We start from the raw sequence: 57,671 nt of genomic DNA on the forward strand, positions 1-57,671 counted from the left end.
ATCTGCCACATTGTGACTGGAGCAATCAACGCAAAGGGAGTACCATCTACCATAATGGCAAACCGCCCTTCCAACAGATTGCCTGCTACCGTATCCGGACGCTCCGAGTAGTGCATTTGTGGAAAAGGAGAATACGGATGATCCTCAATTAACTCCTCGATATACCCACTCTCCAGGATGCCGTCGATTTTTATTTTTTCCAGACGTTTCTTGACATCCTGAATCGTTTTAGGATCAGCTATATCCTCCAGATAGGTTAGAACGATATCGGTCTTGGTATCTGTGCCAAGGGTCATACTCACGATCTTGAGAGAGGGTGTTTTCAGCTTGAACCGCAATAAGGCCGTATTTACACGGAGCGTCTCGGTAAATCCCTCCCGCGGTCCCCGAATCACGGATTCTGTCTGCGGTTCCTCCACACCACGTCTGACGCCGCCTTTGACATTGAACATCCAGGCTTCGCTACTTCCATCGACCACCAGAAGTGCGGAGGATGCCAGCACCCCTTCTGTCGCAGCAGCCCAGGTATCCACTCGCTTCACCTGTGTCAGCTCAACACGTGTATCATCCAAAGGAACATCAGGTTCATCTGTACGCTGCTGCACCAGCCCTCGAATAATCGGACGCAGCATGTGTTCCTGGATATCAGCCGAATTAACAATGCCTTCGATATAGACGAGAAGTCCTTTCACTTCAGGCGTAATCATGACGTTGCGAAAAACCACATCCGAGCAATCGGAGAATATCTCCTTCACCGCTTGAATCTGAGTTTCATGTACTGCACTAATCGGCTGCCGCAGAAAAGGCGGGGACGGCAGTCCCAAAGGGATATGTTTTTTTTCTGAAGTTCTTCCCGATTGCCGGGACTTGTCTTTACCAGATGTTTTGTCCGCCATATGCCGCCCCTCCGTTCTTGTTTTTATACAAGGTAGCTTGTGCCAGACAGCAGGGAATTATGTGGTCTTTTTTGCAAAATTACGATTAAATCCTCTGAGTTTTCAGACAGCAAAAAAGGCCTCTGTATTTAACAGAGACCTCTGGGATGTTCCAAGTTCTATCGTTACTTACACGTTAATCCGCAAAATAATCTTCAGGCACATAACGAATCTCCGACTTCGCATAGATGCTTAGCGTGTGACTCTCCCTATCGTACACAACCCGTTCACCATCTACGTAGTACCAGTGTTTCAAAAGGGGCTGATCCTTGCGTTGGACGAAGCGAAATACGTTCAGTTCCTGTCTAAGCTCCATAATCTGTTCCACCATCTGCTCGTCCAGACCCGTAACGGTAAATATGAAGCCTGTACCCTCCTGTTGGAACCGATAGGACAGGGAATCTGTTTTGCTATTAGCTAATCCTCGCCCGGTCACCGCATGTTTAACCATAAACCATTCCTGTTGCGCCATACGTGTATATCCTCCTTCATCTTGGAGTTCATTTCATCAGTCATCTACGGCAAATCAATAATCATATAGAACGTATCTTCGTTTCCTTGCAGTTCGATTGAATCCCGCTGTTTCACACGAGCCGTGTCGCCTTCGTTCAACAGGTACTCTCCATCCAATCCCAGCTTGCCTTCGATGGAGAAAATGTACATTCGGCGGCCTGCATCCTGATTAAAGGTTAACGTTTCGTCTTTGGCTAATCGGCCAAGGTAGATCGTCATATCCTGATGAATGGTCGCAACTCTTGGTCCCCCATCTGGGGATACAATCGGCACGAGTGCTCCTGCCAATGCCGCTGGATCAAATGATGTCGTCTCATAGGAGGGCTCCAACCCTTTGGTCTGTGGCATGAACCAGAGTTGAAGCAAACGTACTTCTTCGGTATCGGATGCATTATGTTCGGTATGAATCATGCCACTGCCTGCTGACATCCGCTGGATACCGCCAAAGCCTGTAACGGCTACATTCCCAAGGTTATCTTCATGTCGCAACTTGCCGTTCAGTACGATCGATACAATCTCCATATCACTATGCGGGTGAACTCCAAAACCGCGACCAGGCGCGATCACATCGTCGTTCGCTACCCGCATCGGTCCAAACGCCGTATTCTCCGGGTCTTGGTATTCTCCGAAAGAAAAGCTGTGACTACCACGGAGCCAGCCTCGATCGAAGCTGGAGCGGGCATCGGATGGAATGACGTTAATCATAAAATGCATCCTCCTTATTTTTTCTTAGTAGCATACTTATTCTCATTGTACCAAACCAAAGGCATGTCGTCCAAACAAGGTGAAACGGCTGTCGCCGTCCTCTCGCGGCTCAGCGTGTTTCATTCCGAAGAAATATAGATAAAGAATGGCGAAATGATATACTTTCCTATATTTCAAAAAAAGTTCTCTACTGATCAGCCCGGTTCGCAAATCAATTCCCGAACCGGCCTGGCCAATAAAGAACCTCGTTACAGGACTAATCCTGCATTTCATTATTTGTAGCAATCGTTAGTCCATTCAAGCACTCACATTCTGGCGAACGTTCCCCTGTCTGGAGAACAGATAATCCACGGCCAGGAAGCGGCTTCCTGTGAAGAGCAGTGTCACGGAACCCGCCAGTAGCAGGTAATCTAACTCGGTACCACTCAGGAACGGCTCACCCACTTTGGCTGTAAACAGAACGCCAACCATCACGATGGCAAACAGGGCAGCAAACACACGTGTTCCCAGACCCAGAATCATCGCTGCACCACCTACCAACTCAATGATGGCTACAACGGATGCAAGAAATCCGGGAATACCAATACTTTCGAAAAAACCTACCGTACCGCTGATTCCACCTTCGAATTTACTCCAGCCGTGCAATACAAAGATCAAACCAATCATAATCCTTGAGAAAAGTAATCCAATCTCTACACTTTTATTATTCATGTTCATCTTCCTTTCTCATTATATTCGACTTCACTTTAGCCAAATTAATCTATCCGATCGACCAAACAAACAAGATAGACAGCAATAGAAAAACAGTAGCCGACATGAGAACAGCATAACGTGGCAACCTCAACGTCACGTCCTGTTCCGGGTCCAGCAGACGTGAAATTCGGACATTCACCGACGTATCCGCAAATGAGGATTGAACGGTCAGTTCTGTGGCCCCCCAAGGTTCAGGACAAGCGCGGAGCAGCTTGAGCAAAGCACTGCCAATGCCTGCCACATTGCCTGTACGCTCAATGGCCTCATTGTCTGCCAGAATTTCTCTAACGATATTGTAATGTTTCGAAGTATGCTTCAATACGGGAATATACGGCATCATGATTGCAAATACCGATAACAGTGTCGTTTTCAGTGGGTCACGGTGCCACAGATGATGGACTTCGTGGTACACCACTGCTGTCTCCTCTTCTGCATCCAGCATCGTCAGAAGCCCCGTGGAGAGTACGATGCAAGGTCTCCATAGACCAATTGTAAATGCAGCCGGAGAATGCTTGTCCACTACAATGAATCCTGGCTGTCCAAGATGGTGATACTTGGACTCCAGTTCGCGAGACAATGCACGCACCTCCATGGAGCGGAGCTTACGTACGGCTGCTCTGGTTTTCATCATACGCACCATTAGCAACCAACCTGTTCCCGCAAATGTCAGCAATACCAGTGCCAGCAGGAAATGTCCCACGGATAACCAACCCAGTCGACTCATCCAATGATTACAGAGCCAGAGCAGGTTAAACGGGATATCCCAGCCAAAAATTTTGTACATCGCGTACATGAACATCTGCATGAACACGAGTAACGGAATGCCAAACCCGACGGTAAACAAAAGTTTCGAGCGGGTCTTCCACATCTTAATCGGTATCCTTTTTCCATTGTTTGATCTTCTGTTCCAAGCGTTCAATCAGACCCGCATCTGCTTCATCCAGCGCATCCAGCATATGATTCAATGCCAAAGCTCCGAATTCATCCACCAACTCATGTGACAGTTCCTTGGATTGGTCGTTCATAAACTCCTCCTTACTCTGTACCGGTTGGTACAAAGATGTTCTGCCCTTTTGTGACTTTCCGAGAAGTCCCTTGTCTACGAGCCGGTTCATCACGGTCATGACTGTATTAAAATTGACGTCTTTGTCTTGTTCAAGTGCGGTCTGCACTTCACGGATGCTGCTGCCAGGACGAGCCCATAAAATGTCCATGATCTTGGCCTCCAGCGGACCGAAAAATCGGTTGAGCCCACGCTCACCCACTTTGAAATTGTGTATTCTCATTTTCTGACACCCCTCACACTACCCATTGTAGTGCCAACAAATGAGAAGTCAACCTCTATGTCAGCTATTTTATGTAAATGATTTGTAAATTTGTTTTCCATTGCAGTAAAAAAGGTTAAAGACCGGGAAATTCCGCACGTTCACGGTTTTCCCGGTCTTCAACGAATATCAGTCAGTATGATGTTGTGAGTATAAGTTCAAACTGCAATTTATTTTCCATCCTGTGACGGCATATGTGCAGAAATATCCACGCCGAGTCCATGAGCCAAACGTCCGCCAAGCTGTCCATCCGCCCGGAAGAAGTGGCACAGGGCACGCATTTGAATATCAACAGATACGCCCTTAAGGTCATTGATCAGATTATCCAGCAAATGCTGCTGCTCTACAGGAGTGAATGAACGGAAAAGCTCCCCTGCCTGCGTATAATCATCCGTCTTCTCGATTTTCTCTCTTGTAACGTGTCCTTGCAACGGAACCTGACTGTCCCGGTATGCCGGATCTTCCTGCGGGCTGTTCCCGGAACTGTTGGGTTCATAGTTCACCGGGGATGGGTCCTGATTCACATTCATGAGTCCATCACGCTGATGATTACGAACGGGTGCGTACGGGCAATTCACCGGAATTTGTAAATAGTTCGTTCCAAGCCGGTGCCGCTGTGTATCTGGGTAGGAGAATAGGCGTCCTTGCAGCAATTTGTCTTCGGAAGGCTCAATTCCAGGTACAACCGCACTAGGAGAAAACGCAGCCTGCTCCACTTCAGCAAAGAAGTTTTGCGGATTACGATTCAGGGTCATGGTTCCTACCGTATGGAACGGGAGTACATCCTCAGGCCAGGTCTTCGTAGGGTCGAGTGGATCAAAAGCAAAATCATCCATCTGTTCAGGCTTCATCAGTTGCACTTGAAGCTTCCACTGCGGGTATTGCCCGTTCTTGATATGTTCACGCAGATCACGGGTAGCATGGTTAAAGTCTTGGCCCTGTACTTCGGCAGCTTCCTGACGAGAGAAGCCTCGGACCCCTTGGGCAGACTCCCACTTATACTTCACATAGTGGACCTGTCCCTGTGCATTGATCCATTTGAAAGCATGTACGCCGAATCCATCCATCTCCCGATAACTTGCCGGTGTACCCAGGTCAGAGAATAACCAGGTCATCATATGGGTTGATTCCGGCGAGAGGGTCATAAAGTCCCAATAGCGAGCTGGGTCCTGAATGTTGGTATCCGGAGCTGGCTTCAGGGAGTGAACCATGTCAGGGAACTTTATCGCATCACGAATGAAGAAAACGGGCAGATGGTTGCCTACGATATCATAGTTGCCTTCACGTGTGTAGAATTTGACGGCGAATCCACGCGGATCTCTTGCGGTCTCTGGTGATCCCGTACCATGAATAACGGTCGAAAACCGCACCAGCACATCGGTCTCCGTACCCGGATCTTGCAGGAAGTCCGCTGTTGTATAAGCCTTCATACTTTGCTCCAGCGTGAATACACCATGAGCTCCGGCACCTCTCGCATGTACGACTCTTTCGGGAATACGTTCACGGTCAAAGTGGGCTATTTTCTCAATGAGATGGTAGTCTTCAAGCAGTGTTGGCCCTCTTCTGCCTGCTGTGCGGGAATTCTGGTTGTCACCTACAGGTGCTCCCTGATTCGTAGTCATACGTTCTGTCATCATGTCGTCCTCCTCTAATGGGTCTTACGGCTGTTATATATCTACTATTAAAATCATATTCGGCTTCGGTTTAAATATACATTTAGACTTGATCTAACTGTTAAATTGATTCTAACATGTCCCTCTCTGCTCTTGCATGAGGTTCACATGAGATTAAGATGAGGTTCTCCAACACTTCATGAATGAACTATGAACTTGCTTTTAAGGAAGTGATCCGGATTTACTATATCCATTAGGCAAAAAAAAAGCGGACTAATCCGCCAGGCGGTAGCCCACTCCTCTTACAGTGACAATATATTGCGGCGAAGATGCGTTATCGCCCAATTTTTTACGCAAGCTTTTGATATGAACATCGACCACATTGCTTCCACCCGTAAAGTCCGTCTCCCAGATATCGCTGAGCATCTCCTCACGGGAAATGACTGCACCTTTGGCATCAATCAGCTTGAGTAACAGATCATATTCGGTCTTGGTTAGATGAATCCGGTTATTATCGCGCTGTACACTCATCCGTTCACGGTCGAGCCACAGATCCTTAAATCCGATACGGTGCCCTTCCTCAGGCAAAAAACCACGGTTGGGCAGAGCAGGACTGTTACCAATCATACGCTGCACCCGGTAAAGTGCTTCCTGCGGGCGTGCAGGCCACACCAGCAATTCCTCCTGAAGCATCGGTCCACTCGCACTGCCGATCATCTTCTCACCAACCAGATACAGACAAGGGGTTGTATGCTCAGCCTCACGATTCAATCGGCTGCTAATGCCGGCAAATGCATCGATCGTTCCGGCAACAGACAGGTCATAGATCAACAGATCAAAGACAAGACGCTCATGCAGATCTGGTTCCCAGCGATGAAAGACCAGTACATCAAAGCAGCTATCCGTTAAGGCTTTTACCAGTTCATGAACCTGCCCCGGCATCGGGCTGATCAGAATAACACGCCGTGTAACAGGACAATTGTCAACAAGAGGTGCCGAGTCGGACAAGGCTGGTTTAACCCTAAGGGGTAAACGGCGGCCAGGCAGTTTTATTTTTACTTGATCCGTTTGTTTCTGCATTCCCCGCAGACACCTCCAAAGACCACATGAGCATGATCGATTGCATATCCGGTTTCTTCAGCTACCTGTTTCATCCATTGTGGAGGAACCTCTGTCATTACCTCATCCACTTTGCCGCACACTTCACACATGATGTGCTGATGATCATCCATACGGGCATCGTATCGGCTTGCTGTCTCTCCGAGTTTAAGTTCCCGTATCAATTCTTTGTCCGTCAGATAACGAAGAGAATTATACACCGTACCATAGGCCAGATTATATCCTTGTTCTACGAGTCGATTCATGACATCTGCAGCTGTCGGGTGATCCTCTGAATGGCGCACCACATCATATACTGCTTGCCGTTGTATCGTCAGATTTAAAGTTCTCACAACCATTTCTCCTTTATTATTGATCCATTTTATATGAAATCAGACACTGATCTTCTACTTATGATGGTCTTCCCAAAAAGAAGGAATACATTTTGATTTAGATTAAGTATAAATCTCATTGCATATTGAAGTCAATATCACCCTAACATCCTGTATATGTAAATAAAACATCTTTCCCAGCAATCCCCTCATAAATTTGGGATAATATGGTTCGCTACAGCACCGCTTTTCAGATAAAATATAGGGATGTGCGTAAAAAGGGGGAATGTCGGTTGTTTAGCACTTTTTTCATTAATATCTGTGTCATGATTACGTTTATGTATGTGTCCGGGATCATCGCGAAGTTCTATAGTATCCGATTGCCTTTTCCCTCGTTACGTGTTCAGTTGATCGGCGGCTTATTATTCGGTATATATGGCACAGTACTCATGAACTACTCCTTCCCTTTGAACGAGACTACAATTGTAGATCTACGGCATCTGGCCATCGTTACCGCAGCGGTATATCTGGGAGGACTGGCTTCGATCGTTACGGGACTCATGATCTCGGTCCTTCGGATTCTGATGTTTGGCATATCTTCCTCTGCCATAGATGCAGGATTTGTCATGACTCTGATTGGACTGTCCGGTGTATACTTCGCCTATGCTTCCTGGTCCAGACTGACCAAAATCATTACGATGAATCTGCTCGGCATTACGTTAATCTTTATCATCCTTATGTTGAACACGGACAGCATGAATTCATTAATGAAGATCTATCCGTTACAAATGACCATTTCCTTTGCCGGTGGATTATTTATCTATTTCATCGCAGAACTCATCAATAAATCCAATGAAATGTTATTTCTATTGGAAAAAAGAGCATCTACCGATCATCTTACCAACCTGAGCAATCGACGACAGTTCGAAAAATCACTTCAACTGGAACTCCAGCGTGCGCGGGATTACCAACAGAAGCTTTCCTTGCTTGCCATTGATATTGACCGATTCAAAAAGGTGAACGACACCTATGGTCATTCCGCCGGCGATGCGGTCCTGAAGCAACTTGGACAACTGCTCGTTGAGCATGCACGTTCTGCTGATATCGTATCACGAAACGGTGGGGAAGAATTCGCCATTCTCTTGCTCGACTGTGGACACCGTCAGGCCGTGGCTACCGCCGAATCTATACGACAGGCTGTAGAGAAATACCATTTTGCTCTACCCGACGGGCACACCACACGTCTAACCATCTCCATTGGTGTAGCCGTGTATCCCGATCATTGTGATGATCATGACGATGACGATTTCTTCGAACAGGCCGATCGTGCGTTATATGAAGCGAAGAATACAGGGCGTAACCGTGTGTGTGCCTTAACTTTTCGTTCCTTGCCTCTTACACATTAAAGTAATATCTAACCGGTAAATAAACTAACCTTTCACCGTTCTCCCAAAAAAGGGATGTCTCGTTCGCCTATTCAGGCGCACAGGACATCCCTCTTTTTATGGATCATCACATATCATCTCAGCTTGTGTGCTGACAGGAGATCAAGCAAGGATGCTCTCAATCTCCTCGATAATGGCAGCATCCAGCTTCACACCAGATGCAGCTGCGTTCTCTTTTACCTGCTCGGGACGACTCGCCCCTACAAGTGCACTGGATACATTGTTCTGGCGCAGAATCCAGGCAAGGGCCAGTTGGCCAACCTTCAGATCCAGCTTGTCCGCCACTTCAATCAGCTGACGAACTTTCCCGATACGATCCGCATTGATCTTTCCTTCGTCCCATCCTAGCTTGGCAGCACGGCTATTCTCTGGGATATCGGAAACGGACGTATATTTCCCGGTCAATAGACCTTGAGCAAGCGGGGAGTATACAACTTGTCCAATGCCTTTGCGCTCGCCGAGCGGAATAATCTCATTTTCGATATAACGGTCAAACATGTTGTACACCGGCTGATTGACCACGATATGATCGAGGAGCAGACGATCTGCTGTACCTAACGCATCTTCCATCTGAGCTGCAGTCCACTGGCTGACGCCTACATATAACACTTTGCCTTGACGTACCAGATCATCAAGCGCGCGAAGTGTTTCTTCGATTGGTGTTTCAGTATGATAACGATGGCAGTAATAGATATCCACATATTCAACGCCCAGGCGCTTCAAGCTGGCTTCACATTGCTCCTTGATATGTTTGCGAGACAACCCCTGGTCATTCGGACCATCACCCATTTTGCCAAATACTTTGGTTGCAAGTACATAAGAGTCACGGGAGTACGCTTTGAGCGTCTGTCCAAGCAGTTCTTCTGCTGCACCCCGTTCATATACATTGGCAGTATCAAAAAAGTTAATGCCTTCATCAAATGCAGTTTCAATTGATTTCACCGCATTTTCACGTTCCACATACCCTCCGTACGTCAGCCAGCTTCCCAGGCTGATCTCGCTTACTTTCAGTCCGCTTCCACCTAATCTGCGATAATCCAATGTACATCCTCCTCTGTGGTTATAAAGATGAAGTTCACTTTCTATTGTAACGTAACCAGCTCGGAATAAAAGGGCTTTGCCTCAGAAAATGGAAAATGAAAAGAAACGCACCCATAACAGGTGCGCCGAATAAAGATTTGTCTTCTGATCATGATTTAAGGCAAAGTAATACTCAATGCATTCAACAGATCAGCCTGTCTGACTGGCTTCGTCAGGACAGCATCAAAGGCTTCTGCTTCATGCAATTCAATGTGTATACCATAAGGAACAAGAACAATGACGGGCAGATCCTCCAGTCGCTGTTTCAGTTCTTGTACAAAATCGACCGCGCCGCCTTCCAGTAATCCCATATCCACAACGGCTACATCAGGCATGAATCCTTCGTTGATCCAATCATGCGCTAATGTCAGATTCGAGGTCATGTGTACATCCATCTCCCACCTACGCATCAGGGAAGAGACGCCTTGCAAAATGTCAGGGTCTTTGGCAAGTAACACCTTTTTCCCTTTTAACCGTTGCTGAACACTTGCGAGTTGAGGTAACTCCCAGTATCTGCGTAACGGAAGGGATATGTTGAATTCCGTCTCATTTTCCTTCACACTGCTCACCTGAATACGGCCATGCATGAGAATGGCAAGATTCTGGCTTACAGCCAGACCCAGATTACTTCCAATCAGTTTTTGGATATTCAACTTCTCTTCTTGGCTGTTAAAGGTTTGCATCTTCTTATCCGATAACGTCTGACCTGTGTAATTCACCTTGAGCAGAAGTGTACCCGTCTCTTCGGTGTCTTCTCCGTTCACCACTGCCGTGATCAGGACGGAGCCCTCACGCGTTGAATCGAGAGCGTATTGAATGACATGTGCAAGCAGCTGTCCGATCTTGATCTCATCACCAACGAATACTTGCGACACATTCAGCTCCAGATTCAATCCCAGCTCAATGTTCTTGCCAGCCGCAATTCCCGCATAAAGATAGACCGTATTCTCAATTGTACCTACCAGATCGAAAGGATCATCATGTATAACCGTTTTACCTGCCTCATTGATGTTGAAATTCATCATATTGTTCAACAAAGTAAGCAGAATATTGCCGCTCGTCTCAATCATATTCACATATTCTGACTGCTCCTCAGGCATATCCGGTGTACGTATCAGATCAGTCAGTCCCAGAATGCCGTTCAACGGATTGCGAATCTCATGACTCATCAGCTTGAGCATCTGTGATTTGGTCATGGCCTCCGATTCAGCTCGTTCTTTCTCTGCCTGGAGCTGCTGTTGCATTTGTTCCGAATCACTCAATTTACGCTCCTGAAGATGCAATGTGCTCTCCAGGTCCACAACATAGCCAAGGAATACGGCCATCGCCTTCAGCGTCTTCATGTCGGTTTCACTGATTACATAATCAGGATTATCCATCAGACAGATGGTCCCGAATGTTTCGCCAGATCTTCGCATGATGGGCACGCCCACGAAGAAACGATTGCCGAGCCCACTCGTGACATCCATGAATCTTGTCATCGGATGTTCACATGTATTCTGGATTGTAAGGTTCTCATGTTTATCTTTTAATACCAAGCTGCAGTAAGAATCTTCAAATGGAAGTTCGCTACCTTTTACAATCAATTCTTCCTTGCGATTGAACGCCTCCAGAATGACATTCGTCAAACCGTCATTCGTAGCAACAAAGATGGTATTAACCTTCAATATACCACTTAGTACGTCTACAATATGGGCCGCAGCTTCCTTTATATCTTCATAGAAGCCTCTCGTAATGCCTTCTGCCGTCCCCATGATCCACCCCTTTTATCTTAGCTGCACTATCTAATCTGTAGATCATAATTGTGTAATCACGTACAAGGGTTCATCAAAAAATCCGAATAGCTGTCACAATCTATACTTATATGATTAACACCGTAGCTGTATAAGAGAATCATACTTCCTGTTTATTGCCCATTTGCGGTCAAAACAGTTCTTAAACGGATGGATTAACAAACGAAAAATTATGGCAAAACGCCTTTTCAGATTGATTAAAGTCCATCTTGTCCAACTTCGGATATTATCCTTGCAGGATAACTAGAAATTATACGCTTCTACTCAAACTTTGGGAACCTTTATCCACAGCAATTAAAGGAAAGTCCACTTTGTCCTGTGAACTATGTGACCATTATCACACCCAAAAAACCACATATAGTTTATAAATGGATAAGACGAATCTACATATAGTGTTATACGGAAATTGAATGATATTCAATCATTTTAGGAGGAACCTTACATGAACATGCTTGAGTATGCCACTCCACCGGCATCCGATCTATTATCCGACCTGGGAAGACGAATTATTGGCGCAGAAGACGCCGATACGCTGAGGGAAAATGCCAATCTGAACGGAGACTCCTTCAGCGGCAAGATGAGCAGGCTCGGTTCGGAGACAGCCAAGTGGCATGCTCTGCGTCATGTGTTGCCGGAAGAGCTTGCCCAAGCTGTGGAGAATGGGGATCTGTATGTACACGATCTGGACCAGTATGCACTTGGAACGACCAACTGCATCTTTATCCCGTTTGACCGTCTTCTTGCTGCGGGTTTCAATACAGGCAACGGATCGGTTCGCACACCTCAGACAATCATGTCTGCAATGGCTCTGGTTGCGATCATCTTCCAATCCCAGCAGAACAGTCAATATGGCGGTGTGTCAGCCAATAAAATCGACTGGGATCTGGCTCCCTATGTACAGCGATCGTTCCGCAAACATTACCGCAAAGGACAACGACTCTTTGGTGAGCATGCCCTGCTCGAGGATGAACAGCTTCATCTGGACAGCATCGAAGCGAAGAATCAGTGCCCGCAGGCGTATGCCTTCGCCTATGAAGAGACTGAACTGGAGACAGGACAAGCTGCTGAATCGCTGATTCATAACCTGAATACGATGAGCAGTCGTGCAGGTGGCCAGATTCCATTCACTTCACTGAACTATGGATTATGTACATCAGCAGAAGGTCGGTTGGTATCACGCTCGTTGCTGGAAGCAACCATCCGTGGCCTGGGCAACGGGGAGACTCCCGTGTTCCCTCAACATATTTTCCAGTGCAAACAGGGGATCAATCAGGCTCAAGGAGAGCCGAACTATGATTTGTTCCGTCTCGCAGTCACCTGTTCATCCCGGCGGATGTATCCCAACTTTGTCAATGTGGATGCCTCTTTCAATCTGCCTTTCTATCATCCGGAAGATCCGGATACGATCATCGCCACCATGGGATGCCGCACACGTACACTGGCTGACCGATTTGGTCGCAATCGTCAAAGTGGTAAAGGTAATCTGTCCTTCAACACCATTAACCTCGTGAAACTGGGCATCCGGTTTGGCATCTGCCAAGGTGCCAGAGCTGTCGCTGACCGGGCCGGATTCTATACTGCTTTGGAGTCGGTTATGCATAATGCCGCTTCCGGCCTGCTGCACCGGTACCGGATTCAGACAGCACAGCCTGCCAAGGCATCGGACTTCATGATGCGGGAGGGAGTATGGGAAGGTGGGGAACAGCTTGGCCCGAACGAGCCGGTTGCCGATCTTTTGAAGCATGGAACATTATCTCTTGGTTTTATCGGTCTTGCGGAATGTATGACAGCTCTCTATGGGCGTCATCATGGGCAGGACACTCATGTACATCGTGAAGCATTGAACATTATTCGGACCATGCGAGAATTCTGTGATCGGATGAGCGAGCAGCATAACCTGAACATCACCCTGTTTGCCACGCCTGCTGAAGGGTTGTCCGGCAAATTCACGAAGATCGACAGAGAGCGTTATGGCCTCATTCCTGGAGTTAATGATCGGGAGTATTATACGAACTCATTCCATATCCCGGTATACCATACTCTTCCAGCTTATCGGAAGATTGAACTGGAGGCCCCGTTCCATACGTTATGTAATGCGGGTGCAATCTCCTATGTGGAGCTTGACGGGAACGTTCGAGCCAACACGGCAGCTTTCCTGCGGATCGTACAATATGCACTGGCACAGGATATCGGATATTTCTCCATTAATCACCCGATCGATCGCTGCCCTGCATGTGGTTATGAAGGGGTCATTGGAGATGTATGCCCAGGCTGCGAAGCCCACGAGAACCATGTGCATTTCCAGCGTTTACGCCGCGTAACGGGTTATCTGACTGGAGATTACAAAGTACGCTTCAATGCTGCGAAGCAGGCCGAAGTGCGGGATCGGGTGAAGCACCGGTGAATCTGTATGGTTACATCCCGGAATCGGTGAATGAAGGGACAGGCCTGCGCGCCGTGTTGTTCATCAGCGGATGTCGTCACGCCTGTCCGGGCTGCTTCAGTCCGGATTCATGGAGCTTTCGAGCGGGTGAGCCCTTTACAGAGGAGCGGCAGCAGCAGATTCTGCATGAAGTGACGACCCATCCATTGCTGGATGGCGTTACGTTGTGTGGCGGTGATCCCTTTTTCTCGGCAGCAGAATGTACGTCTTGGGTTCAGCAGCTCCGCGCTGCACGTCCTGATCTGACGGTATGGGCTTACACGGGATTCGAATATGAAGAGCTGATCACCGACCCTGTGAGAGCGGAGCTTGCACGGTTATGCGACGTCATTATCGACGGGCGATATGTTGAAGCTGAGCGTGATGTCTCCCTGCCCTTCCACGGCAGCCGGAATCAACGTTTGATTGATGTCAGTGCAACACTAGCCAATCGAACCATCGTTACAATGCAGCTCAGTATGCGGTAAACATTGGTTTTATTCTCCTCAACAACTAACAAGGCACGGGTCCCCAGGGGACTCGTGTCTTTTTGGTGTATAACAGTCTGCTTTAAGAAATAGGTTTTATCCATTCTCTCTATTTCCTTCTCTATTGCATGACGATATATAATATAGGTAGTTATTAAGTTAGCATTTAAAATTTAACCGTTTACATAAGGTAACCAGGGAGGAATCATCTTTTATATGGATATTGTTCAAGCATTAATTACATGTATGCCTTTCTTTCGAGATACGATTCGTCAGGATGTAACCCTCTCCGTGATTGATCATGAAAAATTCCTATATTTCTCAGCAGGGGAATCGTTAAAGCAACTGAATTATCAACCCGGCGACCCTCTATTGGATGGAAATCGAAATTTTGCTGATCTCAACGGCGGTACAGTAAAAAGATTTGATCACTACCCTAAAGATCTATTCGGCATTCCTTTTGACGTGGCTTTTATTCCTATTAAAAACGAACAAGGTGAAGTCATCGCCCTGTTTAACCTGCTCTACAGTATGGATGACCAGGACCACCTGCAACAGCTCATGGATGCTACCGAAAATCTGACCAACCAGTTAATTGACAGTGTACAGCACGTAGCCGCGCACTCCGAAGAACTCAGTGCCACAACTGAAGAGATCCGGAATAATTCCAAACAAGCCGTACAGAAATCAGGCAATGTCACTCAGGTCGCCAGTTTCATTCGTGAAATCTCCGAGCAAACCAATCTGCTCGGCTTGAATGCAGCTATTGAAGCTGCTCGTGTAGGTGAAGCAGGTGCAGGTTTTGGCGTTGTTGCCAAAGAAATTCGCAAACTGTCTGTGGATACCAAAGAAGCGACGGCACGTATTGAAGATTCTCTTCTCTCAGTTCGGCAATCCATTCAAGGCATGGAGAATGAACTTGGTGAGATCACGGCAAGCTCCCAAGAGCAGGCTGAACTCGTAAACAATTTCATGAGCACAATTGAGCAACTGAATGAAACCAACAAACAATTGAAGCAATTTGTGCAAAAAATGATTACGTTTGACGGAAAATAAAGATACGTCTGATAGCAAAGCATTTTGTATAATTCTAGTGTTACCGCTCAGGATAAAAGAGTTGGACAGGAAGAAGCATCCTGATCCAACCAGCGTATAGACCAACAAAAGCCTCCGAATACATTCGGAGGCTTTTTCATGAGCTATTTGACTTAACGAATCTCGAAGTGACTGATGCGTACACCTGCTGACAGCACAATGTATACATCCTGCTTACCTGCTGCACCTGTGAGTTCCGCCTTCACGGTAGACCACTGCTGGGCTTCACCTTGTGCCAGTTCCACACGTCCTGCGAGCGTACCCTCCGGAGAGCCGAGTCGCAATTCCAACACAGCGCCTGCTTGTTCTGCGGATACACGAGCTTCAATTGCTGCTACCCCACTACCCAGATCGGCATCCTTGAAGGCAATCCATCCCTGCTCTCCAACTACATGGACAGCACTTCCGCCCTCTTTACTCTCATCCAGATCAACACCCAGGTAAGCATCATAATTCTCGGCACGAGTCGCCACAGCCAGATTACGAGCGGGGATTGTCTCTCCTTCCACCGTCAGGTCTGCAACCAGCTGAACATCGGAGGATGACTTGGCAACCATAATGGAGTAAGTTCCACTTTCCACGACATACCGATCACGAGTCACATCCCAGATCGCCAGTTCCTGAACAGGCAAAGTGAAGCTGACTTTCGCTGTACCTCCCGCTTCGATATGAAGACGACGGAATCCTTTTAACGTTTTAAGTGGACGTTTTACCCGCGATTTGCCTGCACGAACGTACAACTGTACAACCTCGTCACTGGCGATTGAACCCGTATTGGTCACATCTACAGTTACCGTAACGTTGCCCTCTGTACCCACTTGAGCTGGGCTAAGTTCCAAATTGCTGTATTTAAACGTTGCATACGTCAGACCATGTCCAAACGGATACAATACATTCCCTTCAAAATATTGATACGTACGACCGGATTGAATAATATCGTAATCTTTGATGTCGGTCAGTTGATCTGCTGATTGTACCCATGTCATGTTCAAACGGCCTGCTGGCGCATAGTCGCCATAGAGTACGTCTGCTACTGCGTTACCCAGTTCCTGTCCTGCGTGTGAAGTATACAATACCGCCGGGATGTTCTCCTGAACCCAATTCGATGTGAACGGATAACTACCCACGATGACAACTACCGTGTTCGGGTTCGCGGCATAGACCGCCTCAACCAGACGTTGCTGGGATTCGGCCAGATCCAGACTTGGACGGTCAATTTCTTCTTTACCATTTACAAGTGGATTATTACCAACAAAGACAATTGCCGTTTCCGCAGCTTTGGCAGCTTCTACTGCTTCCTCAAGTCCATTCACAATAATATCCTGCTTGAATGTCTCTGTGGCGCCAAAGGTTTTCAGGTCTTCGGACACCGCAAATGCATCGTTTCCACCATTAGGTGTAGTCACCGTTTTGCCATTCCAAGTGGTTAGACCTACACTTCCGTCCTGTTGTGGCAACAGGTGGAATACTTCCTTTACGAACCAGCCGTACACTTCATCAGCGGAAGCCGTTACGGTCTCTTCATCTGTGGTCAGATATTTGCCGTTGCTTTCCGCCTGCAAGGTATAACTTCCGAAGCCCCAGTCGGAAACCATAAACGTTTCTGCTTCTCCCGAAGCAACAACAGGTGATTTTTCACCTTCTGCCAGTCCAATTTTCTTCCCATTGGCTACGGAAGTTAACGTAATGCGATCATTACCATCCTTGAACGATACGTTATCGCTGCCTACTTTGCCACGAATCGCTTCAAGCGGGGATACGTTATACGGCATGGTGCCTGCATACCAGTCACGATAGACCGTTCCGCCCAATTGACCAATCACAGCCACTTTACCAGCTTTTGTTTTGTCTAGCGGCAATGTGCCTTTCTCGTTTTTGAGCAATACCACTTGTTCTCTTGCGGCTCTGAGCGACAGTTCTTTTGCTTTCTCCGTCATCATTGACTCTTCACCGATAGAAGCATACGGGTTGCCCTCTTCCGGATCGAACTCACCCAGACGGAAACGCACACGGAACGTATTAAACAACGCCTTGTCGATGTCATCCATCGTGAGCGTACCTTGTTCCAATCCTTCACGCAGTGCCTGTTTGGACAGCTCAGCATCATCGGTGATGCTATCAATTCCGGCCTTCACAGATTCTACCGTACCCGGTGTATGGGAATCATAGTATTTATGATCGTTTTTGATACCCATTACGTCGCCTGCATCACTGACAATAAAACCATCCATGCCCCATTCGCCTTTGACAATCTCGTTCACAAATGGATGCAACAACGCTGGTGTACCATTAATGGAGTTGTACGCTGTCATCATGGACTGTGCGCCGCCTTCTTTAAATGGCTTCTCAAACGCCTTCAGATAATATTCACGGATGTTGCGCGGATCAATGCTGGACGAATCGCTTCCGCGATCCACTTCGTTATTATTCGCAAGAAAATGCTTCAAGGTAGCGACCGCTTTGTAATACTTCGGATGGTCGCCCTGAATTCCTTTGACCAATGCTGTTGTCAGCTCGGCTGTCAGTTCCGGATCTTCACCATACGCCTCTTCATTCCGTCCCCAGCGCGGGTCACGTTCCATATCTACTGTAGGTGCCCACAGGGTAAGACCGTTCACTGCCGGATTGCGTTTATAAAATACACGTGCCTCGTCTCCAAGCACGGAGCCAATCTCTTTCATCAGATCCGCATCCCATGTGCATGCCAGCCCCACCGGTTGTGGGAAAGATGTTGCTTCTCCAAGCCAGGCCAAGCCGTGGGCAGCTTCTGTTCCGTGTTTGTATGCAGGTACACCCAAACGGTCTACTGCCGGTTGATATTGAAGCATGGATTCAATTTTTTCATCTTCCGTCAAGCGGGATACAAGGTCCTTTACACGGGTGTCTAACTCTAGTGCTGTATCTTGAAACGGATATTTCGTTTGGTTGGTGGTCATATAGAATCTCCTTTGGTTATCGGTAGTCAATTAAAATGATAGCGAATACATATATCAAGAAAAAACGGGGATTAATTCGGATGAAATCTTTCTTCCAATAGATAGATTAATCCTTTTACAATCAACGTTTACAGGTGTAAAACCTGATCTCATTTTCAAAACCTAAAACGATTTCGGTAATTCTATCATATAGCATGTTTAACAAAAAAAACAGAGGTTCTGTGCAGGAAATTGTGAACATCCCCTCTGCAAAATCTAAACAACACCGTTTTTTCCTAGCATAGTCTGGCAATCATGAATAAGAGTACAACGATGTGCGCTGAACAACATCCCATTCGATAGATTGAAGATAATCAAGGAGGAAAAAAAATGAGCGACAATCAGCAGCCCAAGACGGGTCTGCCCCCGGTCCCCGAATCACTGTGGCGTGCTACGCATGAATTCGATAGCTATCCGAAACTGACAGAAGATATTACCGCTGATGTGGCCATTATCGGTGCCGGTATTGCAGGCATTACCACCGCTTATCTGCTGGCACAGACGGGTATGCGTGTGGTCGTTCTAGAGGCTGGAAAAGTGTTGGATGGCACGACCGGCCATACCACTGCCAAGGTATCTACACAACACGGCGTCATATTTGATGAAATTATGCATCACTTCGGACAAGAACAGGCTCGGATGTACTATGAAGGCAATGCCGATGCCGCGAAGTGGATGCGCAATCTGGTGAAGGAAAAACAGATTGATTGCCAGTGGGCAGAGGAAGATGCCTACGTCTACATTCAATCGGAGGAAAACATCAAAAAACTGGAGATCGAGCTGACCGCCTATGGCAAACTCAACATCCCTGGTGAGTGGGTAGACCCACTCCCTATTCCTGTTCCAGCAAGGGCAGGTATTCGCATGCCGGGTCAGGCACGCTTTGATCCGCTGGCCTACCTGCACTACTTGCTCGATTCCGCTGTGAAACAAGGGGTACAGATCTATGAGCATACGACAGTTACAGATGTAGAGGAAGATGCTTCTCTGCATGTACGAACCTATGGCGATGGCCCATCTGTAACAGCAGAACATGTTGTTGTAGCTTCTCATTTCCCTGTCTATGATCCCGGATTCTATTTCACGCGGTTACATGCGGAACGATCCTACGCCGTATTAGTCGAACCGGAGAAACCCTATGCGGGCGGCATGTACATCTCGGACGATACACCGTCCCGCTCCTTGCGTACCGTCTTACATGACGGCAAGGAACTTATCCTCTTTGGCGGCGAAAATCACAAAACTGGACAAGGCATCTGCACCTTCGGTCATTATGAACGACTCGAGCAGTTCGCAGCGGAGACATTTGGCATCCGCAACATCCCTTTTCGCTGGTCAGCCCAGGATCTGATCTCTATCGACAAGGTGCCCTACATCGGACCGATTACCGGAAGACATGAACGTGTCTATGTGGCGACCGGGTTTGCCAAATGGGGTATGACGACTGGTACGATGGCAGGACACATTCTTGCGGATCGCATCACTGGACGTGACAACCCTCATGCTGCCATATTCGATCCGGCAAGATTCAAGGCTGATCCTGGCATGAAACACTTTATTGTGGAAAATATGAATGTAGCCAAGGAATTAATCTCCGGTAAAGTAGGCATTGTGCACAAAAACGTTAGCGATATTGGCGAAGACGAAGGAGCCGTCGTTCGTCATAATGGCAAACGTGCTGGTGCCTACAAGGACACCAGTGGTAAGCTGTTTCTGGTGGATACCACCTGCACCCATCTGGGGTGCGAAGTCGAATGGAACGAGGGCGAGCGTTCGTGGGATTGCCCATGCCATGGTTCCCGCTTCGATTATGCAGGCCATGTCATTGAGGGCCCTGCTGTGGAAGACCTTAAAGTTCTGGATGCACAAGAATAACCGACATTTAGCGATTCACCTGTAAACCAAAGAAACCAAAGTTCATCTCACAGACCGGATCGGAATCCGCCTTCAGACGGAAGTAACCGATCCGGTTTTTGCGTATGCTGAATTATATAGCTAAACAGACAGCCTCGGCTAAGCATTCGCATTAAACGAACTTATGATCGATAAATCGTGATACGGAACTATTTTAAAGTCACTACCTTGCATTAAACAGTACTGGATGCTATGATGAATTCACCACTACTGAACAATATACACTAGCTATAAATGAAGCTACGAAGGAGGAACCTGTGTGAATGTGAACATCCAGTTCAAAAAAGGAGTATTGGAGCTGTGCGTCCTGGTATTAATTAACCGCCAGGATCGGTATGGCTACGAACTGGCTCAGGCGGTCTCCAAACATATCGAAGTTGCTGAAGGTGCACTTTATCCCTTGCTTCGCCGGCTTGTAAATGACGGTTACTGCACTACCTACCTGCAAGAATCAAGCGAAGGACCGCCGCGCAAGTATTACCGACTGTCCGATACAGGTCGCGATTACATGACGGCACTGACGACAGAATGGAATGAATTTGTGCGCAATGTCGCAAATCTGATTGAGGAAGGAATCCCTAATGAATAGACAACAATTTATGAAAGCCATGGAAGTTCATCTACGGCCGATGGACCCATTCGAACGGGCTGAGTTGCTCGCCGACTATGATCAACATTTCGAGCTCGGACTACGAGAAGGCCGACTGGAAGAAGAGATTGCTCGGGAACTGGGACACCCGGAAGAGATCGCAAAGGAAGCACTTGGTGATCGTTATGACATTCATACGCCGGGTTCAGATGCGTTCTATGCACCGACGTATCGCGAAATGCGGTCACCTAGAAACAACACCAGAGCCACTCGCAAATTTTTCACAGCCATCGGCCTGTTATTCCTGAATCTAATTCTTGGCATTCCTCTTGGTCTCATAATGTGGTCGGTATGGCTTGTTATTGCCAGCCTTTCCTTGCTGGTAGTGGCTCCTGTAGCAGCAGTTGTGGACTTTGTATTCCTGGGCCAACTCGATAAACCGGAAATTTTCGTTGCGATTGGCGCTTTCGGTGTCGGCATTTTGTTTGCCATCGCATCGAAGTATGTCTTTAGAGCCTTCAAAATCGTCACTCTTCAATATATTAGATGGAATAAAAACACGATGAAAGGAGATGTTTCCGCATGAGTACCAAAAAATGGCTTGCGCTCGCCGTGATATGTATCGGAATAGGTTTACTTGGAACATCCATCTATGGCGTTCAGTTCGGGGATGAACGGGAGCATTATTCTAAACGATGGGATTTCAAAGCAGATGAATTGCAGAACATTATCATGAATGCTAATTTCAGTGCAGATATTGAATTTGTTGTAAGCCCGGATTCGAATGGTTATATCGAAGTGGATGGCAAATGGGACTCTGCCGTAGTCAAAAGCTTCGAACAAGCCACTTTATCCCACGGCACATTCCAACTGTCTCAGACAGAACGTGAACGATTACAATTTTTCACCCTGTATTGGAATGATCAAGACTCCACAATAACTGTGGCCCTGCCCGAAGGGCACCAATTAAATGAGGTTAAGCTGGATTCTTCTTCAAGTGACTGGGATCTGACAGATCTGAGTGCCAAGCAGCTTGAGCTGAATAACACCTCAGGTTCCATACGTCTGGAAAACATCAAGGTACCCCGTATTGAGCTGGCTCTAACTTCGGGTGACATTACCGCTTCCATGATTGATGGAGACATGACCGTGAAACAGACATCGGGAAGCCTCACTGTTGATCAGGTAATAGGTCATGTAAACAGTGAGATCGAATCAGGTGATATTGAGATCACTGAATTAAACGGCGCAGCCGATGTTCAATTCACTTCGGGTAGCATTCATATTGAACAGTCCCATTCCGCCCCGATTAATGCGTCTGGAACATCAGGAGATATTTTCATTCAAGCTGCACCTGATTTTAACGGAATCTATGATGCTAAGGCTACTTCGGGCAGTGTAGATGTACCTGAATCGCCAATGGTGAGCCGGGAAGTGATCAAGGCCCGTACTTCTTCTGGCAGCATCGAGATTACCAAATAGTGATGAAGCCAATTTCCGAACTGTGGGTAATAATAGTATAATTGAATGCTAGTCCATTTCTAAGGAGGAATTACCCACATGGAACTTAAAAATAAAACAGCGATCATCACAGGTGCCGGAAAAGGTATCGGCCGTGCCATCGCTGAAGCACTTGCAAAAGAAGGAGTGCACCTCGGCCTTATTGCACGTACCGCTTCCGATCTTCAGGCTCTGCAACAGTCACTTAGTCAACAATACGGTGTAAAAGTAACCAGTGCTGTAGCAGATATCTCGGATCGCACGCAGGCGGAAGCCGCTGTAGCAGCCATTGAGATGGAACTCGGCGCGGTGGATATTCTCATCAATAATGCAGGGATCGGAAAGTTCGGGACGTTCATGGAGATGGAACCGGAAGAGTGGGAGCGCATCCTGCATGTTAATGTCATGGGTACATACTACGTGACTCGTGCTGTCCTTCCGAGCATGATCAAGGAAAGTAGCGGCAGCATTATCAATATTGCTTCCACTGCAGGTGAGCGCGGATTCGCTACAGGTTCGGCATACTGTGCGTCCAAGTTTGCACTACTCGGCATGACCGAATCTCTGATGCAGGAAGTGCGCAAGTCCAACATTCGTGTGACGGCACTGACTCCAAGCACCGTTAATACGGAGCTTGCGACCAATGCCGGACTGAAAATTGGCGACGAAGATCGCATGATGCAAGCGGAAGATGTAGCTGAACTTGCACTCGCAACGCTCAAGCTGTCCGACCGTGTCTTTGTCAAAGCAGCAGGCATCTGGACGACTAATCCACAGTAGACAGAGGCCCTCTGACCTTTCTAAGGAATCTCTCGCACCTTATTGTTCCCTTTTGCAGGAATTGAGAAACGTAACGAATCATAGCGACGTTATTTCGCCACAAGTCTGTGGAATGTAGCCAAATTACACACACAGCAGTGAAATAAAGCGTCTGAGATTCGTTACATCTCGATATCTGCTTAGAATCATCTAATAGGGTTCGCTCAGTTCGTTAGAAATAAAAAAGGACGTTTCCCATTGTACATGTATGCAGGTTCGCATGTTCATGACTTGGGAGCCGTCCTTTTTTATTCTATAAATGATCCAGACCCAATTCTTTGGACACCGCGATGAGCACCACCGCAGGTTCCTCACCGATATTGGTCACTTCATGAGGCACTATTGCATTCCAGGTAAACGAATCACCCACGTCAAGAACTTCCACATCTTCGCATTGCTCCGCACGAATCTTGCCCTGCAACACCAGATGGCTTTCCTCCCCGGCATGTTTGCTCACCCCGGTCGAAGCACCTGGCGGTAACTCCACAATGGACATACGCATCGCACCTTTGGCTGTAAGCTGCTGCACTTTGATCTGTCCGCTTCCGGCTGTCGTCTCCTTGCGCTCGTTCTTACGTACCACATTCATCCGTTGCTCCGGTGTAAGCAGCAAATAGGGAAGTGGCACTTCCAGATAATCCGCAATACTTTCAAGCGTAGCAATGGAAGGTGACGTTTTATTATTTTCCACGTTACTAATAAAACCTTTGGACAACCCCGTGCCCTCGCACATCTGCATGATCGTAATCTGTTTCTGCTTGCGGATCGTACGAATAGCCAAGCCAATATCCATATTGCGTCCCTCCCCTTCTATTGATCTATATAAAACATCAGACGTAAGCTTAGCTACTTCAGGTTATCTATTCGGCACGTGCCTCTACAAATATAATCCGATTGCCAAACGGATCTGTCACGGTCATTTCTCTTGATTGCCAAGGGGTCTCCTCTATACCGGGTCTCGCATGTTTGTACTCTTTCTGACGAAGTGCACCATGGAATGTATCCAAGTTATCCGTTTCCACGCGCAAGGCAGCTCCAGGTGTACAATCTCCATGATGTTCAGACAGATGAATCACGATGGAATCAAGCGAAATCTGCATATATAAGGGCATATTTTGCTCAAATCGATGTTCCCAATCCAATTGGAAACCCAGGTATTCCAGGTAGAACTCTCTAGCTTTATTTTCATCAAATATTCTCAAAATAGGCACGATACTTTTTAACATCCTGATCACGTCCTCGGGAATAAGATATGAACCATGCGCAGCGGCATTTCTTGTAGAACCATTCAAGATTTTTTATAAACAACATATATTCATCATACAAAAAAAGTATTGACCCTACAATGAAACCGTGATAAATTTTGTTCATAAATAAGAATATTTATTTCATATTGGTGAACTTTATTGTCAGAACGATATATTTAACTCATTCCTCTTCAGGTGGTGTTTTCAATGAATTCTCCTTATATACATGAAGTCCGATTACCGTCTCATTACAATCCAGATCAGCGTTATCCCGTGATTTTCGCCTTACATGGCATGGGATCAGATGAACAGGATATGCTTCGTTTAATGGAGCCTATGCAGTCTGATTTTATTATTGTTGCTATCCGTGGGCCTATCGTTCAGGGTAGTGGTTATGCTTATTTTCAGATTAAAAGCATTGGCAACCCCATCCGTGAATTGTATGATGCCTCCGTGCTGGGACTGCAACAGTTGATTGTTGATCTTTCCGCCAAATATGCTATTGATCCCACGCGGCGTTATATCGCCGGATTCAGCCAGGGCGCCATTATGGCGATTACCCTATCGCTGATGATGGGAGATGCAATTAAAGGCATTGTAGCGATGAGTGGGTACATCCCGCAATTTGTGAAAGACGAGTACAAGCTGCAACCCGATTCGGAGCTGTCTGTGTTCATCTCGCATGGGGATCAGGATCATCTATTCCCGCTGCAACTGGGCGAAGATAACGCCAATTTCTTCCGTCAACACACCAATCAGGTCACATATGTACCTTACAACGGTGGGCACCAATTGACCCCCGATCTATATCAACAATTTCAACACTGGCTTCGGACAGATGCAAATCTGACTACCGAGGACCCGAAAGGACTGAATTCATAATGATGCCATCTCTGTTTATTGCTCACGGTGCCCCTTCACTGGCTTTGGAGGAGAATGCGTACACTGAGTTTGTGCAAAAACTTGGAGAAGAACTGCCGAAACCCAAAGCAATCGTATTGTTCTCTGCTCACTGGGAATCCACAACCCAGCTTGTATCCTCGGTAGCCAACTATGAGACCATTTATGATTTCGGTGGTTTCCAGCCCGAGCTGTATCAGATCAAGTATCCGGCTCAAGGACAGGCAGAAACCACTGCCGAAGTGGAGCGTTTATTTGCAGAAGCCGGGATTCCGGTACAAACGGATGATGTTCGTGGCCTAGATCACGGCGCTTGGGTTGTTCTACGCCTGCTCTACCCTGATGCGGATATTCCCGTAGTTGCCTTGTCCGTGAATCGCTATCTGACAGGTGAGCAGCAATATCAAGTTGGACAGACACTCGCTTCCTTACGTGAGCAAGACATTCTTGTCATTGGCAGCGGCGGAACCGTCCACAATCTACGTCGATTGAACTGGGAAAGTAACGGCGTTGACCCGTGGGCATCAGAGTTCGACAACTGGCTGCATGACAAGCTGGTGAGTTGGGATACGGAGTCTCTCTTCTCCTATGATAAACTGGCACCTTCAGCTCAAGCCGCCGTGCCTACGCCGGAGCATTTTGTACCGCTGTTACTCGCCATGGGTGCGGGAGATCAGAACAAACGTGCATCGCTCCTGTTTAAAGCCTATCAGTATGGCAATCTGAGCTTGTCCTGTTGGAAGTTTGAATAAGAGGACTATATAAAAGATTAGTTTCATTTATAAAGTAGATAAAAATGTAGCGTGGGTTACAGGGATCATTCCTGTAACCCACGCTTTATTTGTTGTTAGGAGCGACTTTCATGATGGTTGTATGTAATCGATTGGGATGGAGACAGGTGTGCTGATATGCAACAACCACCTTTGAATAATGAGACCATTGTAGTATGTAAGCAAGGACTCCGGTTTCTTGTGTGCCTTTCTGGATTATAACTATAATATGAGGTGAAATTAGGCACAGTTTGCTCGCATATCACTCACCATATTAACTGAATAGCTCATACGGAGGGAATTGGATGCCAGAACAGCGTATATATGAATTGATGGATGAACTGGATATGTTGCTGGAGGAGAAGGTACAGGATGAGGAAAACCGGGAGCTGCTCAACGAATATCGCGAGTTTGAAGGCGTGACGGATGAGCAGCTTGACGCATTCGAGCAGGAGCATGGTATTCGATTACCTGCTGATTTTCGTGCATTTTATAAACGTAAAAATGGGAGTTGTTATGGCTTTCACGTCTTGTTCCCAAGCCTTGAGGAAGGACGAGAGTCCGAGCCATTTTACCTGTTATCCCTGGAAAAGATTCAAAAGGAGCAGACCACGCTGGTGGAGAACCGCATGGATGATTATTTGACCGAAGAAGAGATCCGTGAGCTTGATCCTCGAATCAAACCCTACCTTTTTCAGAAAAAATGGGTTGCGTTTGGCAATCTTGGAGGCGGGTCCTTGTATCTGATGTTCGACTTTGATCCGACAGCGCAGGGAACATATGGGCAGATTATTATGTACGTACATGATCCCGATTTTGTATATTATGTCGCCGAGACGTTTACGGAACTTTTGGAACAGTCTAACCGGAATTTACGTGCCTTGGAGGCCATTGAGTACTGAGATGCACATGATGATATGACCTTTTTTGCATAATGCTGGGATATGTCAAAGCAGTTATAATAACATTTAGTGGAAATGCACATGCTGTATAGATAAACTGCCTTTTCTACACCTAATACATTGATCTGGGAGGAACATACGAAGTGGCTGAACAACCGAAGTCTGAGAGCTTTATGTCTCTCGTCAAAAAAGGAAACACATCCTCCGCCGTAGCGATGGCAGGTAATGCTGTTCTTGCTGTGTGCAAAGGGGGAGCTTTCCTATTCAGTGGCAGTGGCGCCATGTTCGCTTCGGCGATGCATTCACTCGCTGATGCCATTAACCAAGGGTTTGTCTTTGTTGGAAGTGTGTTGTCCGAGAAAAAACCTACACGCCGCTTCCCAACTGGATTCGGACGGGTCATTAACATTTTCTGCATGATCGCCGTGATTGTTGTTACCATTATGGCGTATGAAACGATCCATGAAGGCATCCATCTGTTGCAGCATCCTGTTGGTCATACCGGCGGTCTCTGGATTAACATCGGAGTGCTTGTTCTGAACATTGTCATTGACGGGGCCATTCTGATCAAAGCCATGAAGGAAATCCTCAAAGAAGCACGCGCACCCAAAGCCGCCGGATTTGCCTTGGTCCCTGCTGCCATCAAAAACGTAGGCCGTGCTGCGCCACCAACCCGTCTCGTGTTCTACGAAGATGTTGTCGCTGTACTCGGTGCCCTGCTTGCTCTGATTTCCGTCGTGGTGATTGCCTTGACCAACTTTGCATTGCTCGATGGCATTGTGACAACGATTATTGGATGTCTGATGATCGCTGTAGCCTTCCGTGTCGGTTACGATAATATGATCGGATTGATCGGGGTAGCGGCTCCTCAGGATATTGAGGATAAAGTTTCCCAGACCATTCTGGCAGACACACACGTTGCCGATATTCAGATGATGCGTATCATTCAGGAAGGCCGTTATTATCATGTAGAAGGTCTGATTGAACTGACCAAAGGACTCAGCCTCGCCGATGCAGATGACATCAAGTTCCGTATTCAGGAGAAGTTGATGACAAACCCCGATATCGCCGATGCTGCCATCTCCATCATTGAGGATGACGGCGTGAACAGCTGGGGCAAGAAACATTCGGATGTGGTGAAATAACAAGCTTCATTTTGGATGACTCAGCTTTACCATTCAGTAGTTGCTCAATTTAAGTTTAACTGTTGACTAAACAGTCAACGAATCGTATATTATTATTAACAGATCTCGCCCGCACCTCTGCTTATGCATGTGGAACAGGGCGAGACATTTTTGCGTTATGGGGGTATTTTCCTTGCCAGATGAGGTTCAGCTACGTGAAATGAAAGCGCCTACTACATATGAAGAACAGCTCGAAAAGTTTAAAAACCGAAAAATGAAAATTGAAAATGAAGTAGAAGCGATTACAATCCTGAAACGCATTCACTATTACAGGTTTACTGCATATGCCTTAACTTTTAAACAGGATACCTCGGACAACTACATTGAAGGAACAACTTTCAACAAAGTGTATAAGCATTATTTGTTTGATGCAGCCCTTAGAAATCACTTTATGAAGATTGTCGAGTACATCGAGATTGCTTTGAGATCACAAATTTCATACAAGCTCGCCCACAAGTACGGTGCTCTTGGATATACGAATGCTGCTAATTTTTCTAAAATTCAATTTCACCAACGCTTTATGGAGGATTTGCAAAAATGCATTCAAAAACAGCACAAAGAAGTGCTTATTGCTCATCATAGAGAGAATTACCAAGATAGATATCCTATCTGGGCGGCCTTTGAAGTCAGTACAATTTCTATGATGTCCTCACTCTATAAAAATTTAAAAACGTCTGACAAGAAATCTATTGATCGAGAATACTACCCTTCTCGAAACATAAGTTATAGGGAACTCGAGAACTGGTTCCACGTCTTAACTGTTTTTAGGAATAGATGTGCTCACTACAGCAGACTTTTTAATTATAGAATCCCTGTTACCATAAGATACACACGAAATGATGAATTATTAGGCTTAGACAAAGCCTTTCTTTTTGGAGCAATCTATAATGCGAAGTACCTGATAAAGGATAGAACAATCTGGGATAGTTGGGTGACTGAGCTTTCCTCATTAATCGAAGCTTACACTATAGTTGATATATCCCTTTTGGGATTCCCTACAAACTGGGAGCATCTGCTACGAAAGCAATGATAATTCTCTCTTGCAACATGCAAGCCTAAATCACATTTTTCTGTGTAACTTGTTCACCACCGTTTGGCACGGATTGTTTGCATGAAAAAGCGGCTGAGCATCTTTCGTACCTAGACTTTGGTCTAGGTTCACTTTAACTCCAAAGACGGAGGATAGACTTTTCCAGTTCATGGTATGCTGTGAATAACGAAAGTAATTGCTCTACATACAACTGTTCGGAAAATTGATTTTGTATTGAGAAGGAGAGATATTATGGCTAAACGTACGATCCTTGCGCCTGTTCTCATTTTGCTGGGCGTGTACCTGATTCTGAACCAGGGAGGTTCACTCGGTCCGGGTACGATCTTTGCGACTTTCTGGCCCACGTTATTCGTGATTCCACTCGGACTGTTCTTCCACTGGCTCTACTTCTCCATGATTGGCAGAGGGGTTGGACTTCTGGTTCCTGGTGGGTTGCTGCTCACGGTTGGTATCGTCTGTCAGATCGCCATGCTGTTTAACAACTGGGGTACGATGTGGCCGGGCTTCATTCTGGCTGTAGCTGTTGGTTTGTTCGAATTGTATTGGTTCGGTGGTCGGAATAAATGGTTGCTGATCCCCATCAACATTCTAACAGTTATATCGTTGCTGTTCTTCGCTGTGATGTCGATTGGCACGATGCTGAGCAGCTTGAGCTTTATTCAACCGTTCGTGGCGATTGTGCTGATTATGGGTGGGGCTTGGATCATGGTGGGTCGCAAAAAGCGCATGTAACCCTTTATTCGTTCCCACTTGATCACTGCGGTGACAGAACAACTTCGGATCGCTGTTATCCCCGGATTTTTTTGAATCCCATCTGGAATGGGAAAATCCGTTGATAAAGGCGACCGCTTCGCTTCCTTCGTTTGTTCTGTCCCCTCCGTTAACGTGTGCACGAAAAAATAACCTGAGCTTTTTGCTCTGAAGCGGGTAACAAAGAAGGGATGCTGCTCGTCATTCAAATGAAATGACGAGCAGCATCCCTTCTTTGTTTTTTTTTCAGATCTAACGAACTGTACATACGCTGTTGGCGGTTATTTACTGTGCATTTTAAACTCCAGGAACAGGTCGTTATAATGCGAGAGCATTTTTTTACCCAGATTATCGTAGACCTCCAGCTTACCTGTCAGTGTCTCATCCGGATAGAAGCGTTCATCCTCCGAGATGTCCTCTGGCAGTAGCTTAAGCGCCTCGGCGTTTGGCGTGGAGTACCCCACGTATTCCGCATTGCGAGCGGCATGATCCGGGTCCAGCATGAAGTTGATAAACTGGTGTGCTCCTTCAATATTACTCGCCGTCTTCGGGATAACCATGTTATCGAACCAGAGGTTCGAGCCTTCTTCTGGCACCATGTAATCCAGCTTGTCGTTCTCATCCATAATCTCGGATGCATCCCCAGACCACACGAGTCCAACCGCTGCCTCCTCGTTCGCAAGCAGCATCTTGATCTCGTCTCCGACAATTGCTCTGACGTTTGGCGTCAGTGTAGACAGCTTCTTCAGCGCTTCTTGCAAATGGTCTTCGTTGGTATCGTTCAGGGAATACCCGAGACTGTTTAACCCCATCCCAATGACTTCGCGTGCGCCATCAAGGAGCAGGATTTGATTTTTCAAACGTGGGTCCCACAGGTCATTCCAGCTATCAAACGTCAACCCATCCACAAGCTCAGGATTGAACACAACCCCCACTGTTCCCCAGAAATAAGGGATCGAGTACTTGTTGCCTTCGTCAAAGGACAAGTCCAAGAACCGCGGATCGATGTTGCTCAGGTTAGTCAATTTGCTGTGATCAATTGGAACGAGCAGGTCTTCCTCTTTCATTTTGCTAATCGCATATTCGGAAGGAATCGCCACATCAAACGTAGTACCGCCCTGCTCAATCTTGGTCAGCATCGCTTCATTGGAATCAAACGTCTGATAGATAACCTTAATGCCAGTCTCGTCCTCAAATTCCTTGAGCAGATCGGGGTCGATATAATCGCCCCAGTTATAGATGGTCAGCGTGTTGCCGCCAGAATACCCCTGACTCTTGTTCAGATACGAAGCCAGAATCATCAGGGCAAACGCGGCCACAAAAACAATCGCAAATGTCCGTACCAGTTGCTTCATGGACGCAGCCCCTTTCCTCCGGGTGGTATCCGTGTTGCACGGCGGTTAATGAAGTAATATCCAACCACCAGCAGCACCGTGAGCAGGAACAAGAGGGTTGATAGCGCGTTGATTGACAACGATACACCCTGCCTTGCTCTGGAGTATATTTCTACAGAGAGTGTGGAGTATCCATTACCCGTAACAAAAAATGTTACTGCGAAATCATCGAGTGAGTACGTCAATGCCATGAAGAATCCGGCAAAAATACCTGGTTTCACGTATGGCAGCACCACACGCGTCAGAATCTGCCATGATCCAGCGCCCAGATCGCGTGCCGCATCCATCAGGGTTGGGCTCATTTCCTGCAGCTTTGGCAGCACCATGATCACGACAATTGGTACGCTGAATGCGATATGAGACAGCAGGACCGAAGTGAAGCCCAGTTTGATGCCAATCATGGTGAACAGGATCAGGAATGACGCACCAATGATGACATCCGGACTCACGATCAGCACGTTATTGAGTGACAGCAGCGTGTTCTTGGTCCGTTTGCGACGCACATGGTAGATCGCCAGTGCCCCTGCTACACCAAGAATCGTTGAGATTGCTGATGACAGGAGCGCAATGATAAATGTATTCAGCACAATGATGAGTAGCCGAGTATCAGCGAACACCTCTCTGTACCATTCAAGCGTGAATCCTTCGAAGCTGCGCATGTGGCCGCCACTATTGAAGGAGTAGAAGATCAGGTACGCAATCGGTGCGTACAATATGGCGAATACAACGGCTAGATAGACGTTAGACAGCTTTCCGTTTCTTCCCATTACGCACCTCCTTCTTGCCTGATCCAGTCAGGAACATAATAATCGCCATCGCAATAATCAAAAAGACGGCAATCGTTGAACCCATCCCCCAGTCCTGGGTGACGAGAAAATGCTGTTCGATCGCTGTTCCCAGCGTAATTACACGGTTTCCCGCAATGAGGCGGGTAATCATGAACAGAGACAGCGCAGGAATAAATACAGCCTGACAGCCTGATTTTACTCCACTAATCGTCAGCGGAAAGATAACCCGGCGGAAGGTCAGCCACGATGAGGCACCCAGATCCCGCGCTGCGTAGATCAATGATGGATTCATCTCTTCCAGCGCATTGAAGATCGGTAGGATCATGAATGGAATGAAGATGTACACCGAGACAAAGATAAAACTGAAGTCGGTGAACAAAATCTGCTGTGTACCAATACCTACAACTTCAAGTAAGGAGTTGGTTAGACCATACGTTCCAAACAGGCCGATGAAGGCATACGCTTTTAGCAAAAGATTGATCCAGCTTGGCAGAATGATCAGCAGCAACCATAACTGCTTGTGCTTCGTCCGGGTCAGCATATACGCCGTCGGGTAGGAGATTAACAGCGAGAAGGCCGTAATCAGAAATGCATACCAGAACGAACTGAGCGTCATCTGCAAGTACACCGGTGTGAAGAACCGGGCGTAGTTGCCAAACGTGAAGTTCCCTTCAACGTCGAAGAACGAGTAATAGATGACCAGCAGAACCGGCGCCACAACAAACAACACCATCCATAATACATATGGAATCAGATACGCATTGCGTGTGCTGGCCTTAGTCTGCATGAGCGGCCTCTTGATAGGCTTCGAGTCGTTTATCGAACTCTTCCTCGGTCTCGTTAAAGCGCATAACGTGTACCGCTTCCGGGTCAAAATAGAGTCCAATCCGCGCGCCTACAACGGCTTTTTTGGTTGAATGAACAAGCCACTCATTGCCCGCATCGTCGTACGTGGATATCTCGTAATGCACCCCACGGAATAACTGGGAGTCCACATTAACCTTGAGCTTGCCTTGGTCTTCCGTTGTAATCTCCAGATCCTCTGGACGAATGACAATCTCTACCGGCTCGTCCCGCTGGAGACCCTGATCGACACACTCGTGCTGTGCGCCAGCGAATTCCACCACAAAGTCCTGCTTCATTTTGCCGGATACAATGTTCGATTCCCCGATAAAGTCCGCCACAAAGCGGTTAATCGGCTCATCATAGATATCATTCGGTGTACCACTCTGTTGAATCACGCCGCCATTCAGGACAAAGATCTCATCCGACATCGCTAGAGCCTCTTCCTGATCATGCGTAACAAAGATAAACGTGATGCCCAGTCGCTGTTGCAGCTCCCGCAACTCGTACTGCATTTCGGTCCGCAGCTTCAGATCGAGTGCTGACAAAGGCTCGTCCAGCAGGAGAATTTCAGGTTCGTTCACAATGGCACGTGCAATCGCGACACGTTGCCGTTGTCCGCCAGACATTTCACCAATTTCACGGTTTTCATAACCGGACAGATTGACGAATTTGAGGGCTTCCAACACTTTGCTGCGAATTTCAGCTGTTTTCATCTTTTTGATCCGCAAACCAAAAGCTACGTTCTCAAATACATTCAAATGTGGAAATAACGCGTAATCCTGAAATACAGTATTCACCTGCCGCTGGTGGGCAGGCACTCGGTTGATGAGCGCCCCGTTAAAATAAATACTGCCCTGTGTCGGCTCCGCAAAGCCGGCAATCAGCCGCAAAATCGTTGTTTTCCCGCACCCTGACGGGCCAAGAAGCGTATAAAATTTACCCCGCTCAATCTCAAAGCTGACTGCCTTCAATACGGCTTCATCCTGATCGTATTGCTGAGTCACCGCTTCGAAGCGGATAATCGGTTGTTGTTCTGACATGCTTCACATCGCCCCCTTATACTTGAGGTACATCTTAAGTTTGTACACTTTCGTCCATGTTTCCTTATTGATAACCCATCTATTATATATGATTCAGGTATATCCGCAATGGTTTTGATGTAAACACCACGTGTCATTTCTTCTTATTTTCATAAATCCTGCATACATTACGGGTATATGTCGATATCTACGCATTCATTTGGAAAATAAAGCATATTAGGGATTCCATTTTATGTGTGAGAGGAGTCTTGGCTCTTGGAAATTCGTCGTAACCTGCCTTTACTAATGACCATTTGTTTCCTAAGTCAGATGGGCGGATTCATGATCCTGCCCCTGTTTCCTTTGTTTATTGAGGAATTCGGCCTGTCCGGCTGGATGATGGGGGTTATTTTTGCACTTTTTTATGTGGGGAAAGTAATTGGTGGCATTCCTGCAGCGGCAATTTATAAAAAGCTCGGAGGGAAAAATGCGCTCGTCCTGATGCTGATCCTGCTGGCAGTCTGTATGGGTGGCTTCGCGCTGTCTAAAGCTGCGGTGTTATTCGGCCTGCTCCGACTTCTACAGGGGCTCGCTTCCACGGGCCTTACCGTGGTCGTACGTTCCATCATCGGGGATGGGGGCAATGTAGACAACCGCGGCCTATACAATGGATATATCAGTAGCAGTGAGGGCGGCGGTATGGTACTCGGTCCCGTCATAAGTGGCTGGCTGGCTTTGCATTGGCCGCTATCGGTTCCTTTTTTGCTCGTTACCGTATGTTGTCTGATGGCCATGGTCGCTGCGATGGGGATGAAGACGACGACACAAGCTAGAGCCAATCATGGATCTGGGGATACGTTAAGTGATCACCTATTAGAAGATCCTTCGGCTACTGTGACACAAGAACCTATCGATAAATCATCACATTCGCCACTCTCCACGGATAACGTTGTTGTAGATTCCACCATCAGTGAATCCCACCCTTTTGCTGCATCCACTGAACCTCCTCCTTTATCTTCATCACCGTCTGACGCAAAGCATACTCAAGGTTTGTCTACAAGGCTCACACAGCGACAGCAGCTTATCGGCTACGGCACGGTACATTTTCTGGAGATGAGCGCGTATGCGGTATTCCTCACCTATTTTGCACTGTATGCAGCTCACATCATGCATTGGGACCCGTTTGCCACCAGTCTCGCCTTCACCGTCTCCGGGATCTCTACGCTTGCCGCTGCTCCCTTTGTTGGTTATCTCTCTGACCGGATGGGCGATCGCCTGTTGCTTTGCATGCTCGGCATGTTCCTGATTGGAATCGAAGTTGCTGTATTTCTAAGCACGTCCTCCCATCTATGGGTCTACGTTGGCATGCTGATTGGTGGGGTCGGAGGAGCCTGTTACATGGATTCGTTCTTTGCCCATATTGGTGATCACATACCAGACGAGAGTCGAAGTTCTGTCATAGGCAAAATTGTCTCTGCGGCCGAGATCGGCTCCATCGTATCTCCACTGGTTGCTGCGTTGCTTACGGAAGTTGGATCGCTTTATGCCGTGTTTGTGTTCAATCTGGTGCTGATTGCTGCTGCCATTATAGTTCAGGCCGTGATGCGCAGTCGGTATCGATTGAAAGAGGCGTAGTTCTTCGTTTTATAAAAAAGGATCACAAAAAATAACCCGCCTGCACAATTAATGTGCAAACGGGCATTTCATTGGTGCATCTCCGGCCTGTGGTTGGTGATTCTCTACCTGTGCATTCTGCTGCTCGCTGCTTCGCGGCTCTGCGGCAGATGCCACACCATCTTTCAGGGTATACGCCTGATCCTGATGGAAAAAGTTCGGCTTCACGATCTCATTACGATAGGAGCTGTGGAATATATGCGTTGTCGCCGGGGACACTGGCGGAATCAGCCACACCCAATCTCCGGTCAATTCACGCCCAGCCTTCTCCTCCCGCTGTTCAAATAACTGGAACTGCGCTGCTGCCGTGTGGTGATCCACAATGCTCACACCTGCTTTTTTGAACGAATGCAGCACAGCCACATTCAGCTCTACCAACACACGGTCCTTCCACAAGGTCGTTTCACTCGACGTATTCAATCCAAATGCTGCCGCCACTGCAGGCAGCTTGTTATACCGAAACGTGTCTGCCAGATTACGGGCGCCGATCTCGGTACCCATATACCAACCATTGAACGGTGCTGCCGGGTAGGATATGCCACCAATCTCCAGACGCATATCGGCAACCATCGGCACACCGTACCAGCGCATGCCAAGCTCCGCAATCTCCACTCGTTCCGGGTGTTCGATAAGAATTTCCACAATCTCTTCTTCGGGTATAACATACCACTCTGGAGCTTGTCCTTGCACCTGAATTATGAGCGGTAACACATCATAGGAGCTACCTGCCCCCTGCCAGCCAAGTGACATGGCCGCCTTGGTCAATTCCACCGAAGCAGGATCTCCAACAATGCCTTGCTCTGTCTCATATCCCGCATAACGAATAAGCTGATGATTCCAGAGACGTACCGGAGTTCCATTCGGCCCATCCGGTGGAAGGATGGTAATCATCGGAATCACTTTGCCACCGTTGGAGGCCACATGAATATGATTCAGCACAGCATCCGCTGCCGTTCCTGCTGTATCGGCATGGCGTGCGTCCACGATTCGCAATTTATCCCAGAACAGCCGCCCGATGCAGCGGTTGCTGTTCCGCCATGCCATTTTACAACCTTGCTCCAATTCTTCTGTGGTATGCACATAGGTACCCGTTACTTCGATCTCGCCCATAACGACAGCAAGCCGGACCTGCGCGTCTTCACGCGAATGGCCCAGCTCTTCATAACATGTATATATAAACCGTTCAGCTTCTTCCTGCAATTGTTCCAGGTCTGACCGCATCGTTCATTCCACCATTCTGTACATCTTGAATGCCATCATTATACGGCAAGCACACCGGATTTGTAAGCGAACGGACAGTTTGTTCACGGACTCTACATATCGTTGTCAGGATGTAGGGTGACTTTGCTTATTTGCCCAGAAATGCGTTTAACATCCAGACCTCTTTATCCAAGGCAGCGGTGAATCCAATCAGCATATCTTCCGTTGCGTTATCCTCTGCTTCTCCCGCTTCGTGAATGCCTTGATGAATCACTTCCACCATCGTACGCAGATCAGCAACCACCGACTCTACCATACGCTCAGCAGACAACTGGCCTTGTGCCTCTTCAATTGGAGACAGACGTAGCTGTTCAGTCATTGTAGCCACCGGACGTCCACCAATAGCAAGCAAACGTTCTGCAACTTCGTCCATATTTGCTGTAGCCAAGTTGTACAGCTCTTCGAATTTGGCATGCAATGTGAAGAAATGTGGCCCTTGGACATACCAGTGGAAGTTATGCAGTTTCGTGTACAGTACGGACCAACCTGCGATCTGACGGTTCAGGACCTCTTGAAGTGCTGTGGCGTTGTTAGCAAAAGTGTTGTTTCTAGTTTGGATTGTGCTCATGGAATTTATCCCCTCTCGAATATAAAAATAGAATTTGATTGATTGTTATGGACTACTTTGATTCGTTCATTTTAATTTAGACTTAATCTAAATCTTGTTTTAATTATAACACCGCATATCCCGTTTGGGAAGGCATTTGCACTGTCTTGTACATGAAGATTCCATGAAGTACAGCTTCATCCTATATCATTATAAAAAGTGGAGTCACACTGCCCACACGGCTGATTAATGAGGGTGTGTAGTACTGCATGCACCAGATCCCACTTTATATTTATACCTTTAATTACGTTCACATACTGCGAATATTCTCACAGTGCAAATAACGTAAAAACAGCCCTTCATCTCCGCGAGATGATAGGACTGCATGAACCCACCTGTACAATTTTATTGCTTAACAAACTCAAAAGTCAGGATACGACTGATCTCTTCATAGCTCCGTGCTACAAAATGAGGTTGATGATCGGACTCCGGCAGCGCCTCCCGATGGTTGAACCAGATGACTGTCCACCCCGCATCGACCGCACCTACCACATCATTACGCCACGAGTCGCCAATGTAATAGCTGGAACGGGCATCTGTCCCGGACTGCTTACTCACATATTCAAACAACCTGCGATCCGGCTTCGCATAACCAGTAGTACCGGAGATGAAAATCAGATGCTCGTTCACGAGACTGAGCACATCCAGTGCTTCAAGCTTACGCCGCTGATGCTCCCCTTCTCCATTGGTGATTAGACCGACAGTATGACCTTCTGCCTGAAGCCTTCTGATTAACCCATACGCTCCTTCAAAAGGTACAATCTCAAACTGTCTGCTCAGATACTGTGCTTGCAGTTCTTCAGCCTGTCCCAATTGTAAGGGGAGTCCAAACTCTTCCATCGTCAGCTCAAACCTCCGACGGCGCATTCGCTCCACCGCATCCGGTTCTGGTACAGCGGACAGATCTTCTTGTGCAGACAACCAGTCACTATAATAACGAAAACGATGATAGGCCTCAGCATAAGGGAAATCATCTGGCAGGCAAAGAACATCCTGTAATGCGCCACGAAGCGGCTGCAAGTGATCATATAAGGTATCATCCACGTCGAAAAATATCGTTTTAGCTTCATTTTTTATATTCATAGTTGTTACCGATCCCCCTGCTCCTGTCTCAAGCATTCTCTTCTTACTACTATATAGCTAATCCTATGCCTCGTCCAAAAGGGATTTGTTGCGTGATCACTTCTACTCCAGAACAGTGCCCATAATAACGCTTAGACCAGAATTGATCGGACGGCTTTATATGTTAAAATAAGGATGATTAAATCTGAGGTGATGACGATGTTCAACCCAAAATTCTTCTTCTATTAGTTGTGCTCAAGGCACTGGCTACTCAAGCCAGAATCTAGCCCGGTACAACGGGGATGAAGATGTTCACACAAGAAGAGATTCAATCATGGGAAAATGAAACAGCTTTTGCACAGAGACACAACAAGAAGTTCATTTATCCAAGAAAAGAAAAGCTGAAAGATCACCGTAAAGGAATCAAGAGCACGCATTACAACAAAGAATGTAAACCCGCTCGTAAACAGGATTATCGTCTGTATAGAACCAAAATGAAGAGTCTCATGTATCAAGAGCAATATGATCTTCTGCACAACTATAAACGAACGAGCGGTTGGCTAACTTGGTAAACTGGAGTTAGAAGAGTAGTCCTTACATAACATTGCTGCGCTACATCAAAAACAGTAGCCTTTTAAGTTAAGAAGGACTTCTTTTTTCAATCAATTACATACCGTTTCATTCGTTACTGACAGTTAGAATATATCGAGGAGGCCTTTATTCATGTGGAAAGAGCATCTTCATAGCATTTCGAAGGAGTATACGTTCAGTCCCCCTGCATCTGGTGATGACATTGCAAAGATGGAAGACTCCTTACAGGTTACGCTCCCTCGTGAATTAAAAGAAATATTGCTCGAAACCAATGGAGTCAGAGCTATTTACGATTTGGGACTTATCTGGTCAGAAGATCGAATTAAGAATGAAAACAGACATTATCGGGATGACCACTCCCAAGATTACTATATGCCCTTTGATCACCTGCTCTTCTTCGGGGAAAGTGGGATTGGGGATTTATTTGCTTTTCCTGTGACAGGGGATGGAACGTGTAGAGATGACGTGTTTGTGTGGAATCATGAAAATGACAGCCGAAAATGGGTCGCACCTTCAGTGTCCAAATATTTGGAGTGGACTTTAGAAGGCAAAATAAAAATTTAATTTACGGACTAACGGACCCTAATCTACGATGAATAATTAGATAATTTTGTATTTCCATTTAATGAATATTATATTAATGAACACATTACAAATGAATAAAAGGTGGAATGAACTTATGAGTATATCAGAAAAGAAATGTCATGATTGCGGAGGGACATCTTTCGTAGAAGCATCGGATTACATCAACCTTCGTCCATTGGATAAGAAAATGACTCTCGGTGTGGAAAAAATGTACACGGTTTGTCTGGATTGCGGCGAAGTTGTTTCCATTAAAGTGAAGAATCCAGAGAAGTTGCTAAAATAATAATTCCAATAAGCACAGACAAAAACACCCTAGCTCACAATTGTGAAATAGGGTGTTTTTTCATGTGCATCACGACATATGTGTCTTCAAACTATACAATCAACGATACAACCTTACCTGCATTCACATCAATCAAGCCATGGTCCGTGATCTTCAGCGCTGGACTTACCGCAAGGGAGTGCGTGCTAATCGACATGATCGGGTTGTAATGCACGTACCCAAGAGACAACATCGCTGCTCTCAATTCCTTCACTTGATGGGACACCACTGCCAGTGGTTCTTCCGTCAAAATGCCACCTACGGGAAGTTCCAGATGGGACAGCACCTTGCCATCTTCCACCACACAGAAACCACCTTGGCTCGAAATTACCGTGTTAGCTGCCAATATCATATCTTCATGATTACGTCCTACAACCAGCAGGTTGTGATTGTCGTGTGAATATGTCGTTGCAATAGCACCACGCTTGATGGTGTCTCCACCGATCAGACCATGTGCACGATTGCCGTTCACACCATAACGTTCAAAGGTAGCGATTTGTGCATATCCGCTTTCTTCCCATAACAATTCACCATCCGCAGACTGAACCGGTGCAATATGTTCTTCTACAAAAGTAGAACCATCCTTCACCATCATGACGCGGCATTGGTGTTCACCTTCGCCAGCGAGATCAACACCTGATCCACTGACTTTTGGGTCTGACAACTGAATTGCAAAATCCGCTACGCCCAGCTTCTCCAACTGTACACTCTTATAGAAGTGAGGTGGGAACTGCCCGGTTATGCGTTCCTGCTTATACGGTTCGTAATCGTCATAAGCTTTGCGGCCGTTTTTGTACACCTGATCAATAGCGAGCTCCTCCAGGTTAGATAACAACACATAATCGGCTACTTTGCCTGGGGCAACGCTGCCACGATCGGTCATTTTCATCCGGGAAGCAGGGGTGGATGTTGCTGCATAAATCGCGTCTTCCGGACGCATCCCCATCTGAATTGCCTTGCGTACGATATGATCCAGATGACCACGCTCCACCAGTGAATCCGGCATTACATCATCTGTTACGAAGCAGAAATGCTGCGCCACATCATGTTGAATCAGGTACTCCATGACTTCCGGGGTCATTGATTTCTCTTGAATTTCAATAAACATACCTGCCGCAATCCGCGCCTGTAATCCCTCAATGCTCTGATGAGTATGATCGGAATCAATACCTGCGTAGATCAGTCGATGCAGATCGAGTCCAAGCAGTTTCGGTGTATGTCCTTCGATCACCAGATCGGGATAGTTTTTGCGGATATGCTGTAGAATCTGGTTCGTCTTGCATTCCGGATCACGGATGACATCGACATAGTTCATGATCTCGCCCAGACAGATGATCTCGCCAGTGGCGAGCAGCACGTCCATATCTTCGATCTCGATCGAACCGCCTGTTGTCTCCATCGGGGTTGCCGGAACGGAACTTGGGATCGCATAGAACATGTCCACCGTCGTCTCCCGACTCGCAGCCATCATCTCCTGCACACCCTCCAGCCCGAATACATTCGCCATCTCATGCGGTTCCGCTACAATGGACGTTACGCCGCAGCCAATCAGACCATGGGAAAAGGTTTCCGGTGTCACCATCGTGCTTTCGATATGCAGATGGATATCGATCAAGCCAGGAATCATGTATCTTCCCCGCGCATCAATGACTTCGTCTGCCTGAATCATCTCCGGTCCGCCGGGTCCCACATACAGGAATCTGCCGTCGAGTACTGCAACGTTGTTCATTTCAAACCGTTTATAATAACTGTTATACACATGTACATTCACAATTAGTTGATCTGCACGCATGGGGCATAATCTCCTTCTTCACAAACATTTCACCGCGATCCGGACTGGACAATGAATCTGCACTTTAATCAGATGTACTGCACTTGATTGCGTACCACTGCCTCGTCCGTAATCAACGCATGAAATGCCTTCTTTGCTGCTCTTATTTCTTAATGCTACTCCCTACATTCACGACTACTCTACCAATACAAGCTTGTCCTGTGGGAAAATCAGGCTAACACGCTGCCCACTAAGGTACGGTGTTTCCATCTCCTGATTTGCTGTGAAATCACCCAGCTCCGTCTCGATTACATACTGATAACTGCGTCCCAGATACGTGCTGACTTTGATAATCCCCGGCAAAGCATTTACCACATCCGTAGAGGTATCTCCACTAACAATCAGATCATCCGGGCGAATCGCACCTTTACGTGCACCGGGACGTGCTGTTCCAGGATGCGCGGTTGCTGTAAACGTACGTCCACCTGCGGTCAGTGTGATCATTTCACCTGCATCGCTACGCTCCGCGAATTCAATGAAATTATGGAACCCGATAAACCGTGCTACAAACTCCGTTGCCGGATATTTGAAAATGGTTTCCGGGCGGTCAAGCTGCTCGACCACGCCTTTGTTCATAATCGCTACCTGATCCGAGATCGAGAAGCACTCTTCCTGGTCATGAGAGACATACAGCGTTGTGATGCCCAGCTCTTGCTGAATGCGGCGAATCTCCACCCGCATGTTGAGGCGCAGGTTGGCATCCAGGTTACTGAGCGGTTCGTCGAACAAGAGCAGGTCAGGTTCAATGACCAATGCACGAGCAATGGCTACACGCTGACGCTGTCCACCGGACAGTTCTTGTGGAAAACGTTTCTCAAATCCATTCAGGTTAACGACTTCCAGGATTCGCATCACACGGGAAGAGATATCCTTGTCTTTCACCTTGCGCATCCGCAGGCCAAAGGCCACGTTGTCATAGACAGATAGATGCGGGAATAACGCATAACTCTGAAATACAAATCCGAAGTTCCGCTTGTTCGCCGGAACCTTCGTATAATCCTTGCCGCCGAACATAAACTTGCCCTGTGATGCTTCCAGAAATCCGGCGATGAGGCGCAGCGTAGTTGTTTTGCCGCAACCGCTCGGTCCGAGCAGGGAGAGCAGTTTACCTTTTTCCAGCTCCAACTGAAAATCCTTCAGGATTGTCTGCTTATCGTATGCCACGGATACGTGGTCTAATGTCAGCAATGCCATAGCGTTCTGCGCCTCCAATTAACGTTTAGTAAAGTATGAAAATCCGCCCATGATCCGTTCGATCACGAACATTAATAGTCCGGTCAGTACCATCAACAGCACGGAAATCGCTGCAATCGTTGGGTCAAAATAATTCTCCACATACGTCAGCATCTGGATCGGTAATGTGCTTACCCCTGGTCCGGTCATGAACACCGAGATGTCCACGTTGTTGAAGGACTCCAGGAAGGCAATCAGCACGGCAGCGATAATTCCTGAGCGGATGTTAGGCAGCACGATCGTGAAGAACGTTCTTACCCGTCCCGCACCAAGACTCAGCGCAGCTTCTTCCACCGCAAAGTCAAAGCTCGACAGACTCGACGCGATAACTCGAATGATAAATGGAAGCATGATAATCGTATGACCGATCAACAGTCCAAGATACATCGGCAGATGGTAGATTACGATCAGGTATTTCATCAATGTAAAACCAAGCACGATTCCCGGGATCAGTACCGGGGACAGGAACAGTGCGTTCAGCACAGACTTGCCTTTGAAATCGTAACGACTGAGTGCATACGCTGCCGGAACTCCGAGCACCAGCGCCAACAGGTTCCCCAGCAGGGAAATGATGATGGACGTCTGGAACGTGCGGAGGAAACCGCCTGTGTTGAAAATATTCTCGTACCAGCGGAGGGAGAAGCCCTCCGGCGGAAATTTGAGTACCGTTCCCGGTTCAAACGAAGTGACTGATATGATCAGAAGCGGGCCCAGCAGAAAGATAAAGACCAGCAGACTGAACAGACCCAGCCCGATATGTTTCTCCCGCATATGTGTCTACCCCTTCGGATTTAAAGTTTTGGCCATTTTGTTCATGACACCGACCACGACAAATGTAATTACAATCATAATCGCGGCAACAACCGAGGCCAGATACCAGTCGTTGAGGGTCATGGCGTTCTGATACAGGAACGTAGCAATTACACGCTGCTTGCCTCCAAGGAGGGCAGGTGTGGTATACGCCGTCAGGCTTCCAACAAAGACAAGCACGGCTCCGATCACAAGTCCTGGCACAGCCAGTGGGAACACAACCCGGCGGAATGCCGTGATGCGCGATGCGCCCAGACTTTGTGCTGCTTTGAGCAGGTCACCGTCAATGTTCTCCAGCACACCGACCAGAGAGATAATCATCAGTGGCAGGAACAAATGCGTCAGACCGATCATCATCGCTGCCGGCGTGTACAAAATGTCCAGCGGCTTGTCCACGATACCCAGACCAACAAGGGTGTTATTAATCAGCCCTTTTCGTCCAAGAATGATCATCCAGCTAAACGAGCGCACGACCGGGCTCGTCAGCAGCGGGAAGATCGCCAGTGCCAGCAAAATGCCTTTGCGGCGTGGCGCTTTCTGCGAGATATAATAAGCTGTCGGGAATCCGAGCACCACACAGACGATAGTGGTGACCACGCTGACTTGCAGCGTCGTAAGCAATATTTTCAAAAAGTATGGGTCTCTGAAAAAATGCATGTATCCTTCAAACGTGAAGGAGTTTTCTTGGAAAAACGTCGACCCGATCGTCAGGACAATCGGAATGATCATAAATGCCGCCAAAAACACGAATCCCGGCAGCAATAGCCAGTAGATTACTGATTTCTTCATCGCGATACTCCTGACTTGTAAAATGGTTTTATTCACACGTTAAAAGCACAACTTTACACTAGCTCACTCCGTGCCAGAAGAATCTTTCGATCGCTGTTATCCCCAGATTTTTTGATCCTTATTGAAAAGGTTAAATCCGGGGATAAAGGCGAACGCTTCGCTTCTCCAGCTTTCTTCTGTCACTACGTTATTGTGTAAAACATGAATTTAACTATCATAGCTATGCGTTTAACGCGTTGATAAACAGTTCAAGGAAGCTTTCTGCATCTACAGTTTCGCAGACGAGGGTGTTGGGCTGCTCACCCAAACGGTTTTGAAAGTCGCATACCATCTGGCCATCGCACAGGCGGCTGGCGGTTTCGACATCGACATAATACGATTTGCGTCCTACCAGTTCCGGGGCAAGGGCTACGCCCACGGCTAGTGGATCATGTAACGCGCAAGCGCGGACGCCGTTCATTTGTTCGTAACGGTTGATGTAAATCTCCGTGCTTTGAGCAACGTACGCGCGCAGTGCAGGATCAGTGAGACGCTCAATCGTTGCTTCATTCAGCAATGTTTGACGCGTCACATCCAATCCGACTTGGGTAAGCTTCTCGATGCCTGCGTGCAGTACAATGCGTGCCGCCTCTGGATCAGCGTATGTGTTGTACTCGGCGGTCGGTGTAATATTGCCATGTCCGCGAACAACACCACCCATGAAGATGACTTCCTTCAATAAAGAAGGCAATTCAGGACATTTCATCAGCGCGAGGGCCAAGTTCGTTAATGGTGCGGTCATGATTAATGTCAGTTCGCCCGGATACTGCTTGGCTTGTTCCACGATAAAGTCTGGCGCAAAACCTTCCTCGGCTTTCTTGGACACGGCCGGATCAGGCAGCGCACCGCCCAATCCATCCTGTCCATGTACCCGGTGTTCATAATGAGACTTGCGAGTGAGCGGTCCAGCTGCTCCGGCAATGACCGGAATTTCAGGTGCACCCGCGAGTTCAAGAATTTTGCACGTATTCTCTGTTGCCTGCTGGAGTGATACGTTCCCACAGACTGTGGTGATGCCGAGAATATCCAACTTCCGGCTTTTGACGGCCAGCAAAATCGCCAGTGCATCGTCAATCCCCGTGTCCACGTCCAGAATGATGCGATTTTGCGCTTCACTCATCCGTTCTCAACTCCTATGCGGTGATATGGTTGCTTGCTGCAAATGATATAAGTTTAACATGTTGATCAAAGATAACTATTTAGTCGGTTACTTGTTTTTATTGTGCAATCTCACGGTTCCAGCGATCCGTCCAGCCTTTAACCTGTTGATTCACGAATTCCATATCCAGCTTGTTCAGCTTCTCAACAACTTCAGCGCCATATGTTACACCTTCTGCTTCTTCAGCAGTCAGTTCAACCTTCGTGTTTACCGGGGAATCGACTTTGGCTTTAGCAGATTTCGCTTGTACATCCTGGCTGAGCTGCCAGTTGATGAACTCTTCAGCGAGCTCTTTGTTTTTGCTACCTTTCACGACATTGATCGTGTTCATCACGGCATATGCACCTTCGCTAGGTGTAACAAACTTCGCATTAGGAACGGCTGCTTTCAGATCTTTGAAATACATTTCCATGATGGGTCCGCCTGCAATCTCTTCTTGGGAGAACATGTTCACGAATTCGGACGTTTGACTGTAGAATTTCACCACATTGCCGCTCAGTTTTTTCAGTTCAGCAAATGCCGCATCTTCATTAAACGTATCGTTTCCGGCTACACGGGAAGCTGCATCCACAACCATCGGGCCTGCCGTTGCCGTAATATTCGGGATGGTCAGGTTCCCCTCGAACGCCGGGTCCCACAGGTCACTCCATGAAGTCACTTCTTTGGAAACGAGGTCAGGGTTATAAGCGATTCCGAGCTGTCCAACCGTGTAGGCCGGGCCATAATCTTCACCAAGTGGTGCTTTGGCAATATCATAAATGTCATTTATATTTGGAATTTTGGAACGATCGATTTTCTCAAACAGACCTTCATCGATACCTTGTTGCGCATAGTAGTCAGACAGGTAGATGACATCGACATTTGATGTACCTTGACGAATTTTGTTCAGACGTTCAGCGTTATTGCCGACTTCGAGCACGATGTCTACATTATGTTCTTTTTCAAAGGGACCAAATACTGATTCATTGAAGAAATCTTCCGAGAAGCCCCAAGTGGAGATCACCAATTTGTTCGCTGCTGTTCCCCCACTGCCTGATCCGCCTGTTGCATCATCCGTGCTGCTGCCACAACCTGCAAGTAATACCGATGTCATTGCCACTGCTGCCAAACCGCTAATCCACTTTTTCATCATGATCCTTATTCCCCCTGATATATGTGATGTGTATGAAAAAACAAAAAGAAAAGTGCTCTTGTATAAACAAGAACACTTTTCTTCGTAAACAAAGGAAAGCGACACCCGCTGCCGGTACATCATCGGTTTCTGCTTCAGAATCAATCCAAAGACAGACGCCATCATATGAAATTGTACGGAACCTGATCATGAATCCGGATAACCTCGGTATATATCAACAAGAATCAATCCTGCCGATCCATCCTTAGGCCTGTTCCAGAATCACATTCGTGATCGCCCACTGAGTGGACGCATCATAATCCCGCAATATAGCTTCAATTGGCAAACCCATGTGTTGCTCGAGCTTCTCCCGGAATTTCTTCTTATATAAGACAGACATGCGGAAGTCCACTTCCAGCTTTAAGCCGGGGGCCTCCCCTTCCAGGGCGTCAGAGCGCGGTGAACGTCGGTGCTTCGCGTAGAAGGTCACAATATTCTGGTCAATGGTCACTCTCAGGAGAGTGGTGCCAAATCCGAACAGTTCCTTCGAAATTTCGTTATAATACTGGCACATCTTCTTCTTGCTCTCATTGCTGTCCAGTAGTTCCATGAACTCACCCACATCTCTTACTACCGTACATTCGACGTGTTAACACGATTGATTATACATAAATATACGATCATAGGCAACCCAAAAGATATAGTTAACATGATAATAACACATAAAAGCGAACGATGAGACATTAACAACCAAAAACAATTCGTCTTAAACCACAGTGAATTTACATTAATATGCCTGCATGTCATTCCTATACTATTGTTGCTTCTACACTCCGCTTTCATACAGAGGATTCGTGGCTTTGTTTCAACTTTCCCTAAATGGGCACTTATTCCTGCGAAACATAGACAAACTTCGTCATTAACCGTTAAAATGAGACACAATGTTGACATGTTTTTATTTTCTAGAAATTGGAGGCTTATACCATGAAATGTCCAGTATGTAATCATGAAAATGGAGATGCCCATTTTTGCGAGAGGTGCGGCTCTAATCTAACGCAAACAACCTCATCACCAACTCCTGTACCGAACCCGGAATCTGCTGCTGCTTCCGAACCCGAATATACCCGTTGGTCCAGCACGCAGGCTACCTCTTCCCAGACATCTTCTCCATCCAACACACCATCCGTCTCCATTCACAAGGAACAGGCGAGAGAATCAACAGGTATCAATGACCATGCTTCTGAAGGAGGCAATAGCTCCAATCAGTGGAATAATATTGTGCAGAATGAGAAAGTTCAGCAAGCCAAAGAAGTAAGTAAACAGTATCTGTCCTATTTCCTCAGTGTATTAGCCCGTCCTTATCAGACGATGAAAACCGTTGGCGACCAGCATTCACTAAACGGATGGCTAACAATGGCGCTAATTGCAATTCTATCTTCTACATACTTCTTAATTACCTTTAGTCGCATAGGCATGGACGGCTTGTTCATTGGTGGATTTTTAAGGCCGCTATTGTTCACCGTCATTATCTTGATTGCCTCTATTGCACTGATGTACGCTATTCTGAAGATTGAAAAAATAACTTTCCGTCCCAAAACACTGGTTGCCCAGTTCGGTACATTGCTTGTTCCTGCTGTCGTATCCCTTGTTCTGGCGAATCTGTTTATTATCATCTCGTATTCCATCGCGATCTCATTGCTTGCTGTCTCGTATATCATTATCTTTGTTGCTCTGAACTCGGTGCTGTTCCAATATCCACTGAATCGCACCCAAGCAGCCATCGATAGCATGTACAGTGTGCTGATCGCCAATGTGGTCGTATTCTTTATTCTGTATCGATTGTTGGGTGAGATTATCATTGGGCTGATCCGCCTAATGCTTTCACCGTTTGGTCGTCTGTAAAATAGTTCAGTTGGAATAAGCTTATTTACACTTGTTACTACGATGACAGAACAACCTTCCGATCGCTGTTATCCCATTAGATTATATGAAGGCGTTCCCTGCTCACACTGGGAACGCCTTTTTTTGGTTTTCCAAGGCATCATTGCGCTAGGCATGTTTCATACACTATAATGTGTAGTGCAACAGGTATGTTCTTATTTACGTAACAAACACGAAACCAGTAACTCCCGTTAGTAGTGAGAGGATTCACTGTTGTTATTAACACTACATTATGTAGTGTATTAATCACTCATTTTACAAAGAAAGCAGAGGAACTCTCTATGGACATGACTCATATGAATCATATGCAAATGGAGCACGAGGCAGGTACATCCTACCTGTGGCTCATCGTAGGTGTAATCGTATTACTGTTCTCCATCGCCGCCTATATCTTGGCATCACGCACACAGGGCAAAATCCTGGGCCACATGAAAAAGAAAGAGCGGGCGGACATCCAGAAAAAAAGTCGATCCCTTCGGCTGGCTGCACATGTAATGATGGCTGTGTCGATGATTACGTTTGGCCTGTTCTTCATGCAAGGAGCAGGTAAAACATATAATGTAGCCGATCTGGCATCCAACGCGACCATCGATGTTACGGACGATAAATATTATGGGGCTGACCATACGGAGGACCCTATTCAGTATGAGATGAAGATCCCGACTTCAGGGCCGCATAATCCGCATGATATCAAGTTTGGATTTTACACCGACTTCCCGGGCTACAATTACCTGGTACACAATCTGGAGCACGGGGATATCATCATCTATTATCATGAGAACGCAAGCGAGGATTTGAAGGAACATCTGAAATACCTCGCTAAATTCCGCGAAGCCGGAGCTGGTATTCTGGCTGTACCCAACAAGGATATTCCCGAAGGCAGTGAAGTCGTGGTGACGGCATGGACCAAAACAATGAAGCTCGACCATTTCGACGATACCAAGGTAGGTACTTTTATCAATAAATATATTAATCAGGGACCTGAAAAGATTCCTGCCTCTGTTCGCCAGGGCGGCGGAACGATGTAATGACGTAATCACTCAGTCATGTGAAGCCCCTCTATGTAGTGACAATGAGGTGTGTTCCAATGATGGGCATGGTCAATATAGGATTGAAACAAAACTAGCTCCCGGATCAAATTGACTCGGGGGCTAATTCTTTATGGACCGGATGCCGATATTTCAAGTAGAAAATGGTATATTTGATATACAATACATACGAACCAAAGAAGAACGACAAGCATCAAGTAAAGAGACAAAGAGAAGATTGATTCAACAGATCAAGGGGGAACACTTTTACCAATGAACAGTTTGTTTATGAGGATCTTTTTATTTTTTTCCTGTCTGATGCTGGCCGCGGGTGCGGTTCTTGGCATTACCATGTACCGTTCATCGGCCCAACTGGTCGAACAATCCATGGGAATGCAGGCACAGGCTGTGGGTGAACGGGCAGCTGCATTAATTGACACCTCTCTGTATGCACCACTCAGTACCGGACAGGACGAGACAGCGTATTACGGCGTATTGCGTGAGCAGCTCAGTCAGCTGCGCGAGGCCAATGGACTCAAGTATCTGTACACCCTTGGTACACGCGAAGAAAATGGAACAAATACATATTTCTACGTTGTGGATGGGGCTGCTGTCGATGTGGCAGAGGATGACTTCTCCCCTTACGGTTCCGCAGAGGAGACCCATTATGAAGGAATGCTGCAAGCTTTTGAACAGAATGAGCCTATTCGGGGCGAACTCACACAGGATGAATATGGAGCTACCATTACAGCATATGTGCCAATCCATGGGGATGACGGGAAAGTACTAGGATTGGTCGGTGCGGATCTGGATTCCACTGCGGTCTATGAACTGATGTCCCGCAACCGAATGACCATGATCTGGACAGCCTTGGCTATTGTTCTGCTGAGTGTCTTGTTGGTGTATGGATTCGCCCACTACTTGACCCGTCCATTGGTAAAGTTGAAGAAGTTAATCACCCAGGTAGGAAAAGGCGACCTGACCGTCAACGTTGAACTTAGCCGCAAGGACGAGGTGGGACAGCTCGCTTCCGAGTTCAAACATCTGGTCACAGGTACCCGGGATGTCATGACGGGCATCCGTCAAAGCTCCGATTCTCTACTACAAGCTGCAGAAGGAGTATCCAAACATTCACAGGCGACTGCAGAAGCTAGTCAGCGTATTGCCGAGCATACGAATCATACAGCCAGTGGCGCTGCTGAACAGGTGGCTCGTGCGGGAGAAGTTACGGTAGCTATGGAAGAGATTACACGCAGCATGCAGCACATTGCGAATTCTTCTTCAATGGTCGCGGATGTATCACAGGAAACGACCAATAACGCGGTGCAAGGTCAAGCCAACATCAACACGGCAATTGACAGCATGGACAAAATTCATCAAGCAAATGTGCAGATGGTGGCCTCCACCTCTCAGCTGGAGCAGTACTCAGGTAAAATTGAGTCGGTGGCACATCTGATGAAAGGCATCGCTTCACAGACCAATCTGCTCGCACTTAATGCAAGTATTGAAGCCGCACGTGCAGGAGAGTATGGCAGCGGGTTTGCGGTGGTTGCCTCAGAGGTTCGCAAGCTTGCGGGGGAATCGGAGCAATCATCCCAGCATGTCACCGAACTGATCGCTGAGATGACACGCCAGACTGCCCTGTTGTCAGAACATATGTCTGCCAGCACATCAGCAGTCCAATCCGGTCTCGCTGTTGTTCAGGAGGCAGGCCGTTCATTCACATCCATTCATACCGGGATTGAGACGATGAATGAACGTCTGCACGAAGTATCTGCAGCATCCGAGCAGCTGTCTGCCAGTGCAGAAGAAGTGTCCGCTTCTGTGGAGGATATGGAACATATCTCACGCGAATCCTCTTCAAGTATCCAGAAGGTATCGCACGCTACCGGTAGCCAGCTGCAATCCATGGATGAGATGAGTGCATCCGCTGAATCTCTGCGGGTATTGTCCAGTGAGTTGAACGGATTGATTGGTCGATTTAAAATATAGCGGGCAGCTTAGATTGCTATATAGATCGGCTATATAGATTGAACTAAAGAGTATTCACACATGCCACTTCGATGACAGAACAACCTTCCGATCGCTGTTATCAACCTATACAGATCAGCCCAAAACAAATAGCCGCACGGCAGGGACGGGATTATGGGGTTCAACCCCATTCCCAGACCACTGCCTGCGGCTTTATTTTTGTTGTACCTTTAAGGATGGCAAGCCCCAAGGCTGCCTGAATTAGTAGCGCTGCGGAGCAGCTTTTTTACCCAAATCCGTCATGTACGTAAAGAACGCTTCCGGATCGGTATCATACACCAGTTGTACTGGACGTCCGTCTGCTTGCTCCACCGTGCGGCCCTGGCTAGGACCATCCGGGATGACAATACAGTTTACGGTTTTCTTCTTCACGATGTCTTCGCGTCCAACGGAAGCCGTTGTCAGCACATCCCACAGATAGTATGTGGAATTCGTCTCACTGTACACCAGTGGCGGACAACCTGCGTAACAGTTACCCAGGAAATCAACGCCTTCGAAGCGACGCTCTGCTGCCCAGCGGTTACGAACAGCTGGAGTCAGAGGTACTTTGTTCGTGCTTTCCAGTGCAACCAGATCAATCTGGATACCGCTCTGCCATACACGATAAGCCGCTTCCGGGTCCCAGAATACGTTCCACTCTGCTGTGCCATCATGCTCAGGCTCTTCTACGTTACCACGCTCAAATGTACCACCCATCCATACCAGCTTGTCGATTTTCTCTTCAATGTCTGGTGCTTCGTCCAGTGCACGCGCAAGGTCTGTCAGTGGGCCTGTGAACAGGAGCAACGTTTTGCCTTCGGTATTGCGCACTTTCTCGATCAGATGCTGGTGTGCCGGAACGGCAGAGAGTGGTGCTTCCATTTTGCCGGACTCGTTCAGTACAGGAAGTGCATCTACATAGAAGGAATGCAGTCTCCACGCCGCAGGAAATGGATTTTTCCCTCTGGAGTTGGATTTGGATACCTCTACGGAATATGTACCGAAACGATCGATAATTTTGCGACTGGCATCTGTTGCTGGCTCCAGATATCCGTCTGCCGGAATAACCGATACGCCGGTTACATGTACATTGTCCATTTGCAGAAGCATGAACAGCGATACGAGATCATCTACGCCGCCGTCATGGTTGAAATACACATTAAGTTGGTTCGTCATGCTTGCTTTCATCCTTCCCCTGGTTGTCCCATTGATGTTGATCATCCGTCTGCCCAAGGCCGACGCTCTCTCTATTATGTCCCATAACCCTTAGCTACGTAAACCTTCCCCATGCAAAGAAAACAAGGATCACGCCTCATCCTGCGGATATTTTACAGTTCCACCATTCCATCTCAGGAGGACAACTGGTAGAGGTCATCATCGTTCGGAAAATAAAGAAATGGACAGCAGGCTTGAAGCCCTGCCGTCCATCTCACCCCATCCATGCATTACATGGACTGGTTCTGTTTCTCCTCATTCTTCTCGGCAATCGGCACATACTTGCCTGGCCAGAAGGCCCATTTGCCCAGTAATGCGGTGATCGCCGGTACCATGAATGGACGAACCAGGAAGGTATCCAACATCACACCAACAGCTGTGATTATACCAAACTGCACCAACACCTGAATTGGCAATGTAGCAAGTACCGCAAACGTTCCTGCCAAGATCAGACCTGCAGATGTAATAACCGAACTTGTCTCGCCAACACCTTCTCTGATCGCTTGACGAAGCGGCATCGTTTTGCGTTTCTGCCAGATGCTAGAGATCATGAAGATGTTGTAGTCTTCACCCAGTGCCACGAGGAATACGAAGGAATACAGCGGAATCGCTCCCTGAATGGCATCTGCGCCAAGTCCGTAGTGAATGATGATCCAACCCAGACCCAGTGCAGAGAAATACGACAGAACGACTGTCGCAATCAAGTACGCTGTGGCTACGATTGAACGCAAGTACAACAGTAGTAACAAAGTAATCATGCCGATGACCACGGGAATAATGATCTTGGCATCCCGTTCTCCGGTTACTTCAATGTCATACTGTTCAGCCGTCTGACCATCGATCCAGACCTGACTGTCCACATTAGCTACACCAGCGTCTTGAAGCGCCTGTTCCGCAGTAGCTCGCAGATCTGGAATATGCTGCATTGCCTCCATGGAATATGGATTCAGATTGAATTCCACATCAAAGGCGGTAATGTTGGCATTCTCGGCACCCTGCTGAGCATCGCCTACTTTGCTAATGTAATCCAGCGATTCGAGACGTTGCTTCAGATCAGTTTCTTTGCCTTCGGCATCAACGATCACTTTGACTGGAGCCAGCTCACCTTGGGAGAATTGTTCACCGATGACGGTGAAACCTTCGCGGGAAGGCACATCCTCCGGGAAGGAAGACAACAGATCATACGTGAATTTAACCTGAGTAGAGAATGCCGCCAGTCCTCCCAGCAATACCAACGTAATTGCAAGAACGGTCCATGGCTTTGTTATTACAACACGGCCAATCCAGCTTTCCTTCACTTTGCGCGGGGCCGGAGCCGGTTTGCCTTTTTTCTTCGCACGTTCCACTTCCATCTCATGTGTACGTGGTACGAATGGATAGAATGAACCCCGACCGAAGATCGCCAGGAGCGCCGGAACCAGCGTCAGACTTGCAATAAACATAATAAAGATGGACAGACTGAATGGTACGGCAAAGCGTTGATATGCACCGTATTCAGCCAACAACAGCACCAGTAGTGCTGCAACGACCGTGAATCCACTCATGGCAATGGCGCCGGAAGATCCGGTAATTGCCTGAAAAATGGCTTTCTTTTTGTCCGGCTCATGATAGAGAATTTGACGGTATCTGGAGATCATAAACAAGCAATAGTCTGTTCCTGCTCCAAATAACAATACCGTCATGATCGAGATCGACTGTGCGTCTACCGTAATCCAGCCTTGATCCGCCATGAATCCGAGAATGGGGCTTGTCACCATATACGCGAACCCAACCGCAATAATCGGGATAATTGCCAATACCGGCGAGCGGTAGATCAGCAGCAACAGGACTAATACCAGAACAACCGTAGCGATCAGCAAGGATACATCAGCGGAGGAGAATAGCCCGCTGGCATCAATGGATATCCCTACTGGCCCTGTCACACGGGCAATCAGTGTATTGGTATCATCTATGGCTACATCAAACGGGTTTGCCCCGAAGATGTCTTGTGTTTTTTGCTCAAGTGCTTCAATAGCTTCCTTCAATTGTTCCGAATCGGCACCTTCATTGAAGAAAAGTGGCATAACCAAGGTACTTCCATCTTCCGAAAGCTGGCCTTTCAATGCCTGTGGTGGTAATTGATAGAGTGGCACAACGGACTGTTGTTGTTCTACCGGATCTTGATCCAGTCGCTCCGTTAATGCCTGAATGTTCTCAATTTGCTCATCCGTCAGACCGCCGGCTTGACGCCATACGATCAGCGCGGGCAGTCCTTCACCGCCAGGGAATTCCTTCTCGGCAAGTGCAGCTGCCTGAACCGATGGTTTGGATTCACTCAGATCCTGTGCGTTATTGGTTTCACGTTCACCTACAGCAGGCCATACCATGCCAAGCACAACGGCGATAATGATCCATACCAACAGCGTAATCCATTTGCTTCGTTTGCCAGCAACCCAGCGGCCGTAACCCGAACCTTCCTGCATTGTCTCTTCATCTCCCTATTTTGTTTCTATGAAGCCCTAATATATATGATGGTGTAGTAATGAACCACGGGTCATAGTATAATTGAGTTAATTATATATACCGGAAGGTTAATTTTGCAATGCCTAATTTTGTGAACACTTCTAACAAGCAATTAAATACGTAAAGAGGTATGTACTTATGAGCAAAAAAACAAACATTCCCCGTTCACCGGGTAGACCCAAAGCAGGTGTGGATCAAGCGTCTGTGCAAACCAACATATTAATGACCGCGTCACGATTGTTTATGGAATACGGGTATGAACCCGTTTCTCTCCAGCAGATCGCTTCGTTATGTAATGTGACCAAAGCATCGATCTATTATCACTTCTCCAGCAAAGCCGAGCTGTTCACCGTTGCCATTACCCGTATGATGGCGATGGGCATGCAGCAGACTTCTCTCCGTCTGGATGAACCCGGTCCATTGCAAGAACGTCTGGTTAAGGTTGCCGAAGCGAAGATGCAGCACTCCCATATTGAAACGGAGACCATGATGCGAGAAGCCGAGAAACATCTGGACCCGGAGCAACTCGCTCAGATTCGGGAAGCAGAGGTTCGCATCTTTGAAGTACTAGCCACCCATTTTCAGAAGGAGATGGACAACGGTTATTTGCGGGTCGGGAACCCTATGCTGCTTGCCCATGCATTTACGTCACTGCTGATGCTCGCGAACCGCGAAGATGTACGCAACATGAATGGCGGCAGCATCGAGGAACTTGCACGGGAACTGGTGGGGCTATTTCTGGATGGAGCGGTTAAGCGGAACTAATAATCGCCCCAGATTCTAGCCAATGCGGCAATACCCGGGTCAATGCGTTCCGGCTCTATTCCGGCAAAACCGATAATGAACTCTCTTTTGCCATCTACTGGTTCGCTCCCGTTTGCCCACAAATATTCCGTTGAACTGATTTGTATCCCTGCCTCTATCGCTATGGTTACCAATTCTTTGGCTGACTGTTTCGTCGCCATTCGCAATACCAGATGGAATCCAGAATGTTGACCCCTTATTTCAACCCGATCACCAAAATGCATCTGAATGGCCTGAACGATCAGGTCATGCTTTCGTTTGTAGACATTACGCATTTTTCGGATATGCTTACCCAGTTCTCCTTCACGCATGAACATCTCCAATGTTCGCTGATGGAGCCGGGAAGCTGATTGCTCGAATAGAATAGTCTTATACATTTGGCGAAAATGATCCATTAATTCTCTGGGAAGTACCATGTAGTGTATACAAAGAGCAGGTGCGAGGACCTGCGAGAACCCACCCATATAGATCACGCGGCTTCCTTCTTGCAGCCCCTGCATGGAAGGGATTGGTCTTCCATGATACCGGAACTCCCCATCGTAATCATCCTCGATGATATATGCCTTTGTTCGTTCCGCCCAATCCAGCAACGCCAATCTGCGGGTAATCGGCATGGTCATACCTAGTGGAAATTGGTGAGAGGGCGACACACCCGCCAATTTCACCCCGGCCTGTTCCAGCTCCGTCAAGTTTATGCCATCAGGGTCCAGAGAGATCGGGACAACCTGATAACCATAATTGCGGAATGTGCCAGGTAACAGTCGGTATCCAGGATTCTCTACACCGATGGAATGCGTTGATTCTCCCTTGTGAAGCAGGGTCTGTGCTAATAGGGACATTAGCAGATGCTGTT

At 47.3% G+C, this 57,671-nt stretch carries 54 protein-coding genes (2 of these 54 only partly in view); 23 read left to right on the plus strand and 31 right to left on the minus strand.

The annotated features are described in order from the left end of the window. From MKZ13_RS28845 to MKZ13_RS28885, 9 genes are all read right to left on the minus strand, one after another. A protein-coding gene (locus tag MKZ13_RS28845) for a spore germination protein (RefSeq protein ID WP_221825548.1) crosses the window boundary here: on the minus strand, positions 1-896 show its 5' portion. Its footprint begins 697 nt before the window's first position; only the first 896 of its 1,593 coding nucleotides appear in the window; its start codon is at positions 894-896; its stop codon lies beyond the left edge, outside the window. Positions 897-1,071: 175 nt separating this feature from the next. Further along, a complete protein-coding gene (locus MKZ13_RS28850) occupies positions 1,072-1,407 on the minus strand; it encodes a hypothetical protein (protein ID WP_076209715.1) in 336 nt (111 codons plus the stop codon). 44 nt (positions 1,408-1,451) lie between these two features. Beyond that, positions 1,452-2,153: a pirin family protein gene (locus MKZ13_RS28855; protein WP_339180154.1), complete on the minus strand. Its 702-nt coding sequence runs from the start codon at positions 2,151-2,153 to the stop codon at positions 1,452-1,454. Between the two features lie 297 nt (positions 2,154-2,450). Next, on the minus strand, positions 2,451-2,864 hold the full coding sequence (locus MKZ13_RS28860) for a DoxX family protein (RefSeq protein ID WP_339180156.1): 414 nt from the start codon (positions 2,862-2,864) through the stop codon (positions 2,451-2,453). A gap of 49 nt (positions 2,865-2,913) precedes the next feature. Then, the gene (locus MKZ13_RS28865; protein WP_339180159.1) at positions 2,914-3,774 is read right to left on the minus strand and encodes a M56 family metallopeptidase; all 861 of its coding nucleotides are present in this window, start codon (positions 3,772-3,774) and stop codon (positions 2,914-2,916) included. A 1-nt stretch (position 3,775) separates the two neighbouring features. Then, on the minus strand, positions 3,776-4,192 hold the full coding sequence (locus tag MKZ13_RS28870) for a BlaI/MecI/CopY family transcriptional regulator (RefSeq protein ID WP_221825553.1): 417 nt from the start codon (positions 4,190-4,192) through the stop codon (positions 3,776-3,778). 209 nt (positions 4,193-4,401) lie between these two features. Beyond that, positions 4,402-5,865: a catalase gene (locus MKZ13_RS28875; RefSeq protein WP_339185466.1), complete on the minus strand. Its 1,464-nt coding sequence runs from the start codon at positions 5,863-5,865 to the stop codon at positions 4,402-4,404. A 252-nt stretch (positions 5,866-6,117) separates the two neighbouring features. Then, the gene (locus tag MKZ13_RS28880; protein ID WP_150365790.1) at positions 6,118-6,924 is read right to left on the minus strand and encodes a winged-helix domain-containing protein; all 807 of its coding nucleotides are present in this window, start codon (positions 6,922-6,924) and stop codon (positions 6,118-6,120) included. Next, positions 6,900-7,295: a transcriptional repressor gene (locus tag MKZ13_RS28885; RefSeq protein WP_036612807.1), complete on the minus strand. Its 396-nt coding sequence runs from the start codon at positions 7,293-7,295 to the stop codon at positions 6,900-6,902. Before MKZ13_RS28885 ends, MKZ13_RS28880 begins: the two co-directional genes overlap by 25 nt. Before the next feature lie 272 nt (positions 7,296-7,567). Here MKZ13_RS28885 and MKZ13_RS28890 point away from each other — a divergent pair, with 272 nt between their 5' ends. Next, entirely contained in the window at positions 7,568-8,680 is a 1,113-nt protein-coding gene (locus tag MKZ13_RS28890) for a diguanylate cyclase (protein WP_221825558.1), read from the plus strand. 141 nt (positions 8,681-8,821) lie between these two features. Here the strand turns inward: MKZ13_RS28890 and MKZ13_RS28895 are convergent, their stop codons facing one another. Both MKZ13_RS28895 and MKZ13_RS28900 read right to left on the minus strand, forming a co-directional pair. Beyond that, positions 8,822-9,760, minus strand: coding sequence for an aldo/keto reductase family protein (locus MKZ13_RS28895; protein ID WP_221825561.1), 939 nt, complete (start codon positions 9,758-9,760; stop codon positions 8,822-8,824). Positions 9,761-9,915: 155 nt separating this feature from the next. After that, positions 9,916-11,553, minus strand: coding sequence for a histidine kinase dimerization/phospho-acceptor domain-containing protein (locus MKZ13_RS28900; RefSeq protein WP_339180166.1), 1,638 nt, complete (start codon positions 11,551-11,553; stop codon positions 9,916-9,918). Positions 11,554-12,034: 481 nt separating this feature from the next. On the opposite strand from MKZ13_RS28900, the gene MKZ13_RS28905 reads away from it, so the two are divergent. The 3 genes from MKZ13_RS28905 (at position 12,035) to MKZ13_RS28915 (ending at position 15,558) form a co-directional block, all read left to right on the plus strand. Continuing rightward, entirely contained in the window at positions 12,035-13,996 is a 1,962-nt protein-coding gene (locus tag MKZ13_RS28905) for an anaerobic ribonucleoside triphosphate reductase (RefSeq protein ID WP_339180168.1), read from the plus strand. After that, on the plus strand, positions 13,993-14,502 hold the full coding sequence (gene nrdG / locus MKZ13_RS28910; protein ID WP_339180171.1) for an anaerobic ribonucleoside-triphosphate reductase activating protein: 510 nt from the start codon (positions 13,993-13,995) through the stop codon (positions 14,500-14,502). The genes MKZ13_RS28905 and nrdG overlap by 4 nt, the downstream gene beginning before the upstream one ends. Positions 14,503-14,718: 216 nt before the next feature. Continuing rightward, the gene (locus MKZ13_RS28915) at positions 14,719-15,558 is read left to right on the plus strand and encodes a methyl-accepting chemotaxis protein (RefSeq protein WP_339180174.1); all 840 of its coding nucleotides are present in this window, start codon (positions 14,719-14,721) and stop codon (positions 15,556-15,558) included. A gap of 152 nt (positions 15,559-15,710) precedes the next feature. Here the strand turns inward: MKZ13_RS28915 and MKZ13_RS28920 are convergent, their stop codons facing one another. Next, complete coding sequence (locus MKZ13_RS28920) at positions 15,711-18,533, minus strand: glycoside hydrolase family 3 C-terminal domain-containing protein (RefSeq protein ID WP_339180176.1); 2,823 nt, start codon at positions 18,531-18,533, stop codon at positions 15,711-15,713. 369 nt (positions 18,534-18,902) lie between these two features. Here MKZ13_RS28920 and MKZ13_RS28925 point away from each other — a divergent pair, with 369 nt between their 5' ends. The 5 genes from MKZ13_RS28925 (at position 18,903) to MKZ13_RS28945 (ending at position 23,355) form a co-directional block, all read left to right on the plus strand. Beyond that, entirely contained in the window at positions 18,903-20,447 is a 1,545-nt protein-coding gene (locus MKZ13_RS28925) for an FAD-dependent oxidoreductase (RefSeq protein ID WP_339180178.1), read from the plus strand. A 298-nt stretch (positions 20,448-20,745) separates the two neighbouring features. Beyond that, positions 20,746-21,075 carry a PadR family transcriptional regulator gene (locus tag MKZ13_RS28930; RefSeq protein ID WP_036667851.1) on the plus strand — a complete coding sequence of 110 codons (330 nt, stop codon included), beginning with the start codon at positions 20,746-20,748 and terminating at the stop codon, positions 21,073-21,075. After that, the gene (locus MKZ13_RS28935; protein WP_237177287.1) at positions 21,068-21,661 is read left to right on the plus strand and encodes a DUF1700 domain-containing protein; all 594 of its coding nucleotides are present in this window, start codon (positions 21,068-21,070) and stop codon (positions 21,659-21,661) included. The genes MKZ13_RS28930 and MKZ13_RS28935 overlap by 8 nt, the downstream gene beginning before the upstream one ends. After that, entirely contained in the window at positions 21,658-22,557 is a 900-nt protein-coding gene (locus tag MKZ13_RS28940) for a DUF4097 family beta strand repeat-containing protein (protein WP_339180181.1), read from the plus strand. The genes MKZ13_RS28935 and MKZ13_RS28940 overlap by 4 nt, the downstream gene beginning before the upstream one ends. Positions 22,558-22,635: 78 nt before the next feature. Beyond that, positions 22,636-23,355, plus strand: a complete 720-nt coding sequence (locus tag MKZ13_RS28945; RefSeq protein WP_221825582.1) for a 3-ketoacyl-ACP reductase — start codon at positions 22,636-22,638, stop codon at positions 23,353-23,355. 292 nt (positions 23,356-23,647) lie between these two features. On the opposite strand, the gene MKZ13_RS28950 is transcribed toward MKZ13_RS28945, so the two are convergent. Together MKZ13_RS28950 and MKZ13_RS28955 are read right to left on the minus strand one after the other, a co-directional pair. After that, a complete protein-coding gene (locus MKZ13_RS28950; RefSeq protein WP_339180183.1) occupies positions 23,648-24,187 on the minus strand; it encodes an XRE family transcriptional regulator in 540 nt (179 codons plus the stop codon). Positions 24,188-24,254: 67 nt separating this feature from the next. Beyond that, positions 24,255-24,620 carry a glyoxalase superfamily protein gene (locus MKZ13_RS28955; RefSeq protein ID WP_221825587.1) on the minus strand — a complete coding sequence of 122 codons (366 nt, stop codon included), beginning with the start codon at positions 24,618-24,620 and terminating at the stop codon, positions 24,255-24,257. A 228-nt stretch (positions 24,621-24,848) separates the two neighbouring features. Between MKZ13_RS28955 and MKZ13_RS28960 the strand changes: the two genes are divergently transcribed. The 6 genes from MKZ13_RS28960 to MKZ13_RS28985 all read left to right on the plus strand — a co-directional run bounded on the left by MKZ13_RS28960 (position 24,849) and on the right by MKZ13_RS28985 (position 30,180). Then, complete coding sequence (locus tag MKZ13_RS28960) at positions 24,849-25,523, plus strand: alpha/beta hydrolase-fold protein (RefSeq protein WP_339180187.1); 675 nt, start codon at positions 24,849-24,851, stop codon at positions 25,521-25,523. Further along, positions 25,523-26,293: a class III extradiol ring-cleavage dioxygenase gene (locus tag MKZ13_RS28965; RefSeq protein WP_339180189.1), complete on the plus strand. Its 771-nt coding sequence runs from the start codon at positions 25,523-25,525 to the stop codon at positions 26,291-26,293. Before MKZ13_RS28960 ends, MKZ13_RS28965 begins: the two co-directional genes overlap by 1 nt. Positions 26,294-26,616: 323 nt before the next feature. Continuing rightward, positions 26,617-27,213: an SMI1/KNR4 family protein gene (locus MKZ13_RS28970; RefSeq protein WP_339180192.1), complete on the plus strand. Its 597-nt coding sequence runs from the start codon at positions 26,617-26,619 to the stop codon at positions 27,211-27,213. Positions 27,214-27,356: 143 nt separating this feature from the next. Beyond that, positions 27,357-28,358: a cation diffusion facilitator family transporter gene (locus MKZ13_RS28975; RefSeq protein ID WP_339180194.1), complete on the plus strand. Its 1,002-nt coding sequence runs from the start codon at positions 27,357-27,359 to the stop codon at positions 28,356-28,358. Positions 28,359-28,530: 172 nt separating this feature from the next. Beyond that, complete coding sequence (locus MKZ13_RS28980) at positions 28,531-29,427, plus strand: Abi family protein (protein ID WP_339180197.1); 897 nt, start codon at positions 28,531-28,533, stop codon at positions 29,425-29,427. A 252-nt stretch (positions 29,428-29,679) separates the two neighbouring features. Next, positions 29,680-30,180, plus strand: coding sequence for a hypothetical protein (locus MKZ13_RS28985; RefSeq protein ID WP_017691802.1), 501 nt, complete (start codon positions 29,680-29,682; stop codon positions 30,178-30,180). A gap of 299 nt (positions 30,181-30,479) precedes the next feature. Here MKZ13_RS28985 and MKZ13_RS28990 read toward each other — a convergent pair whose 3' ends face one another. Genes MKZ13_RS28990 through MKZ13_RS29005 form a run of 4 tightly spaced genes read right to left on the minus strand, consistent with a single transcriptional unit; the run spans position 30,480 to position 34,266 of the window. Beyond that, the gene (locus MKZ13_RS28990; protein WP_036667861.1) at positions 30,480-31,553 is read right to left on the minus strand and encodes an ABC transporter substrate-binding protein; all 1,074 of its coding nucleotides are present in this window, start codon (positions 31,551-31,553) and stop codon (positions 30,480-30,482) included. Then, positions 31,550-32,359, minus strand: coding sequence for an ABC transporter permease (locus MKZ13_RS28995; RefSeq protein WP_062836831.1), 810 nt, complete (start codon positions 32,357-32,359; stop codon positions 31,550-31,552). The genes MKZ13_RS28990 and MKZ13_RS28995 overlap by 4 nt, the downstream gene beginning before the upstream one ends. Then, positions 32,334-33,167 carry an ABC transporter permease gene (locus tag MKZ13_RS29000; RefSeq protein ID WP_017691799.1) on the minus strand — a complete coding sequence of 278 codons (834 nt, stop codon included), beginning with the start codon at positions 33,165-33,167 and terminating at the stop codon, positions 32,334-32,336. Before MKZ13_RS29000 ends, MKZ13_RS28995 begins: the two co-directional genes overlap by 26 nt. Beyond that, positions 33,157-34,266, minus strand: coding sequence for an ABC transporter ATP-binding protein (locus MKZ13_RS29005; protein ID WP_036612848.1), 1,110 nt, complete (start codon positions 34,264-34,266; stop codon positions 33,157-33,159). Before MKZ13_RS29005 ends, MKZ13_RS29000 begins: the two co-directional genes overlap by 11 nt. Positions 34,267-34,521: 255 nt before the next feature. On the opposite strand from MKZ13_RS29005, the gene MKZ13_RS29010 reads away from it, so the two are divergent. Next, positions 34,522-35,880 carry an MFS transporter gene (locus MKZ13_RS29010; RefSeq protein WP_339180202.1) on the plus strand — a complete coding sequence of 453 codons (1,359 nt, stop codon included), beginning with the start codon at positions 34,522-34,524 and terminating at the stop codon, positions 35,878-35,880. A gap of 48 nt (positions 35,881-35,928) precedes the next feature. On the opposite strand, the gene MKZ13_RS29015 is transcribed toward MKZ13_RS29010, so the two are convergent. The 3 genes from MKZ13_RS29015 to MKZ13_RS29025 all read right to left on the minus strand — a co-directional run bounded on the left by MKZ13_RS29015 (position 35,929) and on the right by MKZ13_RS29025 (position 38,869). Continuing rightward, entirely contained in the window at positions 35,929-37,140 is a 1,212-nt protein-coding gene (locus MKZ13_RS29015; protein WP_339180205.1) for a nitric oxide synthase oxygenase, read from the minus strand. A 127-nt stretch (positions 37,141-37,267) separates the two neighbouring features. Beyond that, positions 37,268-37,747: a DNA starvation/stationary phase protection protein gene (locus MKZ13_RS29020; protein WP_339180208.1), complete on the minus strand. Its 480-nt coding sequence runs from the start codon at positions 37,745-37,747 to the stop codon at positions 37,268-37,270. A 384-nt stretch (positions 37,748-38,131) separates the two neighbouring features. Continuing rightward, positions 38,132-38,869 carry an HAD family hydrolase gene (locus MKZ13_RS29025; RefSeq protein ID WP_339180210.1) on the minus strand — a complete coding sequence of 246 codons (738 nt, stop codon included), beginning with the start codon at positions 38,867-38,869 and terminating at the stop codon, positions 38,132-38,134. Between the two features lie 287 nt (positions 38,870-39,156). On the opposite strand from MKZ13_RS29025, the gene MKZ13_RS29030 reads away from it, so the two are divergent. The 3 genes from MKZ13_RS29030 to MKZ13_RS29040 all read left to right on the plus strand — a co-directional run bounded on the left by MKZ13_RS29030 (position 39,157) and on the right by MKZ13_RS29040 (position 40,307). Next, positions 39,157-39,420: a hypothetical protein gene (locus MKZ13_RS29030; protein ID WP_339180212.1), complete on the plus strand. Its 264-nt coding sequence runs from the start codon at positions 39,157-39,159 to the stop codon at positions 39,418-39,420. A gap of 151 nt (positions 39,421-39,571) precedes the next feature. Continuing rightward, positions 39,572-40,003, plus strand: a complete 432-nt coding sequence (locus MKZ13_RS29035) for an SMI1/KNR4 family protein (protein WP_133386174.1) — start codon at positions 39,572-39,574, stop codon at positions 40,001-40,003. Positions 40,004-40,118: 115 nt separating this feature from the next. Further along, positions 40,119-40,307 (plus strand): hypothetical protein, encoded by a 189-nt coding sequence (locus tag MKZ13_RS29040; RefSeq protein WP_036612861.1) that lies wholly within the window; start codon positions 40,119-40,121, stop codon positions 40,305-40,307. A gap of 91 nt (positions 40,308-40,398) precedes the next feature. Here MKZ13_RS29040 and MKZ13_RS29045 read toward each other — a convergent pair whose 3' ends face one another. From MKZ13_RS29045 to MKZ13_RS29075, 7 genes are all read right to left on the minus strand, one after another. Then, complete coding sequence (locus tag MKZ13_RS29045) at positions 40,399-42,138, minus strand: adenine deaminase C-terminal domain-containing protein (protein ID WP_339180214.1); 1,740 nt, start codon at positions 42,136-42,138, stop codon at positions 40,399-40,401. Between the two features lie 174 nt (positions 42,139-42,312). Beyond that, a complete protein-coding gene (locus tag MKZ13_RS29050; RefSeq protein WP_339180216.1) occupies positions 42,313-43,371 on the minus strand; it encodes an ABC transporter ATP-binding protein in 1,059 nt (352 codons plus the stop codon). Between the two features lie 18 nt (positions 43,372-43,389). Further along, the gene (locus tag MKZ13_RS29055) at positions 43,390-44,181 is read right to left on the minus strand and encodes an ABC transporter permease (RefSeq protein ID WP_062836822.1); all 792 of its coding nucleotides are present in this window, start codon (positions 44,179-44,181) and stop codon (positions 43,390-43,392) included. A gap of 6 nt (positions 44,182-44,187) precedes the next feature. Continuing rightward, the gene (locus tag MKZ13_RS29060; RefSeq protein ID WP_036612869.1) at positions 44,188-45,009 is read right to left on the minus strand and encodes an ABC transporter permease; all 822 of its coding nucleotides are present in this window, start codon (positions 45,007-45,009) and stop codon (positions 44,188-44,190) included. Positions 45,010-45,229: 220 nt separating this feature from the next. Continuing rightward, positions 45,230-46,168 carry a nucleoside hydrolase gene (locus MKZ13_RS29065; protein ID WP_339180219.1) on the minus strand — a complete coding sequence of 313 codons (939 nt, stop codon included), beginning with the start codon at positions 46,166-46,168 and terminating at the stop codon, positions 45,230-45,232. 97 nt (positions 46,169-46,265) lie between these two features. Continuing rightward, positions 46,266-47,336 (minus strand): ABC transporter substrate-binding protein, encoded by a 1,071-nt coding sequence (locus tag MKZ13_RS29070; protein WP_339185467.1) that lies wholly within the window; start codon positions 47,334-47,336, stop codon positions 46,266-46,268. A 247-nt stretch (positions 47,337-47,583) separates the two neighbouring features. Next, positions 47,584-47,928 (minus strand): Na-translocating system protein MpsC family protein, encoded by a 345-nt coding sequence (locus MKZ13_RS29075; protein ID WP_017691786.1) that lies wholly within the window; start codon positions 47,926-47,928, stop codon positions 47,584-47,586. Between the two features lie 374 nt (positions 47,929-48,302). On the opposite strand from MKZ13_RS29075, the gene MKZ13_RS29080 reads away from it, so the two are divergent. The 3 genes from MKZ13_RS29080 to MKZ13_RS29090 all read left to right on the plus strand — a co-directional run bounded on the left by MKZ13_RS29080 (position 48,303) and on the right by MKZ13_RS29090 (position 52,279). Continuing rightward, entirely contained in the window at positions 48,303-49,220 is a 918-nt protein-coding gene (locus tag MKZ13_RS29080) for a hypothetical protein (protein WP_339180221.1), read from the plus strand. A 335-nt stretch (positions 49,221-49,555) separates the two neighbouring features. Beyond that, on the plus strand, positions 49,556-50,287 hold the full coding sequence (locus MKZ13_RS29085) for a DUF3105 domain-containing protein (RefSeq protein ID WP_339180223.1): 732 nt from the start codon (positions 49,556-49,558) through the stop codon (positions 50,285-50,287). A gap of 273 nt (positions 50,288-50,560) precedes the next feature. Continuing rightward, on the plus strand, positions 50,561-52,279 hold the full coding sequence (locus MKZ13_RS29090; RefSeq protein ID WP_339180226.1) for a methyl-accepting chemotaxis protein: 1,719 nt from the start codon (positions 50,561-50,563) through the stop codon (positions 52,277-52,279). Between the two features lie 240 nt (positions 52,280-52,519). Here MKZ13_RS29090 and MKZ13_RS29095 read toward each other — a convergent pair whose 3' ends face one another. Then, a complete protein-coding gene (locus MKZ13_RS29095; protein ID WP_017691781.1) occupies positions 52,520-53,473 on the minus strand; it encodes a nucleoside hydrolase in 954 nt (317 codons plus the stop codon). Positions 53,474-53,742: 269 nt separating this feature from the next. Beyond that, positions 53,743-55,974, minus strand: coding sequence for an MMPL family transporter (locus MKZ13_RS29100; protein WP_339180229.1), 2,232 nt, complete (start codon positions 55,972-55,974; stop codon positions 53,743-53,745). A gap of 178 nt (positions 55,975-56,152) precedes the next feature. On the opposite strand from MKZ13_RS29100, the gene MKZ13_RS29105 reads away from it, so the two are divergent. Further along, positions 56,153-56,779, plus strand: coding sequence for a TetR/AcrR family transcriptional regulator (locus tag MKZ13_RS29105; protein ID WP_221819673.1), 627 nt, complete (start codon positions 56,153-56,155; stop codon positions 56,777-56,779). On the opposite strand, the gene MKZ13_RS29110 is transcribed toward MKZ13_RS29105, so the two are convergent. Then, on the minus strand, positions 56,776-57,671 hold the 3' portion of the coding sequence (locus MKZ13_RS29110) for a PLP-dependent aminotransferase family protein (protein WP_339180232.1). The gene runs 574 nt beyond the window's last position; the window shows 896 of its 1,470 coding nt (coding positions 575-1,470); its start codon lies beyond the right edge, outside the window; it ends in the stop codon at positions 56,776-56,778. The genes MKZ13_RS29105 and MKZ13_RS29110 overlap by 4 nt on opposite strands.

It is taken from the genome of Paenibacillus sp. FSL R5-0701 (genome assembly GCF_037973995.1).
Lineage (GTDB): Bacteria > Bacillota > Bacilli > Paenibacillales > Paenibacillaceae > Paenibacillus.

Coding starts and splice junctions, on each gene's coding strand:
- MKZ13_RS28995 (WP_062836831.1), bottom strand. CDS start 32,359: ATGGGAAGAAACGGAAAGCTGTCTAACGTCTATCTAGCCGTTGTATTC.
- MKZ13_RS29045 (WP_339180214.1), bottom strand. CDS start 42,138: ATGCGTGCAGATCAACTAATTGTGAATGTACATGTGTATAACAGTTAT.
- MKZ13_RS29050 (WP_339180216.1), bottom strand. CDS start 43,371: ATGGCATTGCTGACATTAGACCACGTATCCGTGGCATACGATAAGCAG.
- MKZ13_RS29095 (WP_017691781.1), bottom strand. CDS start 53,473: ATGACGAACCAACTTAATGTGTATTTCAACCATGACGGCGGCGTAGAT.
- MKZ13_RS29055 (WP_062836822.1), bottom strand. CDS start 44,181: ATGCGGGAGAAACATATCGGGCTGGGTCTGTTCAGTCTGCTGGTCTTT.
- MKZ13_RS28860 (WP_339180156.1), bottom strand. CDS start 2,864: ATGAATAATAAAAGTGTAGAGATTGGATTACTTTTCTCAAGGATTATG.
- MKZ13_RS29040 (WP_036612861.1), top strand. CDS start 40,119: ATGAGTATATCAGAAAAGAAATGTCATGATTGCGGAGGGACATCTTTC.
- MKZ13_RS28865 (WP_339180159.1), bottom strand. CDS start 3,774: ATGTGGAAGACCCGCTCGAAACTTTTGTTTACCGTCGGGTTTGGCATT.
- MKZ13_RS28920 (WP_339180176.1), bottom strand. CDS start 18,533: ATGACCACCAACCAAACGAAATATCCGTTTCAAGATACAGCACTAGAG.
- MKZ13_RS29015 (WP_339180205.1), bottom strand. CDS start 37,140: ATGCGGTCAGACCTGGAACAATTGCAGGAAGAAGCTGAACGGTTTATA.
- MKZ13_RS28875 (WP_339185466.1), bottom strand. CDS start 5,865: ATGACAGAACGTATGACTACGAATCAGGGAGCACCTGTAGGTGACAAC.
- MKZ13_RS28945 (WP_221825582.1), top strand. CDS start 22,636: ATGGAACTTAAAAATAAAACAGCGATCATCACAGGTGCCGGAAAAGGT.
- MKZ13_RS28880 (WP_150365790.1), bottom strand. CDS start 6,924: ATGCAGAAACAAACGGATCAAGTAAAAATAAAACTGCCTGGCCGCCGT.
- MKZ13_RS28925 (WP_339180178.1), top strand. CDS start 18,903: ATGAGCGACAATCAGCAGCCCAAGACGGGTCTGCCCCCGGTCCCCGAA.
- MKZ13_RS28905 (WP_339180168.1), top strand. CDS start 12,035: ATGAACATGCTTGAGTATGCCACTCCACCGGCATCCGATCTATTATCC.
- MKZ13_RS28940 (WP_339180181.1), top strand. CDS start 21,658: ATGAGTACCAAAAAATGGCTTGCGCTCGCCGTGATATGTATCGGAATA.
- MKZ13_RS29035 (WP_133386174.1), top strand. CDS start 39,572: ATGTGGAAAGAGCATCTTCATAGCATTTCGAAGGAGTATACGTTCAGT.
- MKZ13_RS29105 (WP_221819673.1), top strand. CDS start 56,153: ATGAGCAAAAAAACAAACATTCCCCGTTCACCGGGTAGACCCAAAGCA.
- MKZ13_RS29100 (WP_339180229.1), bottom strand. CDS start 55,974: ATGCAGGAAGGTTCGGGTTACGGCCGCTGGGTTGCTGGCAAACGAAGC.
- MKZ13_RS28960 (WP_339180187.1), top strand. CDS start 24,849: ATGAATTCTCCTTATATACATGAAGTCCGATTACCGTCTCATTACAAT.
- MKZ13_RS29085 (WP_339180223.1), top strand. CDS start 49,556: ATGAATCATATGCAAATGGAGCACGAGGCAGGTACATCCTACCTGTGG.
- MKZ13_RS28985 (WP_017691802.1), top strand. CDS start 29,680: ATGGCTAAACGTACGATCCTTGCGCCTGTTCTCATTTTGCTGGGCGTG.
- MKZ13_RS28970 (WP_339180192.1), top strand. CDS start 26,617: ATGCCAGAACAGCGTATATATGAATTGATGGATGAACTGGATATGTTG.
- MKZ13_RS28850 (WP_076209715.1), bottom strand. CDS start 1,407: ATGGCGCAACAGGAATGGTTTATGGTTAAACATGCGGTGACCGGGCGA.
- MKZ13_RS29060 (WP_036612869.1), bottom strand. CDS start 45,009: ATGAAGAAATCAGTAATCTACTGGCTATTGCTGCCGGGATTCGTGTTT.
- MKZ13_RS29065 (WP_339180219.1), bottom strand. CDS start 46,168: ATGAGTGAAGCGCAAAATCGCATCATTCTGGACGTGGACACGGGGATT.
- MKZ13_RS28915 (WP_339180174.1), top strand. CDS start 14,719: ATGGATATTGTTCAAGCATTAATTACATGTATGCCTTTCTTTCGAGAT.
- MKZ13_RS29000 (WP_017691799.1), bottom strand. CDS start 33,167: ATGCAGACTAAGGCCAGCACACGCAATGCGTATCTGATTCCATATGTA.
- MKZ13_RS29005 (WP_036612848.1), bottom strand. CDS start 34,266: ATGTCAGAACAACAACCGATTATCCGCTTCGAAGCGGTGACTCAGCAA.
- MKZ13_RS28870 (WP_221825553.1), bottom strand. CDS start 4,192: ATGAGAATACACAATTTCAAAGTGGGTGAGCGTGGGCTCAACCGATTT.
- MKZ13_RS28955 (WP_221825587.1), bottom strand. CDS start 24,620: ATGTTAAAAAGTATCGTGCCTATTTTGAGAATATTTGATGAAAATAAA.
- MKZ13_RS29030 (WP_339180212.1), top strand. CDS start 39,157: ATGTTCACACAAGAAGAGATTCAATCATGGGAAAATGAAACAGCTTTT.
- MKZ13_RS28965 (WP_339180189.1), top strand. CDS start 25,523: ATGATGCCATCTCTGTTTATTGCTCACGGTGCCCCTTCACTGGCTTTG.
- MKZ13_RS28935 (WP_237177287.1), top strand. CDS start 21,068: ATGAATAGACAACAATTTATGAAAGCCATGGAAGTTCATCTACGGCCG.
- MKZ13_RS28900 (WP_339180166.1), bottom strand. CDS start 11,553: ATGGGGACGGCAGAAGGCATTACGAGAGGCTTCTATGAAGATATAAAG.
- MKZ13_RS29080 (WP_339180221.1), top strand. CDS start 48,303: ATGAAATGTCCAGTATGTAATCATGAAAATGGAGATGCCCATTTTTGC.
- MKZ13_RS28990 (WP_036667861.1), bottom strand. CDS start 31,553: ATGAAGCAACTGGTACGGACATTTGCGATTGTTTTTGTGGCCGCGTTT.
- MKZ13_RS29070 (WP_339185467.1), bottom strand. CDS start 47,336: ATGAAAAAGTGGATTAGCGGTTTGGCAGCAGTGGCAATGACATCGGTA.
- MKZ13_RS28855 (WP_339180154.1), bottom strand. CDS start 2,153: ATGATTAACGTCATTCCATCCGATGCCCGCTCCAGCTTCGATCGAGGC.
- MKZ13_RS28950 (WP_339180183.1), bottom strand. CDS start 24,187: ATGGATATTGGCTTGGCTATTCGTACGATCCGCAAGCAGAAACAGATT.
- MKZ13_RS29090 (WP_339180226.1), top strand. CDS start 50,561: ATGAACAGTTTGTTTATGAGGATCTTTTTATTTTTTTCCTGTCTGATG.
- MKZ13_RS29075 (WP_017691786.1), bottom strand. CDS start 47,928: ATGGAACTACTGGACAGCAATGAGAGCAAGAAGAAGATGTGCCAGTAT.
- MKZ13_RS29020 (WP_339180208.1), bottom strand. CDS start 37,747: ATGAGCACAATCCAAACTAGAAACAACACTTTTGCTAACAACGCCACA.
- MKZ13_RS29025 (WP_339180210.1), bottom strand. CDS start 38,869: ATGAATATAAAAAATGAAGCTAAAACGATATTTTTCGACGTGGATGAT.